The sequence below is a fragment of the Paenibacillus sp. JNUCC-31 genome, from assembly GCF_014844075.1.
Taxonomy (GTDB): Bacteria; Bacillota; Bacilli; order Paenibacillales; family Paenibacillaceae; genus Paenibacillus.
On the sequence record NZ_CP062165.1, the window covers coordinates 4,957,615 to 5,015,285 of the forward strand.

The following is a 57,671-nucleotide window of genomic DNA, read 5'->3' on the forward strand; positions in this document are numbered from 1 at the left end:
AATTGAAGCCGCTCGCAAGCAGGACCTGGATTATTATTATGAGGCCGAAATCGTGGAGAAACTTCGTCACCATTATGGAGTGACTTTTGCTTCCATATATAATAATCGCGAAAATTCCATGTTAGGTGAATAGGGACAAAGAACTAGTGATGACGGTGTGGTTGGGAATGTTTCTACATAATTATTTGAAGGTGAAGTAAAGGAATAAGTCGAATGTACTAAACAACATACTAACAAAAGATGGATGGAGCATTTTCGAATTTATTGAAACAACATAGTGGAGGGTCCGGCAAAATGACAGACCGACTGATCCGATTAATGCGCATTATAACTCTTGTGCAGGCTAAGCCGGGGATTCTGGCCCGTGAACTTGCCGAGCGGTGCGAGACAACGGAAAGGACGATATACCGCGACATGGAGGCCCTCAGTGCAATGCATATCCCGATCGCCAACATGGGACATGGAAGAGGATATATGTTTATCAGCCATTTTGCCATGTATCCGCTGAATTGGTCTGATGAAGAAGCTCAAGCCTTTATGCACCTGGCAGAAGTCATGGAGAATATTCGTCCGTTGCTGAAGCCCGCTTTTGAGAGCGCGTATGAGAAAGTGGTTGCTTCGAATCAGAAAAACAAAACAGAACGAGTGGAATGGACTGAGCAAATTAGCGGGCTATTCAAAGTAGGTACGCCTGCTTGGCACAATGAAAATACGGATCTTCTGAATCATTCCCTTGTGACCTTACTGGAGGCTGGAATATCACAGAACACCATTGAAGGAGAATACCTGTCTCAAGGTAAAAAAGGGATTGTACGGATTGACCCCTATTGCCTCATCCCCCGTGAGTACCGATTTGACCTGTTGGCATATTGTCACCTATCTGAGAAACTGAGAATATTTCAAGTGAGTCGTTTGCACAGGGTTCGTATTTTGCCTCGCACGTTTCGCAAAGATGATTACCTGTTACAATCTTACTTCCGTACGCCACGAGAACATGGCAGCAGTACGGAGTGGATTGCATTCAAGATCAGATTCTCGCCGCACGCTGTGGAGCGTGTTATGGAGGAACAGTTTTTTGCCCGCCCCATTTTAACAATCGAACCGGAAGGCACATTGTTGTTTGAGGCCATATTGAGTGATGAACAAGGATTTCTGACCTGGCTATCTCAATATGGACCCGATGCCGAGATTCTTGAACCCGAGAAATTCCGCCTCATCATGAGAGAACGTCTGGAACGCTGGCGGGGAATCTACAACTGAGACTGTAACATTGAATAGGCCTCACACTCTTGCCTTTTGTGCCATAAGGTAAGGGCTGGGGGGATTACTCTTTGGCCTTGAAAAGGTGTGCCAGATTACCAAAAGGGGATTCTTTATCTTCATCAACACTACTGGAATAGACCACTTTGGATGTTATCCCTTCATCATCAGCTGCACAATTCGTTTCCAGGTTAAATTGGTCAAATTGGTGCATGAATACTTTGGCTGTATTGATGGCATCATCCAATGCACGGTGTTGTGTCCCGTCGAATTCAATTCCGCACAATTCAAGCGCCTGGGCGAGTCCAAGTTGACGGAATTTTCCTTCCCTGTGCACTGTACGTGACCATTGCTGCTGGAGATCATTATGGTTGGTGATCCAGGCGACATCGAGTTGATGCGTACGGCAATGAGAGATCAGTTTGCTGCGATCATCGGGTCCCCAGGAGCACATGTAATAGGGATCACTTCCCATCCAGGTCATAAATTGATTCAATGCTTCTGGAAAAAGAGGGGCTGCATCAATATCCTTCTGGGTAATGCCCGTGAATTGAACCGTGTCGGTTGACAGAACGGATTTATTGGAAGGACGAACATAAGTATGGAACGTGTCTGAAACGCACAGGCCGTTCTCACCATCTGTGACTTTGACGGCACCAATATCTATAATTTCCGAAGAGTAACGTGTATTGCGACTTACCGTGAATTCAAGATCATAAATAATATATGGCATAGGACTAACTCCTTTATCAATTAATACATGGTTTCTATTTCTCTATATTACAGGGAACGCACGGTCATGTCAGCCATCGCTCGGCAATTCATTTTAGTAAATGGAGTGTAACCGGGTGGTTGACAATTTCTTGTAAATGTACTAAGGTGAGCAAAAATGATAACAGCGATCAACGAGGACATAATTATGTCAGTCAGCTTCTACAGAGAGGAAACCACGTAGTGTAAGGTTTCTGCTGCTGCTTCATAATTCCTACCTCGCGAGCTGCGGAGCAGATAACCTATAGGTTGCAACCTCCGCCGGATGGGACCGTTATGCTCAGAAGGACTGCATACTTCGAATCGCAAAGGTTGCGAACAGAAGCGGTGAATGAAGATTGCCCAAGAAGATCTGATGGCAAGCCGAAATCGATAAAATGCAGTTAAATAAGGGTGGTACCACGACACATTCGTCCCTTGACGGATGTGTCTTTTTGCTGTTTATAACCTGATTTACAATACATTCAGAAGATAAGAGGTGTGCAAGATGCGTCAAAGTGAAATGCTTGTTCCAACATTACGTGAGGCACCGGCAGAGGCCGATGCAGCAGGACATCGCTGGTTACTGCGTTCCGGCATGATTCGCCAGCTGGCAGCGGGGATATACAGCTATTTGCCTTTAGGTCGGCGTATATTGCTGAACGTGGAACGTATCGTTCGCGAGGAAATGGACCGTGCCGGCTGTCAGGAAGTATTGCTGCCAATCATGCAGCCAGCTGAGCTGTGGGAGGAATCTGGAAGATACACGCAATATGGCCCTGAGTTAATGCGGCTGAAGGATCGTCATGCACGTGAGTTCGCCCTCGGTCCAACCCATGAAGAAGTGGTAACGGCGCTGGCTCGCGATGAGGTGAATTCCTATCGGAAGCTGCCGTTTACACTTTATCAGATTGGCACCAAGTTCAGAGATGAGCGTCGTCCGAGATTCGGATTGCTGCGCGGCCGGGAGTTCATTATGAAGGATGCCTATTCCTTTGCATCCGACTGGGAAGAGCTGGATCGCACCTATCAGGCGATGAATACCGCATATTCCCGAATCTTGGAGCGGTGTGGTCTGGAGTATATCCGGGTGGAGGCGGATGCAGGAACCATTGGGGGGCAGGGGGAGACCCATGAGTTCATGGCACTTGCCGATGTGGGGGAAGATACGATTGTAACCTGCAAACATTGCGGATACGCCGCGAATCTGGAGAAAGCCGGATATCAGGCTTCCGGATCTTCCCTGAAGGCTGCACCGAATGAAGCTGCCACTTCCATTTCTGACGATTCCATAGCTACGGCCCATAAATGTGATGAGGAAGCAGCAAACACGTTGGTACGAATCCAAACGCCAGGGGTGCGTACGATTGCTGAACTAAGTGCTTTTGTGGGCGAGGATGCTCGGCATATGATCAAAACGTTGCTGTATCAAGCCGATGGTCAATTGGTCGCGGCGCTTGTTCGCGGGGATCATGAGCTGAATGATATTGCACTAAAGCAAGTATTGGGTGCGGAAGAATTGATCCTGGCTGACGAGGCATCACTTGCGAAGTACCCGAATCTGACGGTAGGTTTCCTGGGGCCCATTGGACTGGGTCTGCCGATTGTAGTAGATGCCGATGTAGCTGCAATGAAACATGCAATTACAGGGGCCAATGAAATCGATGTACACTACTCCAATGTACGACCGGGTAAGGACTTTGCTTTGGACAAAGTTGAACAAATCCGTTTTGCTGCTGAAGGTGACGGTTGCCCGGTTTGTGGAGAACGACTGGTATTTACGAAAGGCATTGAAGTGGGGCATATCTTCAAACTTGGAACCAAGTACAGTGATGCGATGGGCGCCTCGTTCCTGGATCGCAACGGACGTCAGTGTGCGCCTGTAATGGGGTGTTACGGTATTGGTGTATCTCGACTCATGGCGGCTATAGCTGAACAATACGCTGGGGAAGATGGCATCCGCTGGCCTGCTGCTATCGCTCCGTATCATGTACATCTGATTGCTGTTAGCTGGAAAGATGAACAACAACGCCAGCTTGCGCTTGAATTGGAACAACAGCTCCTGGATGCAGGATACTCTGTTCTTGTGGATGATCGGGATGAGCGGCCAGGGGTGAAGTTCAAGGATGCGGAATTGATCGGGTTGCCTGTTCAGATTGTAATTGGCCGAGGAGCGGCCGACGGGCAGGTTGAATTGGGATCACATGCGCTGGCAGCAGCAGGTGAAACCAAACGGAAGGGCATGACTGCTCAAGAAGCTATAACGTATGTGAAGGGACAGCTCTAACCTCGAAGAAATCTCTGTCCATATGTAAAAAAGGCTCTAGAAACCGTCTGATAATATCAGAGCATATAATAGTTCCGATTATTATGCGGTAAACTATTTTTGGGGCTGAGCCACAGCCTAAAGCCTTAAAAAGAGGGCTACAGACATAGAATAAAGCTGCGATTGCCTGCTTTATTCCTACCAAATGACTATCCTTTGAAAAGTTGTATTCTGTGTGCAACGGTTTTGGATTTAAGCCAGTCTCCGCATGGTATGCGCGAAGGTATGGATGTGCAAATATGCAAAACATCGCTGCAAATCATTATCCTTTGGAATGGCAGATAGCCTTGCAGGAATGGCAATGATGCGAGTTTTTGCAATAGTCCATGTTTTAGGTACAGGGATGAGACTGTACAGGGAAGACACATTGAGGATTTATTTTTACAGCAAAGCATATTTCCATAAACAGGGCACCTCCAGCTCTATAAGATCATGCTTAGATAAGGTGGAATGACATTGGAAAGGGTGACCCTCAGCCGCTTATGGCGGCATGAGAGTCACCCTTCGTTGCCGGTACAATCATTTCAGATACGGATGCACCATGGATATGATTGGACCGGGTTGCTCTTACTTTAGCTTAAGAGGCTGCAGGCAGCTTCAATTGTTGGCCTGGATAAATCCAGTGTGGATTTTTGATATGGTTCAGCTTTTGCAGCGTCTGCCACGTTGTGCCGTATTTTTTGGAGATGGAGTACAAGGAATCCCCAGATTTAACAACATGCAGTTTGGCAGGAGCTGGCTTGCCTGGTGTCGGTTTCGACGGCGTTTCTGGTGTTGGTGCTTCGGGCTTCGGTGTAGTTGGTGCTGGTGTTTCTGTCGAAGGAGCTTCCGGTTCAACTGCAGGAGCCTTGGCTTCCTTGATCCGGCCGTCTGTTTTGATCGTGACAGCGCCCAGTTTTTGCATGTATTCGATCAATGCTTCATCCATGGCTCCGTACATGCCTGACGTTGTGTATTTCGTAAACATGGTGTACTCGTCACCGCCAACAGCGGTGAAATCATTCGTAGCCAGCGTATACGTTGCTTTCGGATCAAGAGCTTTATCGCCAATCATGACGGAGTGTACACGACTGCCTTTTGCAGCAGAAGAATCAATGCTGAATGTCATGCCGGATACTTGCGGGAATCCACCGCTTGGTTCAGGATAGGATGCTACACCGTTCTCAAGGGCTGCGAGTACATCGGAGCCTTTGACTTCAAGTGTTACAACCTGATTACCAAAAGGAAGTACAGTGATAATATCACCTTTCGTTACGATGCCTTTTTCAATGGAAGAACGAATACCGCCACCGTTTGTGAGTGCGATATCGGCTTGGCTGACGTCACGGATGGCATCTGCCAGCAGGTCACCCAGGTTGGTTTCACCTGCACGTACTTGTTCACGTTTACCGTCCAGCAGAATTGCTGTATTGGCTACTTCTTCTTTCAGGATCGGTTCTTGTTCTTTCTGAATGGAGTTCACCAGTGCGGCAACTTTCTCATTCGGTTTAATGTCTTTTGCTTCTGTTTCATCAATCAGTGTTGCTTGTTTTTTTGTGACTTTGCCACCATCTACCCACAGATCGATGACACCTACAAAGTTGGTGTACTCTCCGGCGCTGGCGATCAATGTTCCATTATCGGACACAAGGCCGTCTTGCAGAACCGTATGGCTATGACCGTCGATGAATACATCAATGCCGGGCACTTCTTTGACCACTTTGAAACTAGTATCGGTGCTGGACGCGTCTTGTCCAAGGTGTCCCAATACAACAACAACATCTACTTTGCTGCGAATTTCGTTTACGAGTACTTTGGCTTCCGCAGTTGGATCTGTAATATCAAGACCTTGCACATTTTTCGGATTCGTTTTATACATGGTTTCCGGAGTAGTTAGCGCAATGATACCGATTTTCACGCCGTCAACTTCTTTAATGAGATAAGGCTCGAAGAGACGAATCCCGTCTTTCTTTTTCACATTGGCACTGAGCATGGGGAAGTTCATCATATCCGCAAGTTCGATGAGGCGCTCAGAACCGTAGTTAAATTCGTGGTTACCCGGTACGATGGCCTGATAACCGATTTCGTTCATGACTTTAACAATGCTTTCGCCGTTAACAAGTGTGGCAAAAGTTGTACCATGTACAGCATCTCCGGCATCGAGCAGAAGGGTATTGGGGTTTTCGCTACGGTATTTGTCCGCAATGCCAGCTACTTTGGCGAAACCCATCGCAGGTGAGGACTCCGCTGCGCGTGCGTGCGTGTCATTCGTATGTAGAATCGTAATATGCTTACCTGTGCCCGGAGTGGTATCCGTTGCAGCTGCTGCGATGCCTACACTGCCAAACAGCAGACAGAGCGTTAGCAGAAGTGAAACGTAAGTCTTCCAGATTTTCATATGAATCAGTAACCTCCCCAAAATAATAATCTCTTGAGCGTTTGCACAACTCATGTTGTATTTTACCAGACTATTATTAGGAAATCTCATGATTTGCGTAAAAATAAGTAACCTGAAAGTGACATCTGATTCTCATGGTGGAAGCTATAGAGGAAATTTGATTTTACAGGAACATATGTTCTTAAATAGACTAAAAAAAATGCTGCACTTCACGTGGCAGTCCTGTACGCAAACAAAATTTCTCCAGTGATTCATCGGGTTCAGGCGTGACCCCTGAAGTCAGAAGTTGAATCGCAAAACGATTGGCCTGTCTTTCCAGTTTACCTGGTGCAAAGTAGGAGTGCTCCTCCAGAAAAAAACGGTTTATACCTTTGTGCAATCGGTCATGTCCAAGTTCATGGGCGCACACAAAACGCTGCCATTCCGGCGGTAAATCATTGTGAATGACGATAAATCTGCGGCGGAGCTTACGGAAATACAGTCCTTTGGTGGATTTGCCCAGATTAGTGAACCGGATCTGTATTCCAATGGCTCGGGCAATGCTGAAAGGGCAGTTCGTCCGGTGTTTTCGAATCAGCTTTGTTACAATGTCATCCATATCATCTCACCTGCTGCTTCATTTTGTTCAGCTCGCTATGCCTCATGGGCGCTCATCCGGCTCGTTTGTTTTTTTGCGTTTGTTCATCTGCTTGGCTTCCCAGAACAGACCTGTCAGCACATCCTTGATTCGTTTCTTGTCCTCGTCATCCAGTGGGATGCCGTCAAACATCAGATCATCCTCATCTTCCAGCATCTTCTTGAAATCCCGACGATCCTTGTAGGTTGCCCACTCGGGGGCGTCCTGAAGCCCGGTAGCTGTGTTTGCAGCTTCAATGTATCCGGCCTGTTTCATCATATCCGCGTAAGGAACCGAGAGTGCATCCGAGATTTTGCGAATGGTGGCGGGCTTCGGAACGCCTCGGACCCCATTCTCAATGCGTGAAATTTGCGAGTTGCTGATTCCTGCTGCTTCGGCGAGCTGATTGATGCTGTATCCCTTTTGCTCGCGCAGTTGTTTCAGATAAGGACCAAAAGCGTGCTCCACCATTCATGCCACTCCTTTGATTCGTACAAGTGTATTGAAAATTATTAAGAAGACAGTTGGACGGGGGAGGTAGATGCGCACTCTATGCCCGTTCCGGATTCGGATCGTTCTTTCGATCGCTGTTATCCCCAGATTTCTTTGTTTCCCTATCCTAAAAGGGAGAAATCCGGTGATAGCGTATGCTTCCGATGTAGCTTTCTTGCAGAAAGCTTTTAGGCGAACGCTTCGTTTCTTCAGAATCGATTCCGTCTCCTTCACTACGTTCGCTCGTGATATGTACCTAAACACGACACAGGACAACTCTCGGTAGCTTCTTAATAAAAATCAAATGACTTATACGAGGATCTTTAATAATCTGTACTATATCGTATATATACCATTAGGTAAAGAGATATGAAACAATTATGCCAAAAGGTAAAGGAAATGAGAGCGAAGGTTTTATTTTATCCTCAAAACGACCCAAAATGAAGGTTTACGTCGATCCCCAGAAAGTGGTATCCTCAAATAGAAATACGAACAAAATACGAACAAAATGTAAAGTTAAGACGAGTTGTACGATGGAGGAAATGAATTATTCCTGCTTCATGGCTGACTTAAATTGATTCCAAAAGGCAACAAAAAACTTGAAAAATGCCGTTACTATTTCTGAGAACCGGATAACCCTAATAAAGATGAGATGAATGCGAGTTTAACTGACCCTTTAAGGAGGAGAATGAATATGGAACTGATGCTGCCCGAATTGGACCGACGCAAAACACAGACTGCTGTTGAAGCCGCGCTGGAAAAATACCGGATTTATAAAACGATTGCTTTTGAAGAACGGGAGGTGATGGTGACGGCGAGTTACGCAGAGCGCTTCCATGGTGCAACGAATGTGACCGGGGATTCCACAGCCAGAACGGCAATTTATAATGTGGATGTACAGCGTGCACGTCAGGCTTACTGCGATACGATAGATTTTGTGGTATCCCGCTTGAGCGAAAAGGAGCGTGTGCTCGTTAGAGAACGCTATTTGAAGGATGACGATGTATTTGACTATAAAGTGTATAACCATGTGTTTGACCCGCCTGTCAGCAAGGATACGTATACGAAGATTCGGACGCGTGCTTTCTACAAAATGGCGCTGGCTTTGTCCGACCGTGGTCTGATGAATATGGAACCATTATCTGTATCTCGCAAAGAACGACAGAAGCTGGGCTGAGAACGCAATGCAAGAAGTTCATCCTTTTATATCCTTCGCTGATTGTATACAATAATTGAACAACAACACTAGGGATCAGTCAAAGGAGAGGAATCCGCATGACGGAACAAGCCGGGATGCAGGAGATGTATACACTGAAGACGATCGCGGAAACGCTCAATACGTCCAACGACCTGAATCTGATGCTGGATACGGTCCTGGGCAAACTATTGGAACTGACGGGGCTGACTGCGGGCTGGGTGTTCCTGATTGGTACGCAGGGAGAATACTCCTGTATTTCTGATCACGGTCTGCCTCCTGCTCTGCTGCGTAAAGACAAGGAGCCCATGCGCTGTGGCACATGCTGGTGCGTGAATCGTTTCCGGGACGGGAGACTCGATAATGCCGTCAATATTATAAACTGCAAACGTCTGGAGGATGCTGTTGAACATCAATGGGGAGATACGCATGACATCACCCATCATGCAACGGTTCCACTGCGGTCGGGGGAGAAGATGCTGGGACTGCTGAATGTTGCTGCTCCGGGGAAAGAGCATTTCAGTAATAGTGAGCTGGCACTTCTGCAGGCGGTAGCTTATCAGATCGGCAGTGCAATGGAACGGATGCGATTATACAGCGCGGAGCAAAGGCGTGCAGATCTGTACGTCAGGCTGGGGGAGTTCAGCCGTTCGCTGGGTATGACAATCAATGATTGCAACAATGCAGATGATATGGCCAAGAGGGTGGTCAAGCTGCTGGGTCATCATTATGACTGGCCTTTTGTCGCACTCGTTTCCCAGAAGAATGGAAGCTTTCGGGTACAGGCTGCCCATACCCATGGCAAGGCTGAGTTGCCGACACGTTGCGACCTTTCTTCCGAGGGGGAGAGTCATATGCGGCGTGTGATTCATTCTCACCGTGCAGAGATATTGTCGGCACCGGAAATTCAAGAAGTTTCTACACGATGCCTTAACGCGGTGAATCCGTCCGCTCTGCCTTTGGGCTTGGCCGCTCCCATTCCATTAAGTGCTCCCGGCGAAACGGCGGTGCTGGTGGTTGGATTGGCTTCGGCCAATGGTTTTCTTCAGGCAGATCGTGAGGTTCTCGATGCACTGGCTGAGCATATTACAGCCTCATGGGAAAGTTTGAGGCTGGTGGATAAACGCCGGGAGCTGACCCGATTGGAGGAACGAAATCGACTGGCCCGGGATTTGCATGACTCGGTGAATCAGATTTTGTTCTCCCTTTCCTTGACAGCCAAAGGTGCGGAGAGCATGCTGGCTGGTTCAGAACAAGAACATCTGCATCCGGCAGCCGAAGCGATGAAGGATATTCGTTCCCTGTCGCAGGAAGCGTTGAAAGAAATGCGTGCCCTGATCATGCAGCTGCGTCCGGCGGGTCTGGAGTCTGGTCTGCTCAGTGCATTACAGGAATATGGTACAGGGCAGGGGCTTCAGGTCGTTGTAACACGGACGGGGATGCGTTCCTTGCCTCGAAGCATTGAGGAAGGGCTGTGGCGCATCGGTCAGGAAGCGCTCAATAATATACGTAAACACGCGGGAGTCACTTCCGCTGAGATCATTGTTCAGTTAAGCGATAATGAAGCGATATTAACGGTTACAGATCGTGGGAAGGGCGGGGCCAAACGGCGTGAGGCCATGCCCCCCACTTCACTTGGCCTGTCCATCATGAGGGAACGTGCCCAATCGCTGGGCGGCAGCCTCGAACTTGTAAGTTCATCCCGTAAGGGAACATCGGTAACGGTCGTCATTCCACTTCCGTTCGAATCTGTATAAAGTCAGGGGGAAGAAGATATGCCGATTACGATTTTGCTCGCTGACGATCATGCGATGGTGAGGCGTGGGTTACATGTTTTTTTGTCCACACAGTCGGATATGGAAGTGGTGGGTGAAGCTTCGAACGGGCTGGAAGCCCTGGAACAAGCAGAGGAGTTGCATCCGGATGTTGTATTAATGGATCTGCATATGCCGGTACTTGACGGAATTGAGACAGCGAGAAGAATTCGTACGCTCTTGCCTGGAATCCGTATCATTGTGCTTACTTCCTTCTCGGATCAGGATCATGTGGTACCCGCCGTGCGTGCAGGCGTGAAAGGATATCTGTTAAAAGATATCGAGCCGGAGAACCTGGCTGTTGCTATCCGTAATGTGCACGCAGGTCAGGTGGAACTTCATCCAGCAGCGGCGGGACAATTGATGCATGTGATGGCTTCCTCTGAATTATCAGTAAATGAGGGGCATCTCCGTGCTAATGCGCATACAGATACTCCGCCTCAGAATAAAGAACAGCACGGTCAGGTGAACGAATCATGTTCGATTGACCGCAGTGGAGGACCGGACATGCTTACCCGTCGGGAGCGAGAGGTACTGGGGCTGATCGCGCAAGGTTTGAGTAATAAAGAGATTGCCGTACAACTGGTCATTACCGAAAAAACGGTCAAGACTCATGTCAGTCATCTCTTGGACAAGTTGGGGCTGGCAGATCGGACGCAAGCTGCGCTTCATGCCGTAAGAAATGGCTGGGTCGTCTGATCCATTTCAACATATTCTCAGTCTAAAGTCGTAGAAACTCAACCCAAAGGTTGAGTTTTTTTGTGCTGCAAGTTAAGTCTATCTGCCGACGATTCCAAGGTGGAAGCAAGGTAAGATGACAGTAGGGGAAGTTGAAACGTAGGATAACGACAGATTGAATGTTGAATTAATTTGAGGGAGAGTGACATATATGAATATCATGGTTTTGGCAGGCAGTAATCGGAAAAATGCAACCAGTACACGGTTGGGAGAATATGCTGTGGAGGTAATTAGCGGTGAGGGGCATGAAGTCAGCCTGTTCGACTTATATCAGACACCGCTCCCATTCTATGCGCCGGATGAAAAACAGAATGAAGATCCAAACCTGGCAGACCTGAACACGCGCATGCTCGCGGCAGATGCCATCATTTTATCTACGCCAGAGTATCACGGCAGCATCAGCGGCGTACTCAAAAATGCGTTGGATCACCTAAGTCAAGCTCACTTCAGTGGCAAACCAGTATTGTCAATCAGTTCATCAGGCGGAGCCGTTGGTGTGAGCTCGCTTTTGCAATTGCAGGCAATTGTCCGCAATTTGCACGGCATTAACGCTCAGGAGTGGATTTCCATTGGCGGTGCACAGCGGAGAAGGTTTGAAGCTACATTTGATGGATACGAAGAATATGAAGGCAGCCAGGATATCGAAGATCGGGTTCAGCGGGTCATTGGTTCATTCTTGAATCTGGCCCAGACGTTAACGGCTGCACGGAAATCTTCCGGGAGTTGAGAGAAAGAAGTAATGGGAGGCCAGCCATAGATAAAGAGAGAGAAAAGAGGTTTTTATCATGATTAAAGGCATATTTGAGACACATCTGAACGTAACGGATCTGGAAAGATCCCATCATTTCTATGAACAGATCGTTGGATTGCCGCATGCTTATGGGCAGAAGGAACGAGGGAACTCCTTTTATTGGATTGGCGGTGAAGGCAACGCCATGCTGGGATTGTGGCAAAAAGATCCTTCCGAGGTGAAGCGGCAGCATTTTGCTTTTCAGGTATCGTTGAAGGATATGAAAGAAGCCGTCACCTATCTGGAGGATAAAGGGATCAAGACGCATAACTTTCTGGATGATGATATCGGTGAACTGTATGTATTCGGCTGGATGCCTGCAGTGTCCGTCTATTTTACCGATCCGGATGGTCATTCTCTGGAATTCATATCGATGCTCCCGGATGAAGCGAAGCCGGAACTCGGCATGGTGCCATGGAGTCAGTGGGAGAAGATGAACGGTCGGGTGAAGGAGGACACAGCATGATTTTTGAAGAAGTCAGGTTATATACAGCACGACTGGAGGACATTAAGCACTTTTATATAGATATTTTGGGTTTGCAGTTGCTTGAGGAGTCCGAGCATTCCTTCACGCTACGAGTTGGATTGACAAAGATGATATTCATGCGGAGTGAAGCAGATCAAAATCCGTTTTATCACTTCGCATGGTTGATCCCAACGAATCGTTTTCAGGAAGCCAAGGCATGGGCTGCGGCACGAGTACGTCTGAGTCGGCATGAGGATCAAGATGAGACTTACTCCACCAACTGGGACTCTCATTCGCTTTACTTTGAAGACCCTGCCGGTAACATCCTGGAACTGATTGCTCATCATCCCCTTCATAACGAGAGTGACCATCCCTTTTCGGAGAAGGAGCTGCTGCAAGTGTGTGAGGTGGGGTTAGTTACGGAAGATGTGCTTTCCACGGTGGATGAACTTGAGCGGATGGGATTGAAACGATGGAGAGAGATTAGTGATACCTTTGCCCCCATAGGTGATGCGAACGGTCTGTTTATAGTGGTGAAAAAGGAACGAACCTGGTTCTTCTCCGAGCAAAAATCAAACATATATCCACTTGAAGTGTCGATCCGTGACGTCGGAAAACTTCGCATTGGGTAAAATTCGGACCAAAAGGCAAAATGGGCATATGTGCACGATTTGAATCATCATATAGAAGTAAACGCTTTAAAAGGGGTGTTTTGCATAAATCCGAATGCAATATGCTAAAAAACGGTTGCTGGTCGTTCGTATTATTAGTTTGGCATCGATGAAGGGTGGTGGCATGTTGGATCGACGTTTGTTGGAAGAAGGGCTGACCATCATGGTATCCAGTCGGGAGCGTACAGGTGATTTGTGGCACGTCCATTATGGAGCGGGAGCTATTGCGGCTTATTTTTGGGTACGGGAAAATCGTCTCACTGCCCTTGCAGCGGGCAGCGTTACGGCTGAGGCGAAAGCGATGCTTCGCCAGCACGGGTTGAACGATGAGGTGAGTTCCTTGAAAGGTGAAGTTTTACCGAGGGAAGAGTCCGAAGCTCGTATTACGGCAGCGCTGGATCGAACCATCGGCGAGCTGCACTGGGTTGGACATCAGGCCATCTACGGTGCCCTCAGTCTGAAAGCCATTCGTGAGCTGGATGGTTGGGGGACGGAGCACGACATGGACCAGATGGTTGAACTTATTGATTCGTTTGAGCGAACCATACCGGGGAGATCCTGGGTGAACACCACCGTGAAAGAAATTCGCAGCTTGAAAATAGATGAGGCCGACGGGTTCCCAGATATTGAACGACCAGAACAATTATCCCATCTCATTCTGGATGAGCTTGGTGCTTTCCGGACGATCTATCAGGCGGAAGCGCATCATGATCTAATCGGTCATATGCTGACCTATGGGCACGCGCTTAACATATTATATGAACTGGATTATCCTGCGTTGTTCCACAAAGGCATTCCTCCATTTCTCACCATGGTGAAGGCACTGCGCCTGAGCCGGGATGTGGATGTTGAGCAGGAGATGCCAACGCTGCAATCTCCAGTCGATCAATTGCCATTGATCCGTGCGGAGCGTTCCGAGGCACTGCCACATGAGCTGGATTACTGGCTTACCGACAGACGTTCCCGTGACTGGAACGGAGGTCATGTGTTCAAATTTCCATTCAGCTTCTATCATCACGCCCGAAACGTAAACTCGGTTCCGGAAAGCTGGGAAAACTTCCGCTATATTATTGCGTGAGAAAATATACATTCAAGAGAGGGAGCACTGCCTGAGAAGGCGATGCTCCGTTTTATCGTTTAACGGGGCCAAATTTCAAGGATAAACAGGATCAGCATGACTCTGGATACCAGCATGTATGGTGATCTTCGGATAGGTTGACGCGCTGTCCATACTCCCCAGGAACTCATCAGTGCAATACTCCCCCAGAATATCCACAAGGGAATGCCTTCGGGCGTCAATGGAAAGGACAGCGGGGGCAGTCTCGTGAAACCAGTCCCAAGAAGAACAATGGTCATATAGACAAACACAACAAAAAGCAGCTCAAACAGCAGGGTTTGCAGCCAGAAATAATAGATGTGGAACACTCGAAGCAGAATGACCGTGACCAGGATAAACAGGATCCCAACGGATGAGAATGTTGCAGTGGTCCATCCAAGGAGAGATGTAGTTACAACATCGGTTTCCTGATAAAAGGTATACATTGTCAACGCATACATAACGGGGCCAGCCATATAACTGGTAATAGCGATCCACAGATAGAACCAGAGCTTTTTTTTCATGATCGTATCCATCCTTTTTTGTAAATAGGGTTTGCAAGCCTGCTTTATATCATATAAACAGCATCAGGAATGGATTGGTTGGATGATCCGGCAGAAGTTTCTGCTAGAAAACGACGTTTAACCGCTATGATGGCGTCGGTATTCAGACTTTATACGTACGGATAACCGTCAGCGCGACCGATTTAAACATGTAATATTATATTATCGGATCAGCAGCAAGTGACATATCCCGATAAGCACATACGCTAATGTACAGACCGGCCAGGGCTGGTTTTTTTCATGCGGTGATTGCACACTTGCTCTGATCGGGTACTAAAGAAAGACTGAATATATCTAACAGGAGGTTTTAGGATATGAAAACAGTATTGTATGTTCCACTGGATGATCGTCCAGCGAATCTGGATGACGTCGTTGTACAAGGAAAAGCAGCCGGTATCCATATCATTACACCGCACCTGGGTGACATTCAAAATCGTCTGGATTCCGAAAAAACGGTTGAAGGCACAACTTTGCTTGGAACGTCTACGCCTGCGTATGGGAAACCGTCCAACATTCATGATTTCATTCTGAAGCATGCCGCCAAAGTCGATGGATTCATCCTCTCTTCGGATATGCTGGCTTATGGCGGGCTGATTGGCAGTCGCCAGCTTCGTGAAGATGGAGGGGGCGCATATCCGGATTACGACCAGGACACCACCCGTTTGCTCGATGTGATCAAAGCCATTAAAGGAAAGTATCCACGCAAACCGGTGTTTGTAATGGATACCATTATGCGACTTGCCACCACCTCATTTGCAGACGGCCTCGCATTGGATGCGTACAACGAGTCACGTGCACTGATGCAGCAGCCACGCCAGTCCTTTACGGCATTCGAGGACATTGTGAACGGGTACAACCTGTCTCCAGAGTCTACGGAATATGGGGAAACGACTTATTTTAATAAAGAACAATACTACAACACCAGACAACATAAATTCAAAACGAATCTGTACATCCTGGATCAGCTCGCCCGCAAAGGATATATTGATTTTCTCGCCGTAGGTGTCGATGATGCGAATACACAGGGCGTTCAGATTAATGAAATCCATTATGTGGAGGCACGGATCAATGAATGGCTCGGTGGGACGGATGGACAAAACCCTGATCGGGCGATTATCCTTCCAGATGCCGATGGTTTGGGTCACGCTCTGGTGGCACGCATGGCTAACCAATTGCTGCGCGGCGGGGCGAAAACACGTTATGCCGTGAAATATTTCGGTCCACATGGTTCCACGATCATTAATACCTACGAATATATGAATCTGCACGAGAATGTGGTGCGCCATGTGGATGTAGTAGGTGGTGTGGTTGTGGCGGATTCGGCTTACCCGGCACCTGAAGCGGGAACGGATACAACTTCCAATATGGAAAATGGGAATGAATTAACGAGTGCTACATCTGTCGATGAAGCTTCTTCGTTTGACATGGCGTCTGAGCTGGATCGCATGACGAATCGCCATCCAGGAAAACCGGGGGAAAAGCCGGGGGTGGACATTGAGATTATTGCCATTACGGCTCTGGATCAGGTTCAGGCGGCTGTGGCGCAATTGACGAGCAATGGTGAGAAGGGTTTTCCTTCGGTTTTGATTGATTTTGTAGGAAAAGGTCCAGCCAACGTCGATGTAGCCGAAGCACTCCTGAACAGTTCGTATACGGGTCGGGTCTTGGGTTACAGCGCATGGAATACGCCGGGGAACAAAATCGGTATGGCTGTGGGCATGGGACAATCCCGTTATGCTCTGATTACAACAGAAACACATGCCCACGCGTTGCGAGATGCCATGAATGCCCAAGGGTCGTTGTTGTTCAAGCGTTTCCTGAAAGATTACTACTATAAAGCTGTAGCGATTGCCGATATTCGGACGTATTCGAGAGCGCATGTGCTGTATACCAATGTGGCAACCCTTGCAGATCAGAACATGTCACTCTTCAACTCCGAGGAGGATTACGCTCATCTGCAGACGTTGCTGCGGGATTTGATGCAGGCCCATACAGCGACACTAGCGGGAAAACCAGCTTTCGCCCAAGGAAATGTAGCGATGAGGCAAATTTGTAATGGAAAAGTGGTCTATGCGGAGTATTGCAGTGCACTGTTGGAATATGCAAATCCCGATTTCATCTGGGGACGTGCGTTTGAGATCACATTGAATCCGAAGGTTACGCTGAAATAAGGTGCTGATGGTATGAGACACGCGGAGTCGTCTTTTTTCCACCCCAGTTACTCCCTTAATCGCACCGAAGTCGTACGAATCACCATCCGCGCTAGGGATGAAAGGGTGTAAGATTGTATTATCGGATCAATAGCAAAGGACACACACCGAAAGCTCATACGCTAATGTACAGACCGGCCACAAAGAGCCGGTCTTTTTGATGCGGTGAATGGTGTCCGAGCTTTGGCTCCGGTAAATATTCAGAAGCTGCGTTAAGGGGGAATTCGCTGCTGCTACATTGTCGCTGCGCAATGCGGGCAGAACGCAAATTTGCAGCTGAAGGGGGCGAAATGAATGTGTCTAATCGTAGTGGATTAAACACTTTGGCACACACAGACCGATTAAGCAGCGCCATCAGGCAAACGCTGAAGATGAAGCTGGAGGCGCTTGTCCCTGCCTGGAATGGCCGAGTACAGGATATTTCTGCACCGGGAGAGGTGTTAACCGGACCATGTGCCGTGATTGCTTTTGCGGAAGAAGTACCGAAGTCTGCTTGGGCGGGGTATAGGAGGGTCATCAAAATCTCCCCATATGCACGTCCCGAAGATGGGGGCGCTGAACAAGTGGAAGCATGGTCAGCAGTGCTGATGGAAGGACTGCATCAGGTTCGGCTGGAGGATGAGGAAGGCGGGGCATTTACCTGTATCTATCTGGGCTCCTCGGACTGTGATCGTGTGGACGCCAGTTCTGGACTGGTGACGCGCAGCCTGCGGTTTGGGGTGTATGTTCCGGAAACGATGGAACGCGCTCAAGCTGAAACAGCAGATTCGTGGATGGCTGCACTTCAAAGCTGGACACAAGCTCAGCTCGGACAGGAATGGTTCGTATATGGGGATGTTTGGCCTGGAGGTTATAGGGCCCAGTCCATATTGTGGCGATTGATGGGATGCAATATAACAGCCGCAGGGACTTCGGCGTTGGAGGTTCGCAAGCAATGGATTGGTCATGTGGTGGCTGCGAATGTAGGAGATGTCCGACAAACGGTCACACATCTGGTTGAACAACTGGCTGTGCAGACCCGAATCGCTTTGACGGATAGAGACGATACGCGATATGTGACGGTGGATGAAGTTTCTGCCGACTTGCAGGCAGACGCCTACTTGAATGGACAGATTCGTCTGACGCTGCAGCAACGTAATCGTCGTCCGAGTACGGATGCACCATTGATCCGCGAGATTCATCATAGCAAGGGGATAGAGTAAACGTTAGTCGAGAGGAACTCTGAGTACAGGTTCCAGATTGTAGCTTTAAAATGATAACTTTAGCATCAAAACCGTAGGTTCATAGGATCAAAAATTCATAGTTCAAAATTATAGCTTCATGCTTCAAGATCGTAGCGCGGAAGTCATAACGTGAGATTATCGTTTTGCAAAATCATAGTCAAACAATGAGGTGAGATGGCCATGGCAAGCTCCGTGAAAAAAAGCAAACAGGCTGCCCCGCAATATACGCGGGCCGAGCTGATGAATCATGCCGAAGCCCTCTTTGCCGTTAAGGCAGAGGTGCTGTATGGTGCGCTGTACGAAGCAGCGCAAGAGATGTTTTCCATTGAAGAGGCACAGGTGCGAATTAACCAATTTATGAAAGCGAAGGTGAAGGGATAATGGCAGGCGGAACTTGGGAGCAAACGAATCGTCCGGTCCTTCCGGGCTTATATATGAATTTTCAGGCGGCAGCGTCCTCGGCCATTCAGGCGGGTAATCGTGGGACGGTAGTTGTGCCGATTAAGGCGAACTGGGGGCCTGTAGGTACTTTTGTAGAAGTTGGCAGTGAAGCTGCAATTGAACGTATTTTCTCGGCACATGCTCTGGATAACGGAACAGCCTATACATCCTTAAAGCTGGCTCTGCTGGGTGGACCGAAAAAGCTGCTCGCTTACCGGGTAGCCGGAGCAACGGCAAAAGCAGCCACGCTTACGTTGAAAGACAGTAGTGATGCAGCCGTTCTACAACTGGACGCCAAGTATCCAGGCGACCGAGGTAACGGGTTCTACGTCACGATTCAGCCGGGTGTAATTGATAATACGAAGCATGAAGTTCGCTTGTTTGAAGGCAATCGGGTGCTGTACGCGCTTCTGACTGTGGATATTTCGGCAGCTGGCCTGGCGAAAGCGATTAATGCGGATGAAAGTAATATCTGGGTGAACGCTCAGGCGATTGGTGACGGTGCGGGTGTTGTTGCAACCGTTGCGGGAGCGGCGTTCAAAGGCGGCGCAAGTGGCAACGATGGACTCACCAATGCGGAATATATTGCCGTGCAGGGCGCACTGGAAGGTGAGCAATTTGACGTGCTAGCACTGGATCATGCGGCGGATGCGCCTTTGCTAGCGAGCTTTGCTGCATGGGTGAAACGTGTGCGCGCTGAGGGTAAACCCGTCATGGCTGTATTCGGCGGCACCACGGCGGATGATACTTCCGCAACAGCTGCACAGAAGGCTTCTGCCCGTTCACTCACGTTGAATCACGAAGGCGTAATTAATGTCGGTACGGGAGTGCGTCTGGGAGGAGCGTTCTACAGCTCGGCGGAAACGTCTGCTTATGTCGCAGGTCTAATTGCCGGACAACGTTTGAATGAATCTACGACATATGCACCAACTCCGTTCGATGACGTGACACGCCGCTGGACTCGTGCAGAACAGGAGCAGGCGGTACAGAATGGTGTATTTATTTTCTTCCATGATGGCCGTCAGGTGAAGGCGCTTCGCGGTGTGAATACACTCGTGACCCCTGCCGCAGGACAGAATAATGCCTGGAAAAAAATCCGTTCCATCCGTGTGATGGATGCGATTAACACGGATTTGCAGCGTTCCGCTGAAGATACGTATATTGGCAAAGTGAACAATACGGAAGAGGGGCGTCAGGCACTAATCGGTGCGATGAAAGCCTATCTGGCCCTGCTCGCTCAGAGCAATGTCATTGAAGCTGAGGGATACGATGTCGTTCTCGATCCGGCGTATTATGGTGCTGCACCGATTCTCAAGCCGGAGGCGGATCAGGTATTCCTGCAATGGAATGTGAAGCTGACGGATGTGATGGAGCAGTTGTTTGGAACGTTTTACGTGCAATAAGCAGTAGAGAAGAGAAGATCGGTTAATTAGATTGACTAAAATTATTTGAGCTGATGTTTTACACGATAACGGAGAGGGCAGAAAAAATCTGGAGAAACAGAGCTAAAAGTTTTCTGAAAGAAAGCTACATCGGAAGCATACGCTTCGCCTTTATCACCGGATTTTCCCATCTGAAAAGAGAATCATTAAAATCCGGGGATAACAGCGATCGGAAGATTGTTCTGCCCGCGGAGTTATACCGTGTAACAATGATCAGTCAACCATTCCAAGGAGGAATTGTCATGTTGGATGCGTCAAGAGTAATTCTCGGTACCTATGGTCAGCTGCATATCGATGGTGTGTGGCAGACCAATATTAATAAGCTGGAGGCCAGTGTGGAAATCGAGAAGCGTGAGTTGAATCTGGTCGGCAACGATTGGAAAGTACACAAGAATGGTGCGAAAAAAGGAACTGGCACAATGACGGGTTACAAAGTCACTTCGGATATGATCATGCGTGGTTTCACCAAATTCCAGATTATCTCGAAGCTGAACGATCCGGAGTCTTACGGACATGAGAGTGTCTTGCTGAAAGGCTGCATGGTGGATAAAATCCAGCTCGCCAACTGGACAGCGGGTGAGGAAGTGCCGGAGGAAACAGGTTTTACGTTTGAAGGATTTGAATTGTTGAACCCGATTGTTGCGAACTAAGGATGGAATGACTCCGAACTTCGGAAAGACCTCGTAACAAAGCTTGTCTGATCAGGCGTACGGGCAACGAGACTTAACAGAAGCGGGATACACAGGCAGGCCGAGAAATTCTCGGTCTCTTTGTTGTCCCTGAATTTGTAAGATGGCTGACTCAATTGTGAATTAAAAAGGAGATCGCACCCTATGAGTATGAATGAGAATCTATCTGAAGAACAAATTTTGGATCAATTGTTTGAAGCAGCAGAGCGTTTGCCGGAAGAGAATGTACGCATCCAACGTTTGGATCTGTTGCTTACCCTGCGTGGATTAACGTCCTCCAAAGTGGATCAGATCCGTGAACGCTGTACGATTCGGAAAACAGTCAAGGGCCGCACAGAGGAAAAGGTGGATACCGAAACATTTAACGCGCTGTTGATTTCCGAAGCGACGGTAAAACTGAAAGTACGCAGTCTGGAACTGTCCGGCTGGGGAGACAACCGGATTACGGGCCGCATGAAGCTGTCCGGTGGTGAACAAGCAGTTCGCCGTATGCTGCTCGCGGGTGAGCTGGACGCCGTTGGCGACAAAGTGCTGGAGCTGTCCGGCTTCGGTGTGGAGATTGAAGACCTAAAAAACTGATTCACTCCGGTGGGATGACCACGTTCCTGTATCACATGTGGGTCCGTCATCATCTACGGCCCGGAGAGTTCTGGTCTTTGCCACGTGGGGAACGCTCGCTGTTAATTGCTTTCTCGGAAGAGGAAATGGCAGCGATCACCTCGCAAATGAATCGATAATTAGAAAGGGCAGGAGGTGAAAGAAATGGCAGAAATGATTGTGGGTTTATCCAAATCCAATGCGGAAATGCGGACGACGATCCGGTATCTGGATCAGATCCAGCGTTCGACCGAACGTCTGGGCAGAGTACGCTATCAGAGTTTGATCAAGGTGAACAATGAGTTGAGAACGACCGGGCGCAGGCTGGAAAGTATTTATAGCACGGCTGTGCGATTGAGCAGGCTGCGGATTGCTCCCCAGGTTGATCTGGCAGACCATGCTACTCCAGCATTAAATGGTTTGTTGAAAAAAATGAAGCAAATCCAACCTACGATGTTAAGAGCTGTAGCTGATGTGCAACTCAAAGTCAGCCATCAAATTTCAGACGTGTCCGTTAATGTGAATTCACAACCGTTAAATATGAATACACAACCATTAATTGATGCTTTGAGTGTAAACACGCAATCTATTAGTATGTTGAGTGCCAAGCTGGATTCCATCAATATTGGGGCTGCTTCGGGAGGCGAAGAAAAGCCTAAAACCTTCCTGCAAAAAATGAAAGGTATGTTTGATCGAGGTAAATCGATCTCATCTGGAGTGCAAAAGGGATTCGCCGCCAGAAGTAGTGGGAAAAAGTTTTGGAACGAAATCAAAAGCCCATCTACACCAGGCAATAAATGGAAGAAAGCTTTTAGAGTTACGAAACGCGGGGCTACTTTTATGAACGATTTCTCGACCGCAGGTTCCGATTTAATCGGTGGTATAGATGGAATGTGGGGAGATGTGAAAGGGTTATTTGGTGGCGGTGGTAGTGGAGCAGGAGGCAATGGGGGTCCAGGTATTATCAGTAAACTAGGTGGTGGGTTAGCCAAGGGAGCAGGCAAGTTGCTTGCGCCGATTCGTATGCTTAGCAATATTAATGATCTTGCAAGCGCCCCTCCAGAGGAACGCGCGCGTGCGGTCGGTTCTGTTGCTGGTAGTGCAGTAGGAACTACTCTTGGCAGCATCCTTGGCAGTGTAATCCCGGTGGGTGGAACCCTGGTAGGCGGTGCAATAGGTGGCTGGCTTGGCGAGAAAGCTGGTGGCTGGGTTGGCGATAAGGTAGGTGGGTTTATCAAGAACAACGCGGAGGGCATTTCGAAACTGGCGAACTTTGCTCTGGAGGGAACGAATACTGTTATGGAGAAAACGAAAGGTTTCTTCAATGGTATCTCCAATTTCTTTGGTGGTTCGAAGAAAGAAGAAACGCCTGCTGCATCACCGTCTACAGCCTCAATAGCTCAGGCAACAACGGTTGCTGAGCCAACTCCAGTACCCGCCGGCCCACCGATGCCGCCACCTGCCTATGTTCCATCTGCACTCACTACAACCGGGCCAATGGCTTATATGAACAGCAAGTTCGGTCAGCCTACGGCAGCCGGATTCATGGGGACAAGCTTGATGCAATCCCAGGCAATGGCACTCGGTAATGGAGCGCAGACAACTGCGAATGCCAATGGCAAATCGTCCACGATGACCGTTCAAATTTCCGAAGAGCAGATGAGCAGTCTGTCCGGTTACCTCAAGGATTTTAAAACCGAGACAACCAACCAAATCTCCGTGAATGTACCTCAAGGCGCTGTGCAGGTGACGGTCCGGGAAAATGCCATCGACTACGATGCGCTTTCACTCCAAGTTGGACAGCGAATTTCCGGAGAGTTCCGCCGTGCGATGGAAAACCGAAAAACCATTATGGCCTAAGCAGAAAGGAGGCCTGTCATGACTGTATTTGAAGATAACGTGGAAGGTATCAAAATGGAATTTACCCTGATCGATGGGAAAACGAAGTTTCAATTTCCGGTGAAACCGGAAGAACTGACGATCTCCCGATCCAAGGGGTACGAAACGATTAATATGCTGGAGCATGGCGAGTTTGATTTTGCGCAGGGGGAGAAGGTGAAGGAGATCACCTTCTCTTCTTTTTTTCCAAAAGAATACGATGCGTCCTATTGCATGTACGAGCCTTTGCCTGATCCGCGGGTAGCGATGAATATGCTGAATACGTTTCTGGTGTCGAAAAAGCCGCTGCGCTTCATCATTACGAACACGGGGGTGAACGTGCCGGTGTATCTGATCTCGCACAATACGACCTTCCGGGGCGGCGAGAGCGGAGATATTTACTTCGACATTACGCTGCGCACATGGCGAGATTCCAAAGTGGAGAAGGTTGGCGGTGCAACATCAGCGAGCAAGTCAGGTTCTCGTACGGATCTGAAAACGAGCAGCAAGACCTACACCGTGAAATCCGGCGATTCCCTGTCCAAAATAGCAAAGCTTGAGCTGGGCAGCAGTTCCAAATGGAACGAGATTTACAAGCTCAACGCGAAAACCATCGGCAGTGATCCGAACCGGATCAAGCCGGGACAAAAGCTGGTGATGCCATGACCTACAAGGTTATTGTGGACGACAAATATGACATCACCAAGCTGGTGGAGACGATTACGCTGAAGGATTCGCTCGACCAGATTGCCTATCAGGCGAACATCCGACTGGCGGTGTCTGCTTCTTCCGGTTTGCCTGCGATATCACCGGGTATGGCGGTTCGGATCAGCGGGGTTCCTTTTGGCGAAAAATCAATGGTTCACTTGCTGCACCCTGCCGTCATTTGGGAAGCGGAAAGCTCGAACAGCGGCACCAAACGGCTGTCCCTGACCGTCTATGACCGGATGATTTATTTGGAAAAATCGGAGGACGAGTTCCTGCTGCCGAAGGACCAGACTGCCATGCAGCGGCTCAAAACGTACGCCAAGGAATGGAAGATCCCATACGCCGAGCTGCCGGATACCAAAACGAAGCTGAGCAAAGCGGTGTATCGGTCGCAGACCATTTTTTCGATGATGTTTGCCGATCTGAAGGAAACGGCGAAGTCCGGCGGGGACATGTACCATCCACGGATGACGCCCGGTGGGTTGCAGCTCTTCCAGGTAGGAAGTAATGCGAAGGTGTATGAGCTGGATCGACTGATCGATCTGACCCAGATGCGTACGCTCGAAGGAGCGGTTACCAAAGTTAAAATACTGGCAGCTTCGGAGTCTACGAGTGGCAAAGAAGTTCCTTCCAAAGTGCTCGCGATTGAGCAGGACGGTGTAGCCGAACTGGGCACGCTGCAAAAGCTGATCGAGGACGATCAGGTCAAAACGGCGACCGCCGCCAAAAAGCTGGCGAAAAGTCATCTGACGGGTATTCAGGAGACCTTTACGATCTCCGCACCGGATGTGAATACGATTCGTGCCGGGGACGCAGTGTTATTAAAAGGACTTAAGCTGATCGTCATGTCGGTCAGCCGTGATCTGTCTGCCGGACCTGGAACGATGACGTTGGAGCTGGGGACGGCTGAGCTGGTAAAAAGGAGGTATTACCTTGAATAAAGATGATCCGTATGGGCATTTTGCTGACGTCATGCGGGGTGCGATGAGTACACATTCTCGTCAGGCTGTGAGCGGTATGGGCGCGGTATTGGGTACGATGACCTCTTCCGGCGTGAAGCTGGATGATTTCAAGCACGAAGTACAGGACTATCTCGTGGCCGAGCTGCCGGGCACGCTTGGACTGCCGGAGCGCGAGGCTGCTGGCTCGATTTCCGGTATACCTGACGTGGCAAACGGCGGAACGACGGGCACGGGACGGTTTCTTTTACAAAAAGGGGAAGTGGAAGAAGCAGTGTGGTCTCTTGGAAAAGGGTTGAAAGCGGGAGATCGGGTGCTGGCGATGCGGGTGAATGGCGGTAACGACATTGTGGTGCTGTGTAAGGTGGTGAGTGCGAATGCCTAGTTTGTTCCCGGAAACGGGTGTGGTCTGGGGAGATGAGGAGGACCTGTCTGGGACGGCTTCGGAAGAGGTGCGCTTTGGACGGAGCTGGCGATTCGATTACGATGCCGGGGATTTTGTGCTGACCCCAAGTGGCAAAGTGGCTGCGGCAGGTGCTCATGAAGCCTGGGTGCAGTGGTGCATCAAGGCAGTGAAGACGCCGCGGTACAGGCATGTAATTTACTCTCGAAATTATGGATCGGAGCTGGAAGAACTGGTTGGTCAGGGTGACAGCCGGGGTGTGATGGAAAGTGAGATCACCCGGATGGTTACGGAGACGCTGCTGGCTGATCCACGCACGGATTCGGTAGATCAGTTTACGTTCGATTGGAATCGGGAGCAGTGCATGTTCTCGTGCCGGGTGGCGAGTGTGCAGGAAGAGATGTTTATTTTGGAAAGTGAGGTGATCTGACGGGATGGCTGAGATTCCGCGTTATTTGGAGGACCAGACGGAGGAACAGATTATGCAGCGGATGCTGGATCGTTTGCCCGCGGATCTGGACAAGTCGGAAGGTTCTTTTCTGTGGGATGCGGAGGCTCCGGTTGCTTTTATGCTATCCGAGGCGGCTTTGTGGGCGCAGGAGTTGCTTCGGCGTGGATTTGCGAGTACGGCGGCGAGCAGTGATCCGAACTTCCGTTCGGAAGAGCTGGATTTGCGGGCAGGAGAGCATGGCATTACGCGCCGGGCTGCGGTAGTGGCGCAAGGTTCGGTTAAATTTGCGGGTACGCCGGGGAAAGTAGTGCCTGCGGGCACGGTTGTGGCTACTTTGGCAGATGAAATTTCCGGTGAGGCTTCACTCGAATATGAAACGGTTGGTCGTGTGGAGTTGGGAGAAGATGGTCTGGGTAGTGTTGGCGTGCGTGCGCTCGTTGCGGGAAAAGAAAGCAATGTGCCTGCGGGCACCGTGACCGTGCTGTCTACACCTGTGAGCGGAGTTACCTCTGTTACCAACGTGGAGGTGATTAAAGGCGGTGCGGATATTGAGGCAGATACGGCGCTGCTGGAGCGATTTTATGCCAAAGTCCGCAACCAGGGGACAAGCGGGAACAAGGCACAGTATGTGCAGTGGGCCAGTGAAGTGCCCGGTGTTGGTGCAACACGGGTTATTCCGTTGTGGCAAGGGCCGGGCACGGTGGGGCTGTATCTGCTCGATACGGACAAACGTGCCGCGGGAATCGATCTGGTGGCGGCTGTGCAGAAATACGTGGACCCGACGCAGGATGGACAAGGGGAAGGGGCTGCCCCCGCTGGCCCTGTGGTGACGGTTATGCCGGCAGAAGAAGTGCCGATGAACATTCAGGTGAAGCTGACGCTGGCGAGTGATGCGACATTGTCCGATGTACGGGCGATGATCGAACGCGGGGTGACCGCGTATTTGAAGCAGTTGGCCTTTGCCGATCCACTTGTGCGCTACACCCGTATTGCTGCAATTCTGCTGGATATTCCGCCGATTATCGACTATTCGGAGCTGACCGTGAACGGTGTGAGCGACCAGAATATCGAGATGACAGCGAGTCAGGTGGCGGTGCTGGGGACGGTGGATGTGCATGAGTAGTGTGCCTGGTGTTATGGATTCTAAAATCATGAGCCCGAAGGGAAATGAGCTGTTCTCGTATTTGCCGAGTTACTATGAGACTTCGCGCGTCATGCAGGCCGATATGCAGTCCAAAGGAACCGAGATGGATCTGTTGTATCAGGCGCTGGATGAGACATTGGATCAGTTTTTTGTCCGCACGGCGACGTGGGGCCTGGACTTCTGGGAACAGGAGCTTGGCATTGAGACAGATCGTCTCAAACCTGTGGAGCAACGGCGTGCCGTTGTGGAATCGAAACTGCGTGGTGCCGGGAAATTCTCCGGCAGGCTGGTTGCGAATGTAGCTGAGGCATATGCCGGGGGTAAGGTGGATGTGACGTTTCAGCCGGAAGCGTGGAGTTTTACAGTGAGCTTTGTGGATACGCTGGGCATCCCGCCCAATATCGACGATCTCAAACGCGCGATTGACGAAGTGAAACCGGCCCACATGGCTGTGGAGTATGAGTATCGATATTTGGTGTGGGACGATTTGGACAAGAAACAGAAAACTTGGGATGAACTGGACGCCGCGTCCTTGACGTGGAATGAACTGGAGGTGTGGGCATAATGCCAAAAGAAACGGATCGACTGAAATTGCCTCTCCCCTTGGGGAACGAGAACGTTACCAGGGAGAGTATTAATGGGATTTTTGAGAAGATTGATGCAGGTGTGGCGACGCAGGCGGATTTGGAGACGCTTCGTGAAGCGGTGAGCAAGATGGATATTCCCGATGCGTCGTTGACGCAGAAGGGGAAGGTGCAGCTGTCGAGTAAGACAGATGGCTCGTCTGAGACACTGGCGGCGACGGAGAAAGCGGTTAGGGATGCGAGGGTGGCGGCGATTAGCGCTGCGGCTACGGACGCGACAACAAAGTCGAACGCGGCTGAAACCAATGCTAGAGACTATATAAATGCTAAACCCTGGCAAAGAGTCAGGGTTACTGCTGACGACGGTAGTACAATGATGTTAAGTTCCGGCTACGACATCAATAGTGATATGTCTACAGGTTTTTACAGGGGAGTGGGTATTGTCAACGCGCCTGACTCCGGTTGGTGGCATTTTGAAGTGTTAAAGCACGACAGCTCTTACGCAACTCAAGTAGCCTATCCATTGGACAGGTCTTACACATATCGGATGCGTGTAAAGTCTGGTGGTATATGGGGTCCTTGGAGTCCTGACGTTTTTCAATCTGGCGTTGATGCGAAAAACGGCATAGTGGGTGCCATTAACGCCAAGGGTGGAAGTGCATCCACATCTGACACATGGGCGCAGTTGTCGGCTAAGGTAACTGCGATTAAACAACCATATAGAGTTTATAATGCAAGCGTGTGGTATGCAGGCGGCACTATATCCAACATTCCGTTCAAACCATACATGGTCATGGTGTTTGTGAGTGGTGTTAAATCGGATAATACTGGTGGTTCGACCGTTGACGTAAGGGCTTCCGGTACGATTGGCGCTTACGTCAACGAATCGGGGAGTACAGTCACTATCGGAGGACCAGGCGCTCAGGGTTATTACGGATCTTCTAGCGCTGCTATGACCAATGTGGTATTTGGCGGTAATTCAGTTAGTTTCAACATAAGTTATGGTGGATATGCGTCAAACCAAGGCAGTCTCTCTGTGCAAGTTTTCGGATTATAATTATTATGCCCTCTTGTGCGGGCAGGGGGCTTTTCATTTTGATAACAGAGGAGATGAGTTGGAGACAGTAGGAAAATGGATTGTGGCCGCTGGTAGCGCCGCAGCAGCATATTTCTTCGGGGGCTGGTCGGGGGTACTTGGTGCGTTGCTGATATTTGTTGTGTTGGACTATTTGACAGGGTTTGCGATGGCAGCCATGACAGGCCACGCTCAAGAACAATACGGGATTGTTCGGCATCGCACGTAAGGCACTTATTTTTGCCATGGTATCGGTGGCTCATCTGGTACACGGACATTTGTTCAAGGATACGGTTGCTACTATTTTATATCGCGAATGAGCTGTTCTCCATTATTGAAAATGGAGGAAAACGGGGTGCACTGATTACGGCTTTCAAACGATATATTTGAACGTATAGTTACAACACTTTAGATCAGATGCCAGTCCTTGATTGGAATAGCAGACCTGACTTCAATTCATTTCTCACCACTAAAAAGGAGGTGAACCATGACCACAAACAAACTAACCACTGCGATCGCTGACGCTCTGACGCAGCATTTCCCTAACATCCCGATCCAACCTGCAACTGGCAGCACAAGTCCCTTACCAGACGCCAAAGGCATCACCTACCGCCTGCTGTCCGCCCAACTTACCCGGGAACGCAGCGATCGCTTCGTGCAATCCCATGCCTTTGAGATCCGCTGGCTTGATGCAGGCAACATTCCATCCACCCTGCCGGACGAGCTCTTCGAAGCGCTGGAAACCATCGAAGTAGAGGGAACCCCCTATCGAGCAACGGAGCTGCGTTGGGAGACCGAGGGCGCTACACCTCGATTGCTGGTGTACTACACGATGCGAACCAGCAAAGTGTCGGAGTCCGCCCCTGCCATGCAACAACTCGAACAGCGCCCAACCGCACTTAAAGCCGCGAAAGAATAACTATATAAATTGAACTAAACATTTACACGAGAATGGAGGGACAGAAATAACCTGAAGAAGCGGAGCTAAAAGCTTTCTGAAAGAAAGCTGCTTCGGAAGCATGAACTCGCCTTTATCCCCGGATTTTCCCCTTTGAAAAAGGGAATTAAAAAAATCTGGGGATAACAGCGATCGGAAGGTTGTTCTGTCATCGGAGTGGCAAATGTAAATATTTTTTAGTTGAACTTTAAATAATCAAATGAGGGATTTACATGAAAGGAATGGGAGGCGTATTGGCGATGTTTACAAAAAAGGAACCGGAGCGTAAGAGCCCCGCAACCAACCAGAAATACAGCAAAGCACAGTTCGCTGAATCCAGGCAATTGAGCCGAATGGAGAAAGACATTTTGGCAGCGGTGCTGCTGGAACAACATACGTACTCCATGGAAGAAGCACAGCAACACATCCAACAATTTATGAATGGGGAGGCACAATAATGGCTGGAGGAACATGGACGACTCAAAACAAGGTACGCCCTGGCGTATATATGAATTTTGCATCGGAGGGCTCATTGCCGGGTACGGTAGGTGAGCGAGGAACGGTGGCTTTGGCATTGCCATTGTCATGGGGACAAGCGGGCACGATCCTGACTGTACAAGCGGGTGAAGATGTACAAGCCAAATTAGGCTATGACTGGCCCCAATTGCTGCTCATCCGTGAGGCGTTGAAACGGGCACAGACTTTGCTTCTCTATCGTCTCAATGCGGGTACAACAGCCAAAGCAACACTGGACAAACTAACGGTGACAGCTCAACACGGCGGTGTGCGTGGTAACGATTTGGCAGTTGTAATCTCAGCTAATATCAATGATCCAGACCAATTGGATGTCTCCACTTTGCTTGCGGGTAAGGAAGTGGACAAACAAACGGCATCTACCATCGAAGAACTGGAAGCCAACGCATACGTTACATTCACTGGTGCAGGAGCCCTCACAACTACAGCCGCGCTCCCACTAACAGGTGGACAGGATGGTACAGCAACCAACCAGGAGCATGCGGATTTCCTTACGAAACTGGAAGTACTGGATTTTAACACCGTCGGTCTGATCTCGGATGACGCCACATTGAAATCGGTCTACACCGCCTACATCAAGCGTTTGCGCGACACTGAGGGCAAGAAGGTACAACTGGTGCTGGCAGATTATCCGGCTGCGGATCACGAAGGAGTGATCAGTGTCAAAAACGGCGTTGTGCTCGCAGACGGTACCGTTTTGACGCCGAAACAAACGGTAGCATGGACGGCCGGCGCAACAGCTGGAGCCAATCTCAATGAATCCCTGACGTTCCGTGCCTATGACGATGCCGTGGATGTTAACGGCCGACTGACGCACAGCGAGACGGAAGCGGCACTGCGCAATGGTGAGTTCGTCTTTACGGCGAGCAGCAACCGCGCGGTGGTGGAGCAGGATGTGAATACGTTCCGTTCCGTAACACCGGATAAGGCACGTCATTTTGCCAAAAACCGTGTTGTTCGTGTGCTCGATGGCATTGCCAACGACATGAAACGGATTTTCGAGTCCTATTTTATCGGCAAAGTCAACAACAACGAAGATGGGCGCAGCCTGTTCCGTTCCCAATGTGTTACGTACCTGAAGCAGCTTCAGGATATCGGGGCAATCCAAAATTTTGATTCCAAAACGGATATCACTGTTACTCCGGGAAATGAAACAGACAGCATTCTTATCGAGATTCAGGTTCAACCAGTAGATTCCGTTGAAAAAGTATACATGAAAGTGAAGGTGGTTTAAGATGGCATTTTTGAAAGCAAGTGACACGATCTCCGGCCAGGAGGGCCGCGCATACGCAACGATTAATGGACAGACCGAAGAAATGTTCTATGTGAAGACACTGGAAGCAACGGTGGAGAAACAAAAAGCAGAGGTCAAAACCCTTGGCCGCCGCGGTGTACAGCACAAAGCTACTGGTTGGTCCGGCTCGGGTTCCATGACGATCTTTTATACCACCTCCCGTTTCCGTGAGTTGATGCTCCAGTACATGCAGAATGGCGTGGACACCTACTTCGACATTGAAGTGACCAACGAAGATCCTTCGTCCACCATTGGAAAACAGACCGTGACCCTCAAAGGCGTCAACCTCGACAGTGTAATCATGGCATCCCTGGATACCGAATCCGAGGCGTTGGAGGAAGAAGTAAGCTTTACCTTTGAAGATGTCGATATGCCTGTATCGTTTAATCTGCCTAAGTAACGTAGAACTTGCAAACATATGAACAATAGATCTATAACGAGTTTGACTTTAGCAACGGGTTTGTAAAATAAACCTATTCAACTTGCCTGTGTTACGGGCTATTTGTCGTGTCCAAATTCTCGTGCAAGTTCTCTTCTTTTGAAGAGAATTTGCACATTCTCAGCACAGTACACTTGCTCTTCGCAGCTTCTTGCGGCGGGGAGCCTAACTTTAGAGGAGGAACTATACATGAGTGGATTGAGTATGTTTTTTGCACAAAATGCAGCGGCGGATACAACGGAGGAGTTTATTGTATCTTCCCGTTTCAAGGATGAGAAAGGCGAACCGGTTGCTTGGAAATTACGCAGCATGACCGAAGATGAGAACCAGGAGTGCCGCAAGGCAGCTACCCGCAAAATCAAGGGCAAGAACGGGGTATACACACCTGACATTGATGCCAATGATTACATGGCTCGCCTGATGAGTGCCAGCGTGGTGTACCCTGATCTGAAAAATGCGGAGCTTCAACGTTCGTATGGCGTGATGGGGGCAGAATCGCTTTTGCGGAAAATGCTGCTGCCTGGGGAATTTGCTTCACTAGGAGAACAAGTCCAGAAGCTGAACGGCTTCAATCAGGACATGAACGAACTGGTGGATGACGTAAAAAACTAATTAAAGAGGGCGATTCCGAAGCCAACCTGGCTTATTACGCTCTCCATGAATTGAATATTCTTCCGCATGAACTAATGGCCTTCTCCATACGCGAGCGAGCGGCCATCTACGCCATGATCTCCATTCGGGTGGAAGAAGAGAAGAAAGAGCGGTCCAAGAGCCGCGCCCGGAAAAAATAAAAGGGAAGGAGGGAGAAATGAATGTCTGATACAAAGATTGATGTAATCAATCCTCCATCCGTAAATAATCTGATCAACAACTTGAATCTGGTCCAGGTGAGAACAACCGAAATTTTGAACAATTTCAACCAGATTAACCGGATTAATTTGAATCAATTTAATCAGACGAACATATCCAACCACTTTAATCAAGTAAACCAGCAACTGAATGTAACCATTAATCTGATGGAAAAGCTGGAGGATACGGCTGATGATACAAGCGATTCCTTGGGTGATAATCTGAACAAGCTCTCCAAGTGGCTGCAAATGATAAAGTCGGCTGGGAGTGTCGTGTTAAAAGCGGCTGCTGAGGAAGAAGACTTCAAGTATCGTTACATGGTTGCCGCTGAAGACCCGGTGCTCGGGGAAGGCATCTATAATAAGTTTCGAGATCAAGCCTCTAAAAGTGGTCAGAACACTAATGATTCACTGAAATCTTCTCTAGGCTTCTTGCCTTTGGCACAGAATACAGGTCAGGTAGATCAGTTAAATGAACTGACTCAACGTTTGAGCATGTTATCACCGGATGGTAAAAGTCTGTCAGATGCGTCAAAGGCCATTGTTAGTGCTATGAATGGAAAAAACTCAGATTTGGCAAGTCAATTTAACATTCCGGAAAGTGCATTGAATGGAGCCGGCTTGGGTGAATTTATTCAAACGAAAGACCTTGACGGCTTCATACAAGGATTGCAGACGGTTCTTGAAATGCAGGGATACACACAACAGGCCTTTGATACTATGCTTGATTCTCCATTGCAAAAATGGACGGCTCTTGTGAACCAGTTCAATGGTATATTGTCTGAAATCGGAACGAAAGCGTTGGAAGTTTTGTCTCCGGTACTTGATCGGTTAAATGAAGCAATAAGCTCAGGCCAGTTCAGTGCTTTTATTGAATGGATTGGTGGGGCATTTGCAATCATCGCTCAGGTAGTGGCGTTTATCGTGGATGGGTTCATTAATTTTGCTACAGTCGTGCAAGAAAACTGGGATATCATTGCACCTATTTTGACTGCGATCGCTATGGTGCTGCTCTACAATATTATTATTTCACTTGGTATGGTGATCGCTGAGGTGTATTCTCTCGCTGCGGCATGGTTGGTAGCTAATTGGCCTGTGTTGCTTGTTATTGCTGCAATTGCACTACTCATTTATATTTTGCAATTATGCGGAGTTACAGCCGGAGATATGGTTGGGACGATAATCGGTTATTTTTATATGGTATATGAACACATGAGATCGATTTTTGCATCGATTCTTAATTATGTAATGTCCTGGGCTGAATTTTTCATTAATTTATTCATTGATCCGGTCTATGCATTCAAAAAGCTGTTTGTTGACATGGGACTCATTGTGCTACAGATCCTATTCAACATCACGAAGGGAATTGAGGATTTCGCAGGTGGTTTCAAAGATCAGATCAACTGGATCATAGAAGGCATAAACAAAGTGATACCTTACCTAAATAAGATTTTTGGTACAAATTGGGGAGGTATTGATCTGCTTACAGATTCAAATGTTCATTCGATGAGCAATAAGATAAAAAGCCTGATGGATGATCTTGAAGCAAGCACACCTGAGAGCGAAAAGGATGTTGTGAAACTGTGGAGAATGGATGCCTCAGCAGATTATAAAGATGCATTCGATGCAGGGTGGAGCCAGGGGCAGGGTTTGATGGATACCACTAAAGGTATATTTTCTAACAGTTCTGATAAATTACCCGGGAATTTCGGAGGTGTTACTCCCAGAACACCTTCCATGCCATCAATGCCAACTGCACCTGCTCCCACCGTTGTTCCCAACAACAATATGAGTAACATCAACAAGATTAACAATATCGGACAGGTGGACAAGATCGGTGACGTGGATGGCACAGTGGATGTGACGAGCGAGGATCTGAAACTTATGCGTGAGCTGGCAGAGATGCAGGCTATTCAGCGATTTGTCAGTCTGACACCAACTGTCCAGGTCACCACAGGGGATATCAACAGTGGACATGACGTTGACAGCATCATCAGCAAAATCACCGATGGACTGAACAGTCAGATCGTCTCCAGCGCCCAGGGGGTGTATGGTTAGATGGAATATTATATTCAGCTTAGTTTCAACAACCGATCCGAATACATGTATTTCCCGGTGACACCAGAGAGCATCGAGTTCTCGGATGCGGGGGATGGCAGTACGTTCAATGTTAGCGCGCTAGGTGAGATTAACGTGATCAAATCGCCCAAGCTGCGTGAAGTCAGTTTCAGCGGGATTTTTCCGGCAGACTACAGTCCGTATCATCTGAACTACGATGCAAGCCATCCGGCAGTTCAGAAGCGGTTTTACCGTGATCCATATGAATATGTTAAAAAGATCATCCGCTGGATGCAGACGGGCAGACCCGTGAGGCTGTTCTTTTCAAGTGCCAGATACACAATTAATATGGCTGTTTCCATTGAGAGCTTTGACTGGAAGGAGACAGCGGGCACGGTAGGGGATATTCAGTATGATATCAAGCTGAAGCAGTTCATTTTCTATGCCGCCAAAAAAGTAGTGCCTCTTAAGGACAGTAAGGATAAAGCTGCCTCGAAAACGAAAACTAAAGCCTCCCGGCCCAATGAAAAAATCCAGGCCAAAACCGTCAAGCTCAAAGCTGGAGACTCCTTGTGGTCGGTTGCTAAAGCCAATCTGGGAGATGGATCTCGTTGGAAAGAGCTGCAGAAGCTGAATGGCATCAAGGATGCACAGTTGAAGAAGCTGCCGATTGGACTTGTGATCAAGCTTCCGTGAAAGGAGAGGACACATGCAGCAGCAGATTAGCTTGGATAACAAGCGGAGAAACATGAAAGAGCAGCTATGGCTGGATGACAAGCAGGGTAACATCTGGGATATTAGCGAAATTGCCGGCGACATTACGTACAAAACCTCCCGCATCGGCAAGCCTTCCTCTCTGGAATTCACATTGATCAAGGGCAGTCTGTACCAGAACACGAAATTCACATATGAGAATGGATATGTTGTGAAATATATCAGCAATGAGGTAGGCATCTTTTACGGATATATCTTCTCGGTGGATAGCGGCAAGGACGAAAGTGTCAAAATCAAAGCCTACGACCAGACACGCTATCTGGCCGCAAATCAGACGTACAAGTTCGTTAACGCAACCGCTACGGATGTGATCAAACGAATTGCTACTGACTTTCAGTTGAAGGTGGGCGAGCTGATTCAGCCGAAATATGTCATTCCTCGTATGTTGTTTGATAATAAAAAACTGATCGACATGATCTGTGAGGCGTTGGACCGGACATTGATTTATGGCGGCAAAAACTACATTTTCTACGATGACTTCGGCAAGCTTGTGCTTCGGGATGTGGAAGAGATGCCTTACGGCTTTGTCATTGGGGATAACAGTCTGCTTACGGATTTCAGCTATACGCGGTCGATTGACGACCAGACGTATAACAAGATCAAGCTGTATCGGGATAACAAGGATACGGGAAAAAGAGAAACGTTTGTTCATCAGGACTCAGGCAGCATCCGTCAATGGGGGCTGCTTTTTTTGTACCAAAAAGCGGACGATGGCCTGAACAAAGGCCAGATTGATGACATGCTGAAGACCCTGATGACGCTCCGTAACCGCGAGACACAGACACTGAAAGTGGATGCACTCGGCGATTTCAAGGTGAGGGCGGGCAGTTATGTCAACATCCAGATTGAGGAACTGAAGATCAATCAATATTTTCTGGTGGACGAGTGTACGCACAAGGTACAGGGGGGCGTGCACACGATGTCGCTGGATTTGAAGGTGGTGTAACGATAAATGATGCTGGACGTGATTAAAAAGGCGGCGGTGGCCGCCGTGGATGCCAAAGCTCCTGTTCAGATAATGTACGGAAGCGTGACAAACACCCAGCCGCTGGAGATTACCGTTGAACAACGGCTGGCATTGGCTGAGCCTTTTCTGGTACTGCCGGAATCCGTAGCAAACAAAGCTTGGACAGTAGGTGACCATGTCTTGTTGTTACGTGTTCAGGGTGGGGACAGCTTTGTTGTGCTGGATCGGCTGGTGAATCCATGATTCCACAGGGTGCCCAAATGAGTGCAGAAGATCAGGAAGAAGCTGCTATGCTTCCAAGTCTGACGTATGTATTTCAAGCTTCGGGACAGCGGATTGGAAGACTGCAACTGGATGGAAAAGATGCGGTAAAACAGGCGGTGTATAAAGCGTTGTCCACACGCCGCTACGAGCACCTAATCTATTCTTCGGATTACGGCATGGAATGGTCTTGGGAAGGAATGGCTGGGAGATCCATGGTTGAATCGGAACTGGAACGCTGGATTCGCGAAGCGTTGCTTCCGGATGATCGCATTTCGGATGTAACCGAGTTCGATTTTGTCCACGAGGCAGATGGGGTAAGGGTATCTTTTACCGTGGAAACGGATTTTGGAAGCTTCAGGCAAGAGACGGAGGTGAACATGAATGTATGAGGAGCAGACGTTTGAAGTCATTTTGAATCGAATGCTGGACAGGGTCCCGGATGGTGTGGATAAACGTGAAGGCAGCATTATCTATGATGCGGTTGCGCCAGCGGCTGTGGAAATGGCTCAGATGTATATTGAGCTGGATGTGAACGCCAATCTGAAATTTGCAGACACAGCTTCGGGGGAATACCTTGATCGGGCTGTAGCCTGGTCAGGCATCACTCGTAAAACGGCAACCCAGGCACGTTGGGTCGGTAGCTTCAAAGATAATGGAGGTAAACCCGTTGAAGTTCCTTTGGAGAGTCGTTTTTCCACGGGGGATCGGGTGTATGTTGTTCTGGAACGCATGGCGGCTGGACAATATGTGTTGGAATGTGAAGTCGTGGGAGCGGAAGGCAATGAATATACAGGGGCGTTGCTGCCCATCGATTATATAGCTGGACTGACGACAGCCGAACTGACACAGTTGCTGGTTCCGGGCGAAGACGAAGAGACGGATCAGGCGCTATATGATCGCTATCAGGATAAAGTATCCCGTCCGATAACAAGTGCGAACAAATATCAATATGAATTGTGGGCACGAGAAAACTCTGGAGTAGGTAAAGCGAAGGCTTTTCCGCTGTGGGATGGTCCGGGGACAGTCAAAGTGGCATTGCTGAATAATGAAATGAGAACACCCGCTGAGGCGGTTATTGAAGCAGTGCAGAATTATATTGATCCAACCCAGGATGGGATGGGCGAAGGCGCTGCTCCAATCGGACCCGTGGTCACGGTTGTGGGAGCGGAGGAAGTGCCTATTCATGTCGAGGTGCAGGTCACGCTTGCTTCTGGTTCAACGTACGAGGCAGTGAAGACACTGATTGAAAATGGTGTTACTACCTATCTGAAGGAGCTGGCGTTTGCTGATCCGCTTGTCCGTTGGACACGCATTGCCAATGTCATTCTGGATATACCGCCCGTGATTGATTATAGCGATCTGCTGGTGAATGGGGGCATGTCCAATCTGGAGATTAAACCGGGTGCAGTGGCCGTTCTTGGGACGGTGAAGGTGACGTGAATAAGGCTGAGGTATTAATGTCCCTTTTGCCCCCGTTGTATGAGAATGTGCTGGAGATGCAACTGCTCACGCAGACGGAAGGTCAGGAATTGGATAGGCTGGTTCAGGGATTGGATGACGTTTTGGATCAGTTTTACCCGGAGTCCGCGACATGGGCATTGGATCGGTATGAGCGGGATCTGCAAATCCCCACGAATCAAGCCAAGCCGAACGATCAACGGAGATCGGTCATCATTTCCAAAATGCGCGGCAGTGGCAAAGTCTCTGGTTCGATGCTAAAGAATGTAGCACAGGCGTATGAGAGTGGCGGGATTGATGTATCGGTTGAGCCGAGTGAATACCGGATTATGATCCGTTTTGTAGACACATATGGTCTGCCGCCCAATCTGCACGATCTCAAGGCTGCAATTGAGGATATCAAACCTGCGCATATGACTGTGGAGTATCGTTTGCGATATTTGACGATTGCGGAGGTAGAGAACATGACGCTGGCCGAGATCGAACAGACCCGGCAGGATAAATTTTTAGGAGGTGGAGCTTAAAATGAGTGAACCGAAGACACCGAATCTTGGATTGAACAAAATTGATCGTTCCTCTCCATCGACCACCTATTTTGATCTGGATAAGTATTTGGATCAAAACTGGGAGAAGATTGATGATTTCTCGGAACAGATGGAGGAAAAGACTGGGGAGACAGCCACACAGGTCAGCGGTATACAGGAGCGACTGGATACGGAGAAGCGTAGATCTGTGACGTTGGAGCCAGGATTGCAAGTTGTTAATGCAGAACGTGCCTCAGCATTTAAGTTGGAAGGTTTGAAGGGCCGTACGCTGGTGAATTTGTTGGGGCGTGATGGTGGGTGTGAGGCTGTGAGTGACTGGTTTACAACCACTGGTGTTGCGGCAGCACTGGATTCATCGGACAAGGCACAGGGAACCAATAGTATTAAAATCACAACCAAAACTGGAAACACCGACGGGAGCTTATATTATCTCCTTGGGACGATTCTTTCCAATAGTAAAAATTATCTTGCTATTGCAGATTTGAAGAAAGGGACATCCACGAGTGTATCGTTATCTTTATGGAATGGGACGGTAAACGTTTCGGGTACGGTAGTTACAGCGTCAAAATTCACTCCTTCCGTCCTCTTGATTCCAGCACCTGCCGTAGGGGCAGCGACTAACAATTTGCAAATTTCAGTAGGTGGAACCGAAGCCGGACAATATAGTCATGTCGATTCTGTACGTTTGTATGAAATCACCGCCGCAGAGTTAACGTCCCTATCCAGTATGACAGCGGAGCAAGTTGCAGCCAAGTACCCATACGTCGATAGTGTTCAGCCTGTCCGAAATCCGTATGCGATTCGATATGGAGAGAATCTGCTACCTCCGTTTTACGAGTGGGAAGCAGGCATTGCAGCTGGTGATAACATGTCCATTGATAATCCACACAAAGTAACGATTAACGCGACGACAGTTGGTGGGAGCTTCATTCGATACTATGTTCCCGTTCTCCCCTCGCAACAATATACATTATCCGTAACAGCTCAAGGAGCAAACGCAAGGCCGTATATCTACCTTTGTCGGAAGGACAGAACAAGGATTGACAGCGTGAAAAATCCTTTTGGGACGATAACGCCGTCTCAGGAAACGGTTTATTTGGAGGTCGTGCTTAATACATTGGACTCAAATAACATTGTAGCTACAGGTACGGCAGTCTTTACCGAAGCTTCGATGACAATTGGCAGCGCAGTCCAACCGTTCAAGCCACGTGAAGACGCCATGCTCGCGTTTCAAACGGATCTATACGCCGATCCATTAACTGGTGCGAATGCTGACGAAGTGTTCGAGAAGGATGGGCAATACTTCAAGCTGGCGAAGTGGAAGAAGATAACGGAATTATCGTCATTGTCAGGATGGATTCCTTTAGCGAATGGAACGGGGTGGAAGTCCGTAACAGCGTCGGGAGCCAATTTGCCTCCTGCTCTTATATTGGGGCCAGTCGGCGTAACGTATGGGACGAAGTTCGACGGAAAGGTGCTGAGACAATACGCATCACCGGAGACGGCGGACATGATTTGGATTGCATCCGACAATTCGGTACGCGTAGCGATCTCAAGCGCCGACAGCGGATGGGGAGATGCATACACACCGACAGCCGAAGAGATCAAAGCGTATTTCATTGGATGGACAATGTTCAACGGAGCAGCGGGTACAGGTGTGGGTAATAGTCCAGATGTGCCATCAAATAATGTATACAATGGTACAGGAACAAAATGGTGGGCACGGCGATCAGATGGAGTAGCACGTACTTGGGCAGATGCTACTAATGCATTGCCTACGACTCAAGCGCAAAACTGGACACCGTACCAACTGGTCTACCAGCTTGCAACGGCTAATGTCGAACCTGTCGCTTCTGAGGGGCAATTGACGTTTATTGAGGGGGACAATCAAATTGAGGTCGGAACGGGGATTGTGTTGAGGGAGTACGCACCTATCACTAAAAATCCTCCCGTCGCTGCTGCAATGAATGATGCGTCATATCCCTCTAGATATAAAGTCAAAAAGTTTATTCGAGCTTATAAGAACGGTAAGTATGATCCAGCTTGGTACGCAAGTACGTTGAATTCTTATGGTCTTGAAAAAGCACGAATCAATTGGGCTGATTTTGACGAGACGGCAGCCTATAGAGTCACATACCTGATGATGGACACGTCTCCAACAACGTCATTTGTCGGATCGATCGCAGAAAACGAAAAGTCGTTGATTACGGACTTGGTACAGGACGTTCAACAGGCTACGGCTCGGCTTAGCGTTGTGGAGTTGAAAAAGGCCGAGAAGGACGCCCCTGCATGGATCACGCCGACGCTACTTAATGGGTGGGTTGATTACGATACTGTACGCCGTCCCGTAGGATATTATAAAGACTCAGAGGGATGGGTTCACGTTCAAGGGTTTATCAAAGGGGGCGCTACGGCCTTCGGGACTGTAATTTTTAATTTTCCAGAAGGGTATAAACCTGATAAACCCATTGAAGTTAACGCCACTTCTGCCGACCCCACAACCTCGTACGCGTCAACACTTTACGTTGGGACTAATAGTTTGCAATGTGATTTGGGAGTAAAAAACTCGTTTTTGATCCTTGATTTTAAGTATCGTGCAAAATAAAGGAGGGTCTATATGAAAGCCGTACCTAAAGTAACTACAGACGGGCTCTATATCGAGGACGTGTTGGTGGACGATGCCTTTTCTGGTGTCGTCCCTTTGTATGCCAAGTCGGAGCCTCCTGTTTTCGATCCAGAAGAGAACACAGAGGTGGAAAATCCGGTAAATGAGCCGCAAGAGCCTGTAATAGCGGGTTACATTGTAGGAGTTCCGATCACATCCGGCCTGTTCCGTCCCCTCTTTCATCTGGAAGCCTGGGAGGCTTACCAAGAATCTCCGGAAGCTGTCCCGAAGACGAATCAACCCGTACTGTGGGCAGAAGGATTAAGTCAGGAAGAGATTGACGAACTGACCAAACCGCTGCCTAAAGAACCTTCGGAGCTGGACTTGTTGAAGCAGCGTCTGGCGGAAGCTGAAGCAAAGAATGCACAGTTGACTGAGGAAAGCACGCTCAACCAAGTTGCTCTTATGGAGCTGCATGCCATGATTTTGGAGATGACTTCAGGCAATAGATCCGATAAGGGATAGGTTTGCTGATCTGCTAATCCGCTGTGGTATAGCACTCATGAGGGGTGGTGAAACGATGTTGGCTGTATATGTGATGTTGATTCAAAAGGGGATGATCTCCCTTGAGCAAGTGCCATCAGAGAGCCGTGACAAAGTGGCTGAAGCACTGGGCGAAGGGGATAGTCAGTAGTAGGAACGCCCGATCATGGAGCGTATTTTTTTGTCCATTTGGAGAGGTAAGGTTTTTTATTTTGACTATAAGGAGGTGAAACCATGGAACGATGGGACACCCTATGGAAATGGGGTATTGCACTGATGAGCAGCTCAGCAACCTACTTCTTCGGCGGCTGGTCAGGCGTACTAGGCGTCCTACTCGTCTTTGTCATCCTCGACTACCTAACCGGCATCGCGGCGGCGGGAATGACTGGTAAGCTTGAGAGTAATGTCGGCATGTTTGGCATCGCGCGAAAGGTATTTATTTTTGCAATGGTATCGGTGGCACATCTGGTGGACGGTGTTCTGGGAGACGGACATTTGTTCAGGGATGCGGTCGCCTTTTTTTATATCGCGAATGAGTTGTTGTCCATTATTGAAAATGGAGGCAAATTGGGCGCCCCGATCCCGCCTGTGATCCGGCAGGCGATTGAAGTGCTCAAGGGTAAGGGAGGAAGCGGGGGGATTCCTGGTAACTATACTCCCGATTCCAGAGAATCTTTTGTACACTCAGACCATAAGGACGCTGATCAACAGACCAGAGATGAAACGAAGTAAGGACTTAGCATCCATTCAAATGTGCCTAGTAGCAAGAGATAGAGCGATTTTGGAATCGAAAGTCCAATCCATTAGCTACAAGTAGTGAAGGAGACGGAATCGATTCTGAAGAAGCGATAGCGGTCGCCTTTGTCTCCGAATTTCTACCTTTAAGAAAATGAATTAAGAAAATTTGGAGACAACAGCGATCGGAAGAACGATCCGTATCTGGAACGGTCACGTACCGACTCGGTATTTTTTCCTTAGTTGGTTGATGGAAACCCAATAGATTACCAATAGAAGTTAGATAGCAACGACATAAAATACGAAACAAATTGAGTAAGCAGCACCTAATCTTATCCAAATAGCAATACGACATAACAACATACTCACAGCCATCCGAACTTATCTTTCACCAACAATCAGGACATGCACACAAGCAACCCCTGATTCCCTAGCATTAACTATATACAAACGGCAATTTGCCGCATAAAGGGTGTGAGAAACGTGCAAACGAGAAGCTCGGGCAACACGCAGGGCATTGACGTCTCCCGGTATCAGGGCACGATCGATTGGGCCAAAGTGAAGGGAAGCGGTATGACGTTTGTGTTCATCAAGGCGACCGAAGGGCAGACGTATACCGACCCGAATTTCCAGAAAAATGTAAGCGGCGCGCTGGCAGCGGGCATGCTGGTCGGGACGTATCATTTTTTTCGCGCAACTACTACCGACGGTGCCAAGGCCGAAGCGGCACATTATGCTACGACACTGCAAAAAGTAGGAGGCGCCAAGGCGCTGCAATTACCTCCTGTCATGGACTACGAGAATAATCCGGGTAACCTGAGTAAAGCTCAGATCAATACGGTAGCCAAAGCTTTTTTAACAGAACTTCAACGTCTCACGGGTGTGAAACCGATCATATACACAGGCAATTCATTTGCCGGCAATTTTGACACTTCGCTTGGCTCGTACGATCTGTGGATCGCGCGTTACAGCAACACACGTGTTCCAGATAAGCAGCCGGCATGGAAACGTTGGACGTTCTGGCAGTATACGGACTCGGGCAAGGTGAGCGGGATCAGCGGCAACGTGGATATGAATGAGTTTGAAGGATCGGCAGCGGAATTGAGAGCAAGATATGCAACAGCAACACCAAAGCCGCAAGAGCCATCCGAACCGACCAATCCCACGAATCCAACCGAACCACCGAAAGGGGGCGAACCGATGACAGCCGAAGAGAAAGCAGCGTTTGATGCGCTCAAATCCCAGGTCGATAAACTGCAGGCGCGCCAGCAGATGGAAGTTCCAGTCTGGGCAAAAGCGGCCGTGGATGCAGCACTGGCATATGACACCAAAAATCCGTTATTCAGCATCGATAATGGGGCGAGTTATGATTTTTACCGTTTTATCACGGTCATGTACCGCAGAGGTTTATTCAAAAAATAAGCCTGACCTAACTTATAATAAGCTGGCCCCGGTTATAACTGAGAGAACACAACAAGGGACACACGACGCTTTTTGTCGAACAGTGTTCCTTTTTTGTGTTTTATGTAAGTGATATTAACATACATAATAAAGTTGAAGACTTATGTCCGTAAATCTCTTGTCTAATTGATGAATGTGATGTAAAGTAAGTTACACGAAATCGATTTTCACCACTGTTTAATTTCATAATCCTCCTCATCATGACAAGACTTTAACATGCAAAGTTAATGTAATGTCTCCCTGTTGTAAAATCCAACATCTGTAGATCAATCTCACAACGTATGACACAATCCAATCTAACCTGCTTAATGGACCACTAAAATGTCCTGTTTAACCTACTATGTACATCATCATTTAATTGCCACCATATGATTTTTGCCCATTACATTCTAGCCATGACGATCTGACTCCAAGCCACATCCCAGGCCAAACTCCACACCAGACCAAACTACCGTTCTCTCTAAAATCAGCCTTATTCGATCGTTACCAAGTCGGTACCATTCTATTGTTGCTTATTGACCTAAGTTCAATTATTGCACAACAACCACAGGTATTTAGAAATCGTCACATCATCCATAAATTCTAACAAAATGTGTACGGTTACATTGCGTTTTATATTTAAGCCTCAACATATCCAAACTTCTAACACAGGTATCGCAGGCTTCTAAAGCCTTTCATTTGATACAAAGCACCAAACCGCCAGCATTGGAGTTTTTTCACGCCAGTATCACACACATTATGAGACAGGGAAGGGTGTTGTACGTATGCGAATGAGAAAAAAGTGGTTATCCGGTGTCATGGCCATGGCCATGAGTACAGTGTTGATTCTATCGGGCTGCTCCAGCACGAGTAACGAGGGTACGGGTAACTCCCCTGCTCCAGCGGAAGGCAGCGAGCCTCCGGCAGAAGTGGCAGCACAGGATACGATGATTATGGGACGCGGCGGAGATTCCGTGGCACTCGACCCGGCGATCGTTACAGATGGGGAGTCGTTGAAGATTGGACATCAGGTATTCGACTCGTTGCTGGACTACAAAGAAGGTGGAACCGAGGTTGTTCCTGGACTGGCTGAGAGCTGGGAGATTTCGGCGGATGGGCTCAAGTATGACTTTAAGCTGAAGTCGGGTGTGAAATTCCACGATGGTACCGACTTCAACGCAGAGGCTGTGGTGTTCAACTTCAATCGATGGAGTGATCCGGCCAGTGAATATAAATTCGAGGGAGATTCCTTTGACTATTACGATTCCATGTTTGGTCCAGAGGATGCACGTGTGATCAAGGAAGTAAAGGCGATTGACGCGACAACGGTTGAGTTCACCCTGAACCAGCCACAAGCGCCTTTCCTGCAAAACATTGCGATGACGCCATTTGGCATTGCAAGTCCAACCGCGATTCAGGAGAAAAAGGAAAATTTCAAAAGCGAGCCCGTAGGCACAGGCCCATTTGTATTCAAAGAGTGGAAGCGGAACGACTCCATCACCCTGGAGAAGAATCCGAATTACTGGAAAGAGGGCCTGCCGAAGCTGAACAAGGTGATTGTGCGTTCCATCCCGGATAACACGGCTCGCTTCAATGCACTGCAAAACGGCGAGATTGATGTCATGGAGGATCTGAACCCGGATGATCTGTCCATCCTTGAGGGAAATAGCGAGCTGCAAAAAATAGAGCGTCCACCATTTAATGTGTCGTACATTGGCTTCAACTTTAAGAAAAAACCGTTTGATAACGTAAAAGTAAGACAAGCCCTCAACCATGCGGTGAACAAACAGGGCATTATCGATGCCTTCTTTGCCGGACAAGCACAGCCAGCGGTGAACCCGATGCCGCCAACACTTTGGGGGTATAACGACAGTATTGAGGACTACGCTTATGACTTGGAAAAAGCAAAAGCGTTGCTTGCCGAAGCAGGTTATCCTGACGGATTGCCCGACCCGGTAACATTCTATGCCATGCCTGTATCCCGGCCGTATATGCCTGATGGCAAGAAGGTGGCCGAAGCGATCCAGGCCGATTTTGAGAAAATCGGAGTGACCGTCAACATTGAATCACCGGAGTGGGCAACGTATCTGGATGATGCCAAAGCTGGGGAGAAAGACGACATTTACATGCTCGGCTGGACTGGTGATAACGGTGACCCGGATAACTTCCTGTACACGCTGCTTGATAAGGATGCAATCCCGGGCAACAACCGCAGCTTCTACGTAAACGAAGAATTGCATACGTTGCTGACGAGTGCGCAGAAAGAAACGGATCAGGAGAAACGTGCCGAACTGTACAAGCAAGCGCAGGTGATTATTAAGGAAGATGCTCCATGGATACCACTTGTGCACACCACGCCAATTCTGGCAGGGAAAGCGAACCTGAAAGATTTCGTACCTTCCCCATTGGGAACGGAATCCTATGCCAACGCCTACTTCGAATAACGAATACGTGAGTTGAAATCAATTAATTTCACAAAACAGAGAGTGCGGAACCAATCTGAAGAAACGAAGTGTTCGCCTAAAAATTTTCTGAAAGAAAGCTACGTCGGAAGCATAAGCTATCCCTGGATTTCTTCCTATTTGAAAAGAATCAAAACCTGGGATAACATCGATCGGAAGATGGTACTGCAATCGAAGTGGCTAGTGTAAATTGATTAGTTCAAAACGTTGGCGTACACGCAGTGCTTGGCAGAACCCGCATCCGGATGAAACTACCCAAAGCATGGATGTTCGCCAGCGTTTTTTTATAAGTGCATCTTGCATGAATTTTGCTTGATACATCGAAGGCAGGTGAATGAGGAGTGAACAGTTACATCGTCAAACGTGTACTCGTGTTACTGCCCGTGCTGCTGGGCATGACCCTGATCGTCTTTTCCATTATCCACGCCATTCCGGGTGATCCGGCTGAGACCATACTCGGGCAAAAGGCAACTGAACAATCCAAGCAAGCTTTGCGTGACCAGCTCGGACTGGACAAACCATGGATTCAACAATATTTCGCCTATCTGGGCGATCTGTTTAAGGGAGATCTGGGCACATCTATCCGCACCAAGGTTCCCATTGCCCAGGAAATTATGCCATATCTGACGGCGACACTCGAATTAACGATGGCGAGTATGCTGTTTGCGATCATTATCGGTGTAAATGCCGGGATCGTTAGCGCGTGGAAGCATAACTCGTGGTTTGATTACTGCTGCATGGTCATTGCACTGGTGGGTGTGTCGATGCCAATCTTCTGGCTTGGGTTGATGGAGCAGTGGCTGTTTGCGAACAAACTGCACTGGTTGCCTTCCATCGGCAGGATGAATGCGCGTGATCCCGTTGAAGCCATTACGGGCTTGTATGTACTGGATACGATGATTGCTGGACGCTGGGACCAGTTGTGGACAGTAACAAAACATTTGCTGTTGCCAAGTATCGCGCTCGGCACGATTCCGATGGCCGTTATTGCCCGGATGACGCGTTCAAGCATGCTCGAAGTAATGAGTTCGGATTATATCCGTACCGCGAAGGCGAAGGGGCTTGGACCGTTTTTCGTCGTCTATGGACATGCATTGAAAAATGCATTTATTCCTGTGCTCACCGTCATCGGCATACAAACCGGATCATTGCTGGGTGGAGCTGTACTCACTGAAACAATCTTTGCTTGGCCCGGTGTTGGTCGTTATATATATGAAGCCATTAGCTCGCGGGACTATCCGGTGATCCAGAGCGGCATTCTGATCGTGGCGTTTTTTTTCGTGGTGATTAATCTGATTGTGGACTTGTTGTACGCCGTATTCGATCCGCGGATTAGTTATAAATGAGCATGAACAGAAGGGAGACGCCGCATGGCCAAATTATCAACCAATACCGGGGCGCCAATGGATACCGCGTCTGCACCTGCATCAGGTCCATGGCGGGAAGCCTGGCGAACGTTTCGGAGAAATCGGCTAGCGCTCGCAGGTCTGATCATTATCGTTTTTTTCATCCTCTTGGCCTTTGTTGCCCCGTATATTGCGCCGTATGACTATAAAGAGCAGGTACTCACAGACCGTCTGCAAGCCCCTTCGGCCGAGCATTGGTTCGGTACTGATGATCTGGGGCGTGACGTATTCTCCAGAGTGCTGCACGGAGCGCGCATTTCATTATGGGTTGGTTTCTTCTCCGTGACTGGCTCTATTGTGGCGGGTGCGTTGCTTGGACTGATTGCCGGGTTTTATGGAAAATGGGCAGACATGCTCATCTCGCGTTTGTTCGATATCCTGCTTGCTTTTCCGGCTATTCTGCTGGCGATCGCCATTGTGGCGATTCTCGGTCCATCCTTGCAAAATGCACTGCTCGCCATAGCCATTGTGAATATTCCGACCTACGGACGGCTGGTTCGTTCAAGGGTACTTAGTTTGCGACAGGAGGAATTCATTACGTCGGCGCGTACGCTAGGGGCTAGTAATATGCGGATTTTGTTTCGGCACATTTTGCCCAACAGCCTCACTCCGCTCATCGTACAAGGCACATTGGGGATAGGAACGGCGATTATTGAAGCGGCTGCCCTCGGATTCCTCGGCATGGGGGCGCAACCACCCGATCCGGAATGGGGCAAAATGCTGTCGGATTCCCGCCAGTTTCTGCAAAAAGCGCCGTGGACACTTATTTTTCCCGGACTTTCCATCATGTTCACCGTGCTCGGCTTTAACTTGCTGGGGGATGGACTGCGCGACACTCTTGATCCAAAAATGGCCAAAAAGTAGAAGTTTGCATCTTTAATTGTATCTCTAGTTGCATCTCTGTTTTTATCTCTACCTAAGTCTCCGACTCTGTTCCAAATCTAACGAACCTAGGAAGCCTAATTCTGCGATTTCCTTCCAATTCCCCAGACTAACGAATGACACACACGCTATGTTGCGAAAAACCTGCGGAAAGCCTCGAAAGGTCGGCTAAAGGTTAGAAATAGCGTGTCTACGATTCTTTAGATTATGAAATCATCCTAAAAAGGCCAACTAACGTCTGTGAGGTTCGTTAGCGTGTAATTTGCCAATGCTGCCCAAGGCAGTCATCTTATGCGTCAGTCACTACAGTAAGGGGGATGGATGTCCCTTCGAAATTCATTAGATGTGAATGTTGTGATACGAGCTACTATTCCAACATCCTCCTAAACAAACTGTCTCCAGGCCGGTCCGAACTTTGGTTCGGGGCGGCTTTTGTGTTGCATGGTGTATTGAGCTAGAATGGTTATAGATGTGCAAAACTTGAAGTGTTATTCGATCATTTTGTTAAATTCACACCCAGAGTATTGACACCCAATTTTGCCATATGTTATATAAAAGGAAGGGTTTAGCACTCCGACCATCAGAGTGCTAACAAATGATGTTTTGACTACACGACTACATATGGAATGATTGTGTTTTTGAATATGGATAAAGTTAAACTTGAATAGGATATGCATGAGCGTGGAGGGGTTAGAAAAGATTTGCACACAAGTGAGATCAACAGATTTTTACTTGAATAAAAATCGCAATGTTTAAAATCAGTTGATGAATGGTGCGGCAACAGTGAAGGGAGCGAAATCGATTCTGTAGAAGCGAAGCGTTTGCCTTTATCACCTAATTTCTTCCTTTTTAAGAGGAAATCAAGGAAATTAGGGGATAACAGCGATCGGAAGAACGATTCGTAACCGGAACGGCTAGACCGCAGAAATCATGCATTTATTTTAATTGAGCGATTGAGTGAATCGAAATAATCTGGGGATCAAAGAGATTGAAGGCTTTTCTAGCAACGTAACATTCTGCATGGAGTATTCAAAGGTTTACTTTCTATATTCAACCAATTCATTCGATATCCAAATTTGAAAGGAGACCACCCATTCATGGCTAAGAAAGAATTCCAGGCTGAATCCAAACGCTTGCTGGATATGATGATCAACTCCATTTACACCCAAAGAGAAATCTTTTTGAGAGAATTGATCTCCAACTCCAGTGACGCCATTGACAAAATATATTACAAAGCACTGACAGACGACACACTCGTCTTCAACAAAGAGGACTACTACATCAAGCTCACCATCGACAAAGAGAATCGTACGCTCACGCTGACCGATACCGGAATTGGGATGACCCAGGAAGAGCTGGAGAACAATCTGGGGGTTATCGCGAAGAGTGGCTCGCTGGCGTTTAAGAAAGAGAATGAAGCCAAAGACGGCCACAACATTATCGGACAATTCGGGGTTGGTTTCTACTCTGCATTCATGGTGGCGGACAAGCTGACCGTAACCAGTAAAACGCTGGGCAGCGACGAAGCATGGAAATGGGAATCCGAAGGTGCAGACGGGTACACGATTACTCCAGCCGAGAAAGATTCCGTAGGTACGGAAATCGTCCTGACCATCAAGCAAAATACCGAAGAAGATTCGTATGACGAATTTTTGGAAGAGTACCGCCTGAGATCCATCATCAAGAAATACTCCGACTTCATTCGTTACCCAATCAAGATGGATGTGACAGGACAGCGTCCGAAGGAAGGTACGGAAAATGAGTTCGAGGAGTACAAAGAAGAGCAAACCGTGAACAGCATGGTGCCGATCTGGCGTAAAAATAAAAGCGAATTGACCGAAGAAGACTACACGAACTTCTATATGGAAAAACGCTACGGTTTTGACAAACCGCTCAAACACCTGCACATTAGCGCAGATGGCGCAGTGGTATACAATGCAATCCTGTTTATCCCGGAGAACACACCGTTTGACTATTATACAAAAGAGTATGAAAAAGGTCTGGAACTGTACTCCAATGGTGTATTGATCATGGACAAGTGCGGTGATCTGTTGCCGGATTACTTCGGATTTGTCAAAGGTATGGTAGATTCGGAAGATCTGTCCCTGAATATCTCCCGTGAAATGCTGCAACATGATCGTCAGCTCAGCCTGATCGCGAAGAACATCAAAAATAAGATCAAGAGTCAACTGCAAAGCCTGCTCAAGGATGAGCGTGAGAATTACGAGAAGTTCTACCAAGCGTTTGGCCGTCAGCTGAAGTATGGCGTATACAGCGACTATGGCGTGAACAAGGATACCCTGCAGGATTTGCTCCTGTTCTCTTCTTCCAAAGAGAAGAAATTGGTGAGCCTGGACGAGTACGTTTCCAGAATGCCGGAAGATCAGAAGTACATCTACTATGCATCCGGTGAATCCATTGAACGGATTGAAAAGCTGCCACAGATCGAGGGTGTACTCGACAAAGGCTATGAAGTCTTGTTCTTCACCGACGACATCGATGAGTTTGCAATCAAGATGATCATGAATTACAAAGAGAAAGAATTTAAATCCATCTCCAGCGGTGATCTGGGCATCGAGGACAATGCAGACAAAGAAGAGACGGACGCACAGGACAACGATAACAAAGAGTTGTTCGAAGCGATGCAAGCACAGCTCGGCGGCAAAGTAAAAGCCGTTAAAGCTTCGAAACGTCTGAGAAGCCACCCGGTATGTTTGTCCACGGAAGGCGAGCTGACGATTGAGATGGAAAAAATCCTGAAAGCCATGCCGAACAGCGAGAATGTACAGGCGGATAAAGTGCTGGAGATTAACATCAATCACGATGTTTTCAAATCCCTGAAAGACGCATTCGCACAGGATAAAGAAAAACTGAACCTCTACACAAGCCTGCTGTATCATCAAGCATTGCTGATCGAGGGACTGCCGATTCAAGACCCGGTAGAGTTCACCAACGACATCTGCAAGGTTATGGTCTAACCCACCATCTTCACTCCGACAGGGCATTTCCGTCCTGTCGGTTTTTTGTTTTTACCTTACCCATACCGGGGAGGGTAAGGGGGAGGCAGAGGATTATTTGAGTGATGAATAAACAATTTAATGGTATTCTTTAGCCTCTTAAAGGCGATGTAATGTCATTTTAGATTGAGTGTGAATCAAACAGCGAAAGTAGTGAAGGGGACGGAATCGATTCTGAAGAAGCGAAGCGTTCGCCTTTATTCCCGAATTTCTCCCTTTCTAAAGGGAATCAAAGAAATTTGGGAATAACAGCGATCAAAAGAACGATCCGTAACCGGAACGGCCACGCAAACTGTATAGGGCACTTTTTTCGTCATAAGTTACTTTCAATATTAATCATTATCATTTAGGTGCACGAATGATAGTCTGGCAGGGTATAATAAAAAGAGATGACTGTGCTTCACAAGTTGATGTGAGAAGAGATGACAATCGCAGATAGGTTTTGCTTTTCGAAAACGCTGATTATGTGTATAATCACTCAAAATAGAGACAGTTGGCTAGGAGTGATCAACATGCAATGGAACGATCTGAGAGAACATAGACAATACCCTGAACTGACAAAACTGGATGGAGCTCGGGCGGCATATGAGCGGGACTATTCCAGACTGATCCATTCACCGACCTTCCGTCGGTTGCAAGGCAAATCGCAGGTATTTGGCGCTGGAACAGGCGATTATTATCGCACACGATTAACCCACTCCCTGGAGGTGGCACAGATTGCACGGGAAGCGGCACGGAGCCTGCTTCGCCGGTTTCCGGAGGTAGACTGGAGTCAGGCGGACAACCCCGGATTGATTATTGATTCGGAAGTGGTGGAGTGTGCGGCGATTGCACATGATTTCGGCCACCCTCCCTTTGGACATAAAGGTGAAGAAGTGCTGGACGGCATTCTTGATGATCTCATCAACACTGAGGTCAAGAAAATCATGAAGAAGAGCCGCGGGGCCAAGTCCCCCCAACAGGAGCTGGAGATTTGCGCGGAGTTGAAGCGGAAATATGAACATTTTGAAGGCAATGCTCACAACTTCCGCCTCATTATGTATTTGGAGAAACGCGAGGATATCGACGGACTGAATCTGTCTGATGCAGTACTGCTGGGTATCAACAAGTACCCTTACCCCGGCACGGAGAGCAAGAAGGGCATGTATCACCATGAATGGCAGTACATCCACGAGATTCGCAATCGTTGGCACATTCCGGATGGCAAGAAGACGCTGGAAGCACAATTGATGGATCTTTGCGACGATATCGCGTACTCTGCGCATGATCTGGAGGATGGTATCAAAGCTGGCAAGATTGAAGTGCATGAGCATTTCCTCCAAGATCCGCATATCAATCGATTGATTGTGGATAAGATTACCACGCTGGAGGATCTGTTCTGGAACGGATGGACAAGGGAAGCGATCGGGCAAAAGGTAGAAGAAGTGCTTGCTTCGTTTCTGCGCATCTGGAATGAAAAGATGCCGTTCTGCGAGCATGATTACTCACGTACCCGCCGTGAGGTCAAGGCCTACTGGGTCAGCCTTTTTGTCGCTAGCCTGGGGGTACTTGATAACGGCGACTGGAAGAAGGTTACGTTTGTCCGCGAGGGTGCTGAGGACCTCGACATGCTTCGTACGGTGAGTGTGCTCAAGAGCTTCGCCTGGGTGACCATGATTCGGGACCTGCGAGTCCAGCGGCTGCAAAAGCGCAGTGAATGGATGATCAAACGTCTATGGGATGCTTTCCTTGATCCGGAAACGTCCAAATCCATTATTCCATCCGATTGGCTGCAACGGTACGAGAAGGACCAGGCAAAGGCTAATCCAATCTGGACGTGGGAACATATGGTGATCGATTATATTGCCGGAATGACAGATGCTTTTGCCGAGAAAATATATAATGAACTTTACGGTCTCAAGGTCGGTTCCATTTACGATCTGGACTAGACAAGCGAGATGGAGGGGATGAGCCGCTTGGGTGCGAACATCAGTGCAAAATACAATCTGGGCGTACTTGACCTTGTTCCAAGATTGGAAGGTGCTACGGCAGAGCAGGCCCTTCAGCAATCGGTTATCCTTGCGCAGCGTGCCGAGACTTGGGGGTATTCAAGGTATTGGACGTCTGAGCATCATGATATGGACGAACTTGCATCGGCATCACCGGAGGTGTTGCTTGCTCATATTGGGGCGAGAACCAGCACGATCCAGCTTGGCTCTGGAGCTGTGCTTCTTCCGCACTATAGCCCGCTTAAGGTAGCAGAGTCATTCCGAATGTTGGCGGCGCTCTACCCGGGGCGAATTGAACTCGGATTGGGGCGTGCTCCAGGCGGTGGTCCTCATGCAACGATGGCATTGAGTGGCAATTACTTGCAACATGTGTCCAAGCTGCCTGAATCTCTCGCTGCACTGACGGAATTGCTGGAGGATCGTTATACTTATGAGGAGCATCCGGTGACCGCTCGCCCGATTCCTGAGCTGCCTTTATCCTTATGGATGCTTGGGACCAACGTAAAGAGCGCTGAGTTCGCTGCCCGTTTCGGTATGGGGTATGTATTTGGTCAATTCATGAGTGACGCAGATGGTACAGAGGCTGTGCGACGTTACCGGGAGGGGTTCATCCCAAGTCCCCATCGGAAAGAACCGGAGGTCATGGTTGCTGTCAGCATTTTGTGTGCGGAGACAGAGGAAGAGGCGCTGTCCTGGAGTCATGAAATGACGAAGAACCGGAGAGCGGGAGGAAAAGAGGTTCAAGCCCAGCCTGATCCCCATACCAATCCTGACACGAAGGCTCATAATTTGGACAATGCCACCGAAACGGAAGCACAACGCCATTATGCAGGCACACCTTTGCAGGTTTGGGAAAAGTTACAGCAGGTGAGCGACAGACTGGGTACCAATCGATTGCTTGTGGTTACGGCTGGACCGGATTACGGGCGTAGGTTGTCCTCTTACAGGTTGCTGGCTGAAGCGTGATGTACATCAGCTTACTCCTAACCTGCTTCCTCATTTTGTTTCAAAATCTAAAGAGCTGCAGATCGGGCAATTCCGTATGCTGCAGCTCTTTTTCAATTTGTTATCATTTCACAATCTTTTACAAGATAAAGCATGTCCTTAACAAAAGAATGTTATAATACTTTACGTCTGTTTTTCGATAAATATAATATAGAAAGAGTATTTTGCAAGATGCCAAAAGAAGGGTAAAACAACGACAAAAGAACCTAAATTCGGAAGTAGCCGAAGATGGGCCTAAGGAGGAAATCATATGTTTAGCAGATTCAAGATCAAGAGTATCGGTCTGCGTATCAGCATCGCGTTCTATCTATTAATCCTCTGTTTAATTCTTCTTAGCGTCACAATTGTTACACAGATGAACTCCATGGAAAGAAACACAAATGAAATCACCAATAACTGGATACCTTCGCTTCAACAGATTAACCGTTTGAACTATACGACAGAACATATTTTATCATTGAGCTATCGCCATTATGATGCGCAGGCCGGGGACAAAGCGACCATCGGGGAAGAGCGTACCAAGTTCATTCGGGAAACGGCCCAGGCCATTAAAATATACGATCAACAGGAAAAGACACAGGAAGAAAAGGAACATTGGGATGCATTCAAAACGAAGTGGGAAGCTTACCTCAAGATCAACACGCAATCCATTAAGCTGAGTGATGAAGGACAGGAACAATTGGCCAAGGAAGTATCTGAAAAAGGGGCCGATTCCTTCGATGCCATGCAAGTCGATCTGGACTATATGGTGGAATACAATCAGGAACAATCCAGCATCTCTGCTGCGCAGACAATTCGATCCGTGCAGGATGGAAGAATGATTATTATTGTGGGTGTGCTGGTGATGATTCTCATCACGGCCATCAGTATTCCAATTATTCGTTCACAAGTGGTTAAACCGTTGCTCCGGGTGATCAGTGCCGTGAAACTGATTGCGGAAGGTCAATTGAATGTTCAGGATATACATACCAAACATGAAGATGAAGTTGGTGTGCTTGCCAAAGCGGTGAATGACATGAAAGGTAACCTCACTTCGATGGTACTGAATGTCAGACGAATCGCCGAAGCCGTTAATCACCAAAGCAGTGAGTTGGCCATCTCCTCCGAAGAGGTTAAGATCGGCAGTCGCCAAATTGCCATAACGATGGAAGAGTCGGCAAAAGCGGCAGAGAGTCAGGCGGAAACGGCTGTAGAATCCGCTCGTACTGTTGAAGGATTGAACAACCATATCCAGGAGCATTCCGAGCAGGGAAACCAGCTTCGACTGATGTCAGACCTTATTTTGAAACAGGGGCTCAATGGTCGCGAGTCGATGGAACAATCCGTAAACCAGATGCAGCAGATCGCTGGGGCAGTGTCGTCTTCCATGAACAAAATGGAACAGCTTGACCGCAAAAATGAAGACATCTCCCAACTGGTTCAGGTAATCCATGATATCGCACGCCAAACCAACCTGCTTGCATTAAATGCTTCCATTGAGGCTGCCCGTGCAGGGGAGAGCGGACGCGGATTTGCAGTCGTCGCAGCAGAAGTGCGGAAGTTGTCCGAAGCCGTTCAAACTTCGGTGGAAGAGATTACAGTCATCACAGAGGACATTCAGAGGGATTCCCAGGGTGTCGTTGAGGAATTGCGTGCAGGTGTGCTGGAGACAGAGCGGGGGCAACAGCAAGTACGTAATTCCGGCAATCTGTTCCATACGATTAGTGAATCGGTCGAGGGCATGGTTCAGGTCATTGCCACGATGACGGATGGCTTGGAGGGCATGCAGGAGGCGAGCGGACGCATGAATGATTTTAGTCAACAGATTTCGGCAGTGTCGGAACAATCTGCGGCGAGTGTAGAGGAAGTGTCTGCTTCGGCCGAAGAGCAGGTGAGTTCGATGGAAACGATTAGCGGCAACATTCAAACCTTGAAAGAATTGTCCGATGATCTGCTGGCTTCCATTGAAAAATTAAAAATATAAACCACTTCTTATAATAGAAGAAACATGAAGGACGGCTACCATGTTGAGCAATGCAAACAGCAAAAATTCAGTTAACGGAAGTTATGTGTATACCTTTGCCTGTCATGAAAATGAACGTGCATTATGTGAACTGGAGCTAACCACGATGCTCGTTCCTGATATAGTTATCCATTCCGGCGAGCGTGCCTATATTCGCTCCCATGTCTGCATTCCACCGGGCAGAAGTCCATTTGTCCGGGGCAGACTGGATGTGATGGCCGAGGCGGATACGGTGGCAGATCTGAAGCCTGCTGCTTCACAAATCAATCTGTCTACTGGTGAAACGTTCAAGGTGGTCTGCCTGAAAGAAGGAGATCATATGCCGGACTATGCGCATTCCCGTCAGCTGGAAAAAGAGCTGGGCATGTGTATTAAGGGCAAGGCGCTGATGAAACAGCCCGATGTGACTTTTGGACTAATTCATGCAGACGGAAAATGGATCCTGGGCCAGTGGATCGAAGCCGATCGTTCGTGGCATACCCATCACCAGAAGCCACAAAATTATTCCAC

Annotated in this window: 57 protein-coding genes (2 of these 57 only partly in view); 52 read left to right on the plus strand and 5 right to left on the minus strand. The window is 48.5% G+C overall.

What is annotated here, in order from left to right; translation table 11 throughout:
* Positions 1-133, plus strand: the final stretch of a protein-coding gene (locus JNUCC31_RS21435; RefSeq protein WP_192264568.1) for a hypothetical protein. Its footprint begins 572 nt before the window's first position; 133 of the gene's 705 nt are visible here — the last part of the coding sequence; its start codon lies beyond the left edge, outside the window; it ends in the stop codon at positions 131-133.
* 131 nt (positions 134-264) lie between these two features.
* Positions 265-1,260: a helix-turn-helix transcriptional regulator gene (locus JNUCC31_RS21440; protein WP_228469164.1), complete on the plus strand. Its 996-nt coding sequence runs from the start codon at positions 265-267 to the stop codon at positions 1,258-1,260.
* A gap of 64 nt (positions 1,261-1,324) precedes the next feature.
* Here JNUCC31_RS21440 and JNUCC31_RS21445 read toward each other — a convergent pair whose 3' ends face one another.
* Positions 1,325-1,993 (minus strand): 3'-5' exonuclease, encoded by a 669-nt coding sequence (locus JNUCC31_RS21445; protein WP_192264573.1) that lies wholly within the window; start codon positions 1,991-1,993, stop codon positions 1,325-1,327.
* Between the two features lie 525 nt (positions 1,994-2,518).
* On the opposite strand from JNUCC31_RS21445, the gene JNUCC31_RS21450 reads away from it, so the two are divergent.
* Positions 2,519-4,297 (plus strand): proline--tRNA ligase, encoded by a 1,779-nt coding sequence (locus JNUCC31_RS21450; protein WP_192264575.1) that lies wholly within the window; start codon positions 2,519-2,521, stop codon positions 4,295-4,297.
* A gap of 616 nt (positions 4,298-4,913) precedes the next feature.
* On the opposite strand, the gene JNUCC31_RS21455 is transcribed toward JNUCC31_RS21450, so the two are convergent.
* The 3 genes from JNUCC31_RS21455 to JNUCC31_RS21465 all read right to left on the minus strand — a co-directional run bounded on the left by JNUCC31_RS21455 (position 4,914) and on the right by JNUCC31_RS21465 (position 7,800).
* On the minus strand, positions 4,914-6,713 hold the full coding sequence (locus JNUCC31_RS21455) for a 5'-nucleotidase C-terminal domain-containing protein (RefSeq protein WP_192264577.1): 1,800 nt from the start codon (positions 6,711-6,713) through the stop codon (positions 4,914-4,916).
* A 190-nt stretch (positions 6,714-6,903) separates the two neighbouring features.
* Positions 6,904-7,311 (minus strand): ImmA/IrrE family metallo-endopeptidase, encoded by a 408-nt coding sequence (locus JNUCC31_RS21460; RefSeq protein ID WP_192264581.1) that lies wholly within the window; start codon positions 7,309-7,311, stop codon positions 6,904-6,906.
* A gap of 42 nt (positions 7,312-7,353) precedes the next feature.
* Positions 7,354-7,800 (minus strand): helix-turn-helix domain-containing protein, encoded by a 447-nt coding sequence (locus tag JNUCC31_RS21465; protein ID WP_192264582.1) that lies wholly within the window; start codon positions 7,798-7,800, stop codon positions 7,354-7,356.
* A 715-nt stretch (positions 7,801-8,515) separates the two neighbouring features.
* Between JNUCC31_RS21465 and JNUCC31_RS21470 the strand changes: the two genes are divergently transcribed.
* The 7 genes from JNUCC31_RS21470 to JNUCC31_RS21500 all read left to right on the plus strand — a co-directional run bounded on the left by JNUCC31_RS21470 (position 8,516) and on the right by JNUCC31_RS21500 (position 14,573).
* Complete coding sequence (locus tag JNUCC31_RS21470; RefSeq protein WP_192264584.1) at positions 8,516-8,998, plus strand: ArpU family phage packaging/lysis transcriptional regulator; 483 nt, start codon at positions 8,516-8,518, stop codon at positions 8,996-8,998.
* A gap of 98 nt (positions 8,999-9,096) precedes the next feature.
* The gene (locus JNUCC31_RS21475; RefSeq protein WP_192264586.1) at positions 9,097-10,773 is read left to right on the plus strand and encodes a GAF domain-containing sensor histidine kinase; all 1,677 of its coding nucleotides are present in this window, start codon (positions 9,097-9,099) and stop codon (positions 10,771-10,773) included.
* Positions 10,774-10,791: 18 nt separating this feature from the next.
* Complete coding sequence (locus JNUCC31_RS21480) at positions 10,792-11,529, plus strand: response regulator (RefSeq protein ID WP_228469165.1); 738 nt, start codon at positions 10,792-10,794, stop codon at positions 11,527-11,529.
* A 190-nt stretch (positions 11,530-11,719) separates the two neighbouring features.
* Positions 11,720-12,295, plus strand: coding sequence for an NADPH-dependent FMN reductase (locus tag JNUCC31_RS21485; RefSeq protein WP_192264588.1), 576 nt, complete (start codon positions 11,720-11,722; stop codon positions 12,293-12,295).
* Positions 12,296-12,353: 58 nt separating this feature from the next.
* A complete protein-coding gene (locus JNUCC31_RS21490) occupies positions 12,354-12,824 on the plus strand; it encodes a VOC family protein (RefSeq protein ID WP_192264590.1) in 471 nt (156 codons plus the stop codon).
* Positions 12,821-13,456 carry a VOC family protein gene (locus JNUCC31_RS21495; protein WP_192264592.1) on the plus strand — a complete coding sequence of 212 codons (636 nt, stop codon included), beginning with the start codon at positions 12,821-12,823 and terminating at the stop codon, positions 13,454-13,456. Before JNUCC31_RS21490 ends, JNUCC31_RS21495 begins: the two co-directional genes overlap by 4 nt.
* Before the next feature lie 94 nt (positions 13,457-13,550).
* Positions 13,551-14,573, plus strand: coding sequence for a hypothetical protein (locus JNUCC31_RS21500; RefSeq protein WP_228469167.1), 1,023 nt, complete (start codon positions 13,551-13,553; stop codon positions 14,571-14,573).
* Between the two features lie 59 nt (positions 14,574-14,632).
* On the opposite strand, the gene JNUCC31_RS21505 is transcribed toward JNUCC31_RS21500, so the two are convergent.
* Positions 14,633-15,115, minus strand: coding sequence for a hypothetical protein (locus JNUCC31_RS21505; RefSeq protein WP_192264594.1), 483 nt, complete (start codon positions 15,113-15,115; stop codon positions 14,633-14,635).
* A gap of 353 nt (positions 15,116-15,468) precedes the next feature.
* Here JNUCC31_RS21505 and JNUCC31_RS21510 point away from each other — a divergent pair, with 353 nt between their 5' ends.
* The 42 genes from JNUCC31_RS21510 to JNUCC31_RS21700 all read left to right on the plus strand — a co-directional run.
* Positions 15,469-17,325 (plus strand): DUF4127 family protein, encoded by a 1,857-nt coding sequence (locus JNUCC31_RS21510; RefSeq protein WP_192264596.1) that lies wholly within the window; start codon positions 15,469-15,471, stop codon positions 17,323-17,325.
* Between the two features lie 335 nt (positions 17,326-17,660).
* On the plus strand, positions 17,661-18,566 hold the full coding sequence (locus JNUCC31_RS21515) for a hypothetical protein (RefSeq protein WP_192264598.1): 906 nt from the start codon (positions 17,661-17,663) through the stop codon (positions 18,564-18,566).
* A 201-nt stretch (positions 18,567-18,767) separates the two neighbouring features.
* Positions 18,768-18,968, plus strand: coding sequence for a YqzN/YkzM domain-containing protein (locus tag JNUCC31_RS21520; protein WP_192264600.1), 201 nt, complete (start codon positions 18,768-18,770; stop codon positions 18,966-18,968).
* Positions 18,968-20,431 (plus strand): phage tail sheath subtilisin-like domain-containing protein, encoded by a 1,464-nt coding sequence (locus JNUCC31_RS21525; protein ID WP_192264602.1) that lies wholly within the window; start codon positions 18,968-18,970, stop codon positions 20,429-20,431. The genes JNUCC31_RS21520 and JNUCC31_RS21525 overlap by 1 nt, the downstream gene beginning before the upstream one ends.
* Positions 20,432-20,712: 281 nt before the next feature.
* A complete protein-coding gene (locus JNUCC31_RS21530; RefSeq protein WP_192264604.1) occupies positions 20,713-21,120 on the plus strand; it encodes a phage tail tube protein in 408 nt (135 codons plus the stop codon).
* Between the two features lie 183 nt (positions 21,121-21,303).
* Entirely contained in the window at positions 21,304-21,738 is a 435-nt protein-coding gene (locus JNUCC31_RS21535) for a phage tail assembly chaperone (RefSeq protein ID WP_192264606.1), read from the plus strand.
* 35 nt (positions 21,739-21,773) lie between these two features.
* Complete coding sequence (locus JNUCC31_RS33855) at positions 21,774-21,896, plus strand: hypothetical protein (RefSeq protein ID WP_256337973.1); 123 nt, start codon at positions 21,774-21,776, stop codon at positions 21,894-21,896.
* 25 nt (positions 21,897-21,921) lie between these two features.
* Positions 21,922-23,616 (plus strand): hypothetical protein, encoded by a 1,695-nt coding sequence (locus JNUCC31_RS21540; protein ID WP_192264608.1) that lies wholly within the window; start codon positions 21,922-21,924, stop codon positions 23,614-23,616.
* Between the two features lie 54 nt (positions 23,617-23,670).
* A complete protein-coding gene (locus tag JNUCC31_RS21545) occupies positions 23,671-24,300 on the plus strand; it encodes a LysM peptidoglycan-binding domain-containing protein (RefSeq protein WP_192273222.1) in 630 nt (209 codons plus the stop codon).
* Positions 24,297-25,283, plus strand: a complete 987-nt coding sequence (locus tag JNUCC31_RS21550) for an XkdQ/YqbQ family protein (protein WP_192264611.1) — start codon at positions 24,297-24,299, stop codon at positions 25,281-25,283. The genes JNUCC31_RS21545 and JNUCC31_RS21550 overlap by 4 nt, the downstream gene beginning before the upstream one ends.
* Positions 25,276-25,686 carry a hypothetical protein gene (locus JNUCC31_RS21555; RefSeq protein ID WP_192264613.1) on the plus strand — a complete coding sequence of 137 codons (411 nt, stop codon included), beginning with the start codon at positions 25,276-25,278 and terminating at the stop codon, positions 25,684-25,686. Before JNUCC31_RS21550 ends, JNUCC31_RS21555 begins: the two co-directional genes overlap by 8 nt.
* Positions 25,679-26,134 (plus strand): DUF2634 domain-containing protein, encoded by a 456-nt coding sequence (locus tag JNUCC31_RS21560; RefSeq protein ID WP_192264615.1) that lies wholly within the window; start codon positions 25,679-25,681, stop codon positions 26,132-26,134. The genes JNUCC31_RS21555 and JNUCC31_RS21560 overlap by 8 nt, the downstream gene beginning before the upstream one ends.
* A gap of 4 nt (positions 26,135-26,138) precedes the next feature.
* Positions 26,139-27,278 carry a baseplate J/gp47 family protein gene (locus JNUCC31_RS21565; protein ID WP_192264617.1) on the plus strand — a complete coding sequence of 380 codons (1,140 nt, stop codon included), beginning with the start codon at positions 26,139-26,141 and terminating at the stop codon, positions 27,276-27,278.
* Positions 27,271-27,864: a YmfQ family protein gene (locus tag JNUCC31_RS21570; protein WP_228469169.1), complete on the plus strand. Its 594-nt coding sequence runs from the start codon at positions 27,271-27,273 to the stop codon at positions 27,862-27,864. The genes JNUCC31_RS21565 and JNUCC31_RS21570 overlap by 8 nt, the downstream gene beginning before the upstream one ends.
* Positions 27,864-28,940, plus strand: a complete 1,077-nt coding sequence (locus JNUCC31_RS21575) for a pyocin knob domain-containing protein (RefSeq protein WP_192273226.1) — start codon at positions 27,864-27,866, stop codon at positions 28,938-28,940. Before JNUCC31_RS21570 ends, JNUCC31_RS21575 begins: the two co-directional genes overlap by 1 nt.
* A gap of 58 nt (positions 28,941-28,998) precedes the next feature.
* Positions 28,999-29,187, plus strand: coding sequence for a phage holin family protein (locus JNUCC31_RS33950; protein WP_323374337.1), 189 nt, complete (start codon positions 28,999-29,001; stop codon positions 29,185-29,187).
* A gap of 258 nt (positions 29,188-29,445) precedes the next feature.
* The gene (locus tag JNUCC31_RS21585) at positions 29,446-29,877 is read left to right on the plus strand and encodes a phage tail terminator family protein (protein ID WP_192264619.1); all 432 of its coding nucleotides are present in this window, start codon (positions 29,446-29,448) and stop codon (positions 29,875-29,877) included.
* A gap of 278 nt (positions 29,878-30,155) precedes the next feature.
* Positions 30,156-30,353 carry a YqzN/YkzM domain-containing protein gene (locus JNUCC31_RS21590; RefSeq protein WP_192264621.1) on the plus strand — a complete coding sequence of 66 codons (198 nt, stop codon included), beginning with the start codon at positions 30,156-30,158 and terminating at the stop codon, positions 30,351-30,353.
* A complete protein-coding gene (locus JNUCC31_RS21595) occupies positions 30,353-31,663 on the plus strand; it encodes a phage tail sheath family protein (protein WP_192264623.1) in 1,311 nt (436 codons plus the stop codon). Before JNUCC31_RS21590 ends, JNUCC31_RS21595 begins: the two co-directional genes overlap by 1 nt.
* Before the next feature lies 1 nt (position 31,664).
* Positions 31,665-32,123, plus strand: a complete 459-nt coding sequence (locus JNUCC31_RS21600; protein ID WP_145320645.1) for a phage tail tube protein — start codon at positions 31,665-31,667, stop codon at positions 32,121-32,123.
* A gap of 228 nt (positions 32,124-32,351) precedes the next feature.
* Positions 32,352-32,774 carry a phage tail assembly chaperone gene (locus JNUCC31_RS21605; protein ID WP_192264625.1) on the plus strand — a complete coding sequence of 141 codons (423 nt, stop codon included), beginning with the start codon at positions 32,352-32,354 and terminating at the stop codon, positions 32,772-32,774.
* A gap of 50 nt (positions 32,775-32,824) precedes the next feature.
* Complete coding sequence (locus JNUCC31_RS33860) at positions 32,825-32,953, plus strand: hypothetical protein (RefSeq protein WP_267132481.1); 129 nt, start codon at positions 32,825-32,827, stop codon at positions 32,951-32,953.
* A gap of 21 nt (positions 32,954-32,974) precedes the next feature.
* Positions 32,975-35,068, plus strand: a complete 2,094-nt coding sequence (locus JNUCC31_RS21610; protein ID WP_192264627.1) for a phage tail tape measure protein — start codon at positions 32,975-32,977, stop codon at positions 35,066-35,068.
* Entirely contained in the window at positions 35,069-35,764 is a 696-nt protein-coding gene (locus tag JNUCC31_RS21615; RefSeq protein ID WP_192264629.1) for a LysM peptidoglycan-binding domain-containing protein, read from the plus strand.
* 13 nt (positions 35,765-35,777) lie between these two features.
* Positions 35,778-36,788 carry an XkdQ/YqbQ family protein gene (locus JNUCC31_RS21620; RefSeq protein ID WP_192264631.1) on the plus strand — a complete coding sequence of 337 codons (1,011 nt, stop codon included), beginning with the start codon at positions 35,778-35,780 and terminating at the stop codon, positions 36,786-36,788.
* 6 nt (positions 36,789-36,794) lie between these two features.
* A complete protein-coding gene (locus tag JNUCC31_RS21625; RefSeq protein WP_192264633.1) occupies positions 36,795-37,052 on the plus strand; it encodes a DUF2577 family protein in 258 nt (85 codons plus the stop codon).
* Positions 37,049-37,462 carry a DUF2634 domain-containing protein gene (locus JNUCC31_RS21630; RefSeq protein ID WP_228469171.1) on the plus strand — a complete coding sequence of 138 codons (414 nt, stop codon included), beginning with the start codon at positions 37,049-37,051 and terminating at the stop codon, positions 37,460-37,462. Before JNUCC31_RS21625 ends, JNUCC31_RS21630 begins: the two co-directional genes overlap by 4 nt.
* Positions 37,455-38,513 carry a baseplate J/gp47 family protein gene (locus JNUCC31_RS21635; protein WP_192264637.1) on the plus strand — a complete coding sequence of 353 codons (1,059 nt, stop codon included), beginning with the start codon at positions 37,455-37,457 and terminating at the stop codon, positions 38,511-38,513. Before JNUCC31_RS21630 ends, JNUCC31_RS21635 begins: the two co-directional genes overlap by 8 nt.
* A complete protein-coding gene (locus tag JNUCC31_RS21640; RefSeq protein ID WP_192264639.1) occupies positions 38,510-39,055 on the plus strand; it encodes a putative phage tail protein in 546 nt (181 codons plus the stop codon). The genes JNUCC31_RS21635 and JNUCC31_RS21640 overlap by 4 nt, the downstream gene beginning before the upstream one ends.
* Position 39,056: 1 nt before the next feature.
* Positions 39,057-41,681, plus strand: a complete 2,625-nt coding sequence (locus JNUCC31_RS21645; RefSeq protein ID WP_192264641.1) for a hypothetical protein — start codon at positions 39,057-39,059, stop codon at positions 41,679-41,681.
* 12 nt (positions 41,682-41,693) lie between these two features.
* Positions 41,694-42,206 carry a hypothetical protein gene (locus JNUCC31_RS21650; protein WP_192264643.1) on the plus strand — a complete coding sequence of 171 codons (513 nt, stop codon included), beginning with the start codon at positions 41,694-41,696 and terminating at the stop codon, positions 42,204-42,206.
* A 37-nt stretch (positions 42,207-42,243) separates the two neighbouring features.
* Positions 42,244-42,375 (plus strand): CD1375 family protein, encoded by a 132-nt coding sequence (locus JNUCC31_RS33865; protein ID WP_267132482.1) that lies wholly within the window; start codon positions 42,244-42,246, stop codon positions 42,373-42,375.
* 83 nt (positions 42,376-42,458) lie between these two features.
* Complete coding sequence (locus JNUCC31_RS21655; RefSeq protein ID WP_192264645.1) at positions 42,459-42,956, plus strand: phage holin family protein; 498 nt, start codon at positions 42,459-42,461, stop codon at positions 42,954-42,956.
* 486 nt (positions 42,957-43,442) lie between these two features.
* The gene (locus JNUCC31_RS21660) at positions 43,443-44,381 is read left to right on the plus strand and encodes a glycoside hydrolase family 25 protein (protein WP_192264648.1); all 939 of its coding nucleotides are present in this window, start codon (positions 43,443-43,445) and stop codon (positions 44,379-44,381) included.
* Between the two features lie 809 nt (positions 44,382-45,190).
* Positions 45,191-46,843, plus strand: coding sequence for an ABC transporter substrate-binding protein (locus JNUCC31_RS21665; RefSeq protein ID WP_192273228.1), 1,653 nt, complete (start codon positions 45,191-45,193; stop codon positions 46,841-46,843).
* Between the two features lie 359 nt (positions 46,844-47,202).
* On the plus strand, positions 47,203-48,207 hold the full coding sequence (locus tag JNUCC31_RS21670; protein WP_192264650.1) for an ABC transporter permease: 1,005 nt from the start codon (positions 47,203-47,205) through the stop codon (positions 48,205-48,207).
* A 24-nt stretch (positions 48,208-48,231) separates the two neighbouring features.
* Complete coding sequence (nikC, locus tag JNUCC31_RS21675; protein ID WP_192264652.1) at positions 48,232-49,131, plus strand: nickel transporter permease; 900 nt, start codon at positions 48,232-48,234, stop codon at positions 49,129-49,131.
* A gap of 1,115 nt (positions 49,132-50,246) precedes the next feature.
* Positions 50,247-52,127: a molecular chaperone HtpG gene (gene htpG, locus JNUCC31_RS21680; protein ID WP_192264654.1), complete on the plus strand. Its 1,881-nt coding sequence runs from the start codon at positions 50,247-50,249 to the stop codon at positions 52,125-52,127.
* 551 nt (positions 52,128-52,678) lie between these two features.
* Positions 52,679-54,094, plus strand: a complete 1,416-nt coding sequence (locus tag JNUCC31_RS21685) for a deoxyguanosinetriphosphate triphosphohydrolase family protein (RefSeq protein ID WP_192264657.1) — start codon at positions 52,679-52,681, stop codon at positions 54,092-54,094.
* Positions 54,095-54,112: 18 nt separating this feature from the next.
* Positions 54,113-55,120 carry an LLM class flavin-dependent oxidoreductase gene (locus JNUCC31_RS21690; RefSeq protein ID WP_192264659.1) on the plus strand — a complete coding sequence of 336 codons (1,008 nt, stop codon included), beginning with the start codon at positions 54,113-54,115 and terminating at the stop codon, positions 55,118-55,120.
* Positions 55,121-55,409: 289 nt separating this feature from the next.
* Positions 55,410-57,122, plus strand: coding sequence for a methyl-accepting chemotaxis protein (locus JNUCC31_RS21695; protein ID WP_192264661.1), 1,713 nt, complete (start codon positions 55,410-55,412; stop codon positions 57,120-57,122).
* Positions 57,123-57,162: 40 nt separating this feature from the next.
* Positions 57,163-57,671, plus strand: partial view of a TRM11 family SAM-dependent methyltransferase gene (locus JNUCC31_RS21700; RefSeq protein ID WP_192264663.1) — the 5' portion only. Its footprint extends 469 nt past the window's final position; the window shows 509 of its 978 coding nt (coding positions 1-509); the start codon lies at positions 57,163-57,165; its stop codon lies off the right edge, out of view.

Excerpts from the sequence above, each read along its gene's own strand:
- JNUCC31_RS21445 (WP_192264573.1), bottom strand. The coding sequence starts at position 1,993 with ATGCCATATATTATTTATGATCTTGAATTCACGGTAAGTCGCAATACA.
- JNUCC31_RS21450 (WP_192264575.1), top strand. The coding sequence starts at position 2,519 with ATGCGTCAAAGTGAAATGCTTGTTCCAACATTACGTGAGGCACCGGCA.
- JNUCC31_RS21455 (WP_192264577.1), bottom strand. The coding sequence starts at position 6,713 with ATGAAAATCTGGAAGACTTACGTTTCACTTCTGCTAACGCTCTGTCTG.
- JNUCC31_RS21460 (WP_192264581.1), bottom strand. The coding sequence starts at position 7,311 with ATGGATGACATTGTAACAAAGCTGATTCGAAAACACCGGACGAACTGC.
- JNUCC31_RS21465 (WP_192264582.1), bottom strand. The coding sequence starts at position 7,800 with ATGGTGGAGCACGCTTTTGGTCCTTATCTGAAACAACTGCGCGAGCAA.
- JNUCC31_RS21470 (WP_192264584.1), top strand. The coding sequence starts at position 8,516 with ATGGAACTGATGCTGCCCGAATTGGACCGACGCAAAACACAGACTGCT.
- JNUCC31_RS21475 (WP_192264586.1), top strand. The coding sequence starts at position 9,097 with ATGACGGAACAAGCCGGGATGCAGGAGATGTATACACTGAAGACGATC.
- JNUCC31_RS21480 (WP_228469165.1), top strand. The coding sequence starts at position 10,792 with ATGCCGATTACGATTTTGCTCGCTGACGATCATGCGATGGTGAGGCGT.
- JNUCC31_RS21485 (WP_192264588.1), top strand. The coding sequence starts at position 11,720 with ATGAATATCATGGTTTTGGCAGGCAGTAATCGGAAAAATGCAACCAGT.
- JNUCC31_RS21490 (WP_192264590.1), top strand. The coding sequence starts at position 12,354 with ATGATTAAAGGCATATTTGAGACACATCTGAACGTAACGGATCTGGAA.
- JNUCC31_RS21495 (WP_192264592.1), top strand. The coding sequence starts at position 12,821 with ATGATTTTTGAAGAAGTCAGGTTATATACAGCACGACTGGAGGACATT.
- JNUCC31_RS21500 (WP_228469167.1), top strand. The coding sequence starts at position 13,551 with ATGCAATATGCTAAAAAACGGTTGCTGGTCGTTCGTATTATTAGTTTG.
- JNUCC31_RS21505 (WP_192264594.1), bottom strand. The coding sequence starts at position 15,115 with ATGAAAAAAAAGCTCTGGTTCTATCTGTGGATCGCTATTACCAGTTAT.
- JNUCC31_RS21510 (WP_192264596.1), top strand. The coding sequence starts at position 15,469 with ATGAAAACAGTATTGTATGTTCCACTGGATGATCGTCCAGCGAATCTG.
- JNUCC31_RS21520 (WP_192264600.1), top strand. The coding sequence starts at position 18,768 with ATGGCAAGCTCCGTGAAAAAAAGCAAACAGGCTGCCCCGCAATATACG.
- JNUCC31_RS21525 (WP_192264602.1), top strand. The coding sequence starts at position 18,968 with ATGGCAGGCGGAACTTGGGAGCAAACGAATCGTCCGGTCCTTCCGGGC.
- JNUCC31_RS21530 (WP_192264604.1), top strand. The coding sequence starts at position 20,713 with ATGTTGGATGCGTCAAGAGTAATTCTCGGTACCTATGGTCAGCTGCAT.
- JNUCC31_RS21535 (WP_192264606.1), top strand. The coding sequence starts at position 21,304 with ATGAGTATGAATGAGAATCTATCTGAAGAACAAATTTTGGATCAATTG.
- JNUCC31_RS33855 (WP_256337973.1), top strand. The coding sequence starts at position 21,774 with ATGTGGGTCCGTCATCATCTACGGCCCGGAGAGTTCTGGTCTTTGCCA.
- JNUCC31_RS21540 (WP_192264608.1), top strand. The coding sequence starts at position 21,922 with ATGGCAGAAATGATTGTGGGTTTATCCAAATCCAATGCGGAAATGCGG.
- JNUCC31_RS21545 (WP_192273222.1), top strand. The coding sequence starts at position 23,671 with ATGGAATTTACCCTGATCGATGGGAAAACGAAGTTTCAATTTCCGGTG.
- JNUCC31_RS21550 (WP_192264611.1), top strand. The coding sequence starts at position 24,297 with ATGACCTACAAGGTTATTGTGGACGACAAATATGACATCACCAAGCTG.
- JNUCC31_RS21560 (WP_192264615.1), top strand. The coding sequence starts at position 25,679 with ATGCCTAGTTTGTTCCCGGAAACGGGTGTGGTCTGGGGAGATGAGGAG.
- JNUCC31_RS21565 (WP_192264617.1), top strand. The coding sequence starts at position 26,139 with ATGGCTGAGATTCCGCGTTATTTGGAGGACCAGACGGAGGAACAGATT.
- JNUCC31_RS21570 (WP_228469169.1), top strand. The coding sequence starts at position 27,271 with ATGAGTAGTGTGCCTGGTGTTATGGATTCTAAAATCATGAGCCCGAAG.
- JNUCC31_RS21575 (WP_192273226.1), top strand. The coding sequence starts at position 27,864 with ATGCCAAAAGAAACGGATCGACTGAAATTGCCTCTCCCCTTGGGGAAC.
- JNUCC31_RS21585 (WP_192264619.1), top strand. The coding sequence starts at position 29,446 with ATGACCACAAACAAACTAACCACTGCGATCGCTGACGCTCTGACGCAG.
- JNUCC31_RS21590 (WP_192264621.1), top strand. The coding sequence starts at position 30,156 with ATGTTTACAAAAAAGGAACCGGAGCGTAAGAGCCCCGCAACCAACCAG.
- JNUCC31_RS21595 (WP_192264623.1), top strand. The coding sequence starts at position 30,353 with ATGGCTGGAGGAACATGGACGACTCAAAACAAGGTACGCCCTGGCGTA.
- JNUCC31_RS21600 (WP_145320645.1), top strand. The coding sequence starts at position 31,665 with ATGGCATTTTTGAAAGCAAGTGACACGATCTCCGGCCAGGAGGGCCGC.
- JNUCC31_RS21605 (WP_192264625.1), top strand. The coding sequence starts at position 32,352 with ATGAGTGGATTGAGTATGTTTTTTGCACAAAATGCAGCGGCGGATACA.
- JNUCC31_RS21610 (WP_192264627.1), top strand. The coding sequence starts at position 32,975 with ATGTCTGATACAAAGATTGATGTAATCAATCCTCCATCCGTAAATAAT.
- JNUCC31_RS21615 (WP_192264629.1), top strand. The coding sequence starts at position 35,069 with ATGGAATATTATATTCAGCTTAGTTTCAACAACCGATCCGAATACATG.
- JNUCC31_RS21620 (WP_192264631.1), top strand. The coding sequence starts at position 35,778 with ATGCAGCAGCAGATTAGCTTGGATAACAAGCGGAGAAACATGAAAGAG.
- JNUCC31_RS21625 (WP_192264633.1), top strand. The coding sequence starts at position 36,795 with ATGATGCTGGACGTGATTAAAAAGGCGGCGGTGGCCGCCGTGGATGCC.
- JNUCC31_RS21630 (WP_228469171.1), top strand. The coding sequence starts at position 37,049 with ATGATTCCACAGGGTGCCCAAATGAGTGCAGAAGATCAGGAAGAAGCT.
- JNUCC31_RS21635 (WP_192264637.1), top strand. The coding sequence starts at position 37,455 with ATGTATGAGGAGCAGACGTTTGAAGTCATTTTGAATCGAATGCTGGAC.
- JNUCC31_RS21645 (WP_192264641.1), top strand. The coding sequence starts at position 39,057 with ATGAGTGAACCGAAGACACCGAATCTTGGATTGAACAAAATTGATCGT.
- JNUCC31_RS21650 (WP_192264643.1), top strand. The coding sequence starts at position 41,694 with ATGAAAGCCGTACCTAAAGTAACTACAGACGGGCTCTATATCGAGGAC.
- JNUCC31_RS33865 (WP_267132482.1), top strand. The coding sequence starts at position 42,244 with ATGAGGGGTGGTGAAACGATGTTGGCTGTATATGTGATGTTGATTCAA.
- JNUCC31_RS21655 (WP_192264645.1), top strand. The coding sequence starts at position 42,459 with ATGGAACGATGGGACACCCTATGGAAATGGGGTATTGCACTGATGAGC.
- JNUCC31_RS21665 (WP_192273228.1), top strand. The coding sequence starts at position 45,191 with ATGAGAAAAAAGTGGTTATCCGGTGTCATGGCCATGGCCATGAGTACA.
- nikC (WP_192264652.1), top strand. The coding sequence starts at position 48,232 with ATGGCCAAATTATCAACCAATACCGGGGCGCCAATGGATACCGCGTCT.
- htpG (WP_192264654.1), top strand. The coding sequence starts at position 50,247 with ATGGCTAAGAAAGAATTCCAGGCTGAATCCAAACGCTTGCTGGATATG.
- JNUCC31_RS21685 (WP_192264657.1), top strand. The coding sequence starts at position 52,679 with ATGCAATGGAACGATCTGAGAGAACATAGACAATACCCTGAACTGACA.
- JNUCC31_RS21690 (WP_192264659.1), top strand. The coding sequence starts at position 54,113 with ATGAGCCGCTTGGGTGCGAACATCAGTGCAAAATACAATCTGGGCGTA.
- JNUCC31_RS21695 (WP_192264661.1), top strand. The coding sequence starts at position 55,410 with ATGTTTAGCAGATTCAAGATCAAGAGTATCGGTCTGCGTATCAGCATC.